Source organism: Actinoplanes sp. NPDC000266 (assembly GCF_042899005.1).
Lineage (GTDB): Bacteria > Actinomycetota > Actinomycetes > Mycobacteriales > Micromonosporaceae > Actinoplanes.
Genome location: NZ_JBIAZI010000002.1, coordinates 1 through 56,218 on the forward strand (window position 1 = coordinate 1; position 56,218 = coordinate 56,218).

At 71.0% G+C, this 56,218-nt stretch carries 54 protein-coding genes; 24 read left to right on the plus strand and 30 right to left on the minus strand.

Annotated elements, in window-relative coordinates; all coding sequences use genetic code 11:
• Positions 1-454: 454 nt before the first annotated feature.
• Positions 455-2,080: an amidohydrolase gene (locus ACFY36_RS06345; protein ID WP_499744864.1), complete on the plus strand. Its 1,626-nt coding sequence runs from the start codon at positions 455-457 to the stop codon at positions 2,078-2,080.
• Here ACFY36_RS06345 and ACFY36_RS06350 read toward each other — a convergent pair.
• The 7 genes from ACFY36_RS06350 to pcaH form a co-directional block, all read right to left on the minus strand.
• Positions 2,035-2,829: a phosphatase PAP2 family protein gene (locus ACFY36_RS06350; protein WP_499744865.1), complete on the minus strand. Its 795-nt coding sequence runs from the start codon at positions 2,827-2,829 to the stop codon at positions 2,035-2,037. The two genes, ACFY36_RS06345 and ACFY36_RS06350, sit on opposite strands and share 46 nt — an antisense overlap.
• 141 nt (positions 2,830-2,970) lie before the next feature.
• Entirely contained in the window at positions 2,971-3,597 is a 627-nt protein-coding gene (locus ACFY36_RS06355) for a 3-oxoacid CoA-transferase subunit B (protein WP_499744866.1), read from the minus strand.
• Positions 3,594-4,250: a 3-oxoacid CoA-transferase subunit A gene (locus tag ACFY36_RS06360; protein WP_499744867.1), complete on the minus strand. Its 657-nt coding sequence runs from the start codon at positions 4,248-4,250 to the stop codon at positions 3,594-3,596. Before ACFY36_RS06360 ends, ACFY36_RS06355 begins: the two co-directional genes overlap by 4 nt.
• Entirely contained in the window at positions 4,247-5,380 is a 1,134-nt protein-coding gene (gene pcaDC / locus ACFY36_RS06365) for a bifunctional 3-oxoadipate enol-lactonase/4-carboxymuconolactone decarboxylase PcaDC (RefSeq protein WP_499744868.1), read from the minus strand. The genes ACFY36_RS06360 and pcaDC overlap by 4 nt, the downstream gene beginning before the upstream one ends.
• Positions 5,374-6,705: a lyase family protein gene (locus tag ACFY36_RS06370; RefSeq protein ID WP_499744869.1), complete on the minus strand. Its 1,332-nt coding sequence runs from the start codon at positions 6,703-6,705 to the stop codon at positions 5,374-5,376. The genes pcaDC and ACFY36_RS06370 overlap by 7 nt, the downstream gene beginning before the upstream one ends.
• Positions 6,702-7,223, minus strand: coding sequence for a protocatechuate 3,4-dioxygenase subunit alpha (gene pcaG, locus ACFY36_RS06375; protein ID WP_499744870.1), 522 nt, complete (start codon positions 7,221-7,223; stop codon positions 6,702-6,704). Before pcaG ends, ACFY36_RS06370 begins: the two co-directional genes overlap by 4 nt.
• The gene (pcaH, locus tag ACFY36_RS06380; protein ID WP_499744871.1) at positions 7,220-7,948 is read right to left on the minus strand and encodes a protocatechuate 3,4-dioxygenase subunit beta; all 729 of its coding nucleotides are present in this window, start codon (positions 7,946-7,948) and stop codon (positions 7,220-7,222) included. Before pcaH ends, pcaG begins: the two co-directional genes overlap by 4 nt.
• Before the next feature lie 82 nt (positions 7,949-8,030).
• Here pcaH and ACFY36_RS06385 point away from each other — a divergent pair, with 82 nt between their 5' ends.
• From ACFY36_RS06385 to ACFY36_RS06405, 5 genes are all read left to right on the plus strand, one after another.
• Positions 8,031-8,774: an IclR family transcriptional regulator gene (locus tag ACFY36_RS06385; RefSeq protein ID WP_499744872.1), complete on the plus strand. Its 744-nt coding sequence runs from the start codon at positions 8,031-8,033 to the stop codon at positions 8,772-8,774.
• Between the two features lie 39 nt (positions 8,775-8,813).
• Positions 8,814-9,971 (plus strand): 4-hydroxybenzoate 3-monooxygenase, encoded by a 1,158-nt coding sequence (locus ACFY36_RS06390; RefSeq protein WP_499744873.1) that lies wholly within the window; start codon positions 8,814-8,816, stop codon positions 9,969-9,971.
• 79 nt (positions 9,972-10,050) lie between these two features.
• On the plus strand, positions 10,051-11,076 hold the full coding sequence (locus ACFY36_RS06395; protein WP_499745832.1) for a permease: 1,026 nt from the start codon (positions 10,051-10,053) through the stop codon (positions 11,074-11,076).
• Positions 11,073-11,783: a TIGR03943 family putative permease subunit gene (locus ACFY36_RS06400; protein ID WP_499744874.1), complete on the plus strand. Its 711-nt coding sequence runs from the start codon at positions 11,073-11,075 to the stop codon at positions 11,781-11,783. The genes ACFY36_RS06395 and ACFY36_RS06400 overlap by 4 nt, the downstream gene beginning before the upstream one ends.
• Positions 11,780-12,874 carry a hypothetical protein gene (locus ACFY36_RS06405; RefSeq protein ID WP_499744875.1) on the plus strand — a complete coding sequence of 365 codons (1,095 nt, stop codon included), beginning with the start codon at positions 11,780-11,782 and terminating at the stop codon, positions 12,872-12,874. The genes ACFY36_RS06400 and ACFY36_RS06405 overlap by 4 nt, the downstream gene beginning before the upstream one ends.
• Positions 12,875-12,939: 65 nt before the next feature.
• Here the strand turns inward: ACFY36_RS06405 and ACFY36_RS06410 are convergent, their stop codons facing one another.
• The 5 genes from ACFY36_RS06410 to ACFY36_RS06430 all read right to left on the minus strand — a co-directional run bounded on the left by ACFY36_RS06410 (position 12,940) and on the right by ACFY36_RS06430 (position 17,462).
• Positions 12,940-13,902 carry a hypothetical protein gene (locus ACFY36_RS06410; protein ID WP_499744876.1) on the minus strand — a complete coding sequence of 321 codons (963 nt, stop codon included), beginning with the start codon at positions 13,900-13,902 and terminating at the stop codon, positions 12,940-12,942.
• Complete coding sequence (locus ACFY36_RS06415) at positions 13,899-15,506, minus strand: hypothetical protein (RefSeq protein ID WP_499744877.1); 1,608 nt, start codon at positions 15,504-15,506, stop codon at positions 13,899-13,901. The genes ACFY36_RS06410 and ACFY36_RS06415 overlap by 4 nt, the downstream gene beginning before the upstream one ends.
• Positions 15,507-15,575: 69 nt before the next feature.
• The gene (locus tag ACFY36_RS06420) at positions 15,576-16,766 is read right to left on the minus strand and encodes an RNA polymerase sigma factor (protein ID WP_499744878.1); all 1,191 of its coding nucleotides are present in this window, start codon (positions 16,764-16,766) and stop codon (positions 15,576-15,578) included.
• Positions 16,763-17,134, minus strand: coding sequence for a YciI family protein (locus ACFY36_RS06425; RefSeq protein ID WP_498687819.1), 372 nt, complete (start codon positions 17,132-17,134; stop codon positions 16,763-16,765). Before ACFY36_RS06425 ends, ACFY36_RS06420 begins: the two co-directional genes overlap by 4 nt.
• Positions 17,135-17,198: 64 nt before the next feature.
• On the minus strand, positions 17,199-17,462 hold the full coding sequence (locus ACFY36_RS06430) for a GlsB/YeaQ/YmgE family stress response membrane protein (protein WP_499744879.1): 264 nt from the start codon (positions 17,460-17,462) through the stop codon (positions 17,199-17,201).
• 53 nt (positions 17,463-17,515) lie between these two features.
• Here ACFY36_RS06430 and ACFY36_RS06435 point away from each other — a divergent pair, with 53 nt between their 5' ends.
• Entirely contained in the window at positions 17,516-18,238 is a 723-nt protein-coding gene (locus tag ACFY36_RS06435; RefSeq protein WP_499744880.1) for an MFS transporter, read from the plus strand.
• 107 nt (positions 18,239-18,345) lie between these two features.
• On the opposite strand, the gene ACFY36_RS06440 is transcribed toward ACFY36_RS06435, so the two are convergent.
• Genes ACFY36_RS06440 through ACFY36_RS06455 form a run of 4 tightly spaced genes read right to left on the minus strand, consistent with a single transcriptional unit; the run spans position 18,346 to position 21,637 of the window.
• Positions 18,346-19,131: an ABC transporter ATP-binding protein gene (locus tag ACFY36_RS06440; protein WP_499744881.1), complete on the minus strand. Its 786-nt coding sequence runs from the start codon at positions 19,129-19,131 to the stop codon at positions 18,346-18,348.
• 9 nt (positions 19,132-19,140) lie between these two features.
• The gene (locus ACFY36_RS06445; RefSeq protein ID WP_499744882.1) at positions 19,141-19,905 is read right to left on the minus strand and encodes an ABC transporter permease; all 765 of its coding nucleotides are present in this window, start codon (positions 19,903-19,905) and stop codon (positions 19,141-19,143) included.
• Entirely contained in the window at positions 19,902-20,672 is a 771-nt protein-coding gene (locus tag ACFY36_RS06450) for an ABC transporter permease (protein WP_499744883.1), read from the minus strand. Before ACFY36_RS06450 ends, ACFY36_RS06445 begins: the two co-directional genes overlap by 4 nt.
• A complete protein-coding gene (locus ACFY36_RS06455; protein ID WP_499744884.1) occupies positions 20,669-21,637 on the minus strand; it encodes an ABC transporter substrate-binding protein in 969 nt (322 codons plus the stop codon). Before ACFY36_RS06455 ends, ACFY36_RS06450 begins: the two co-directional genes overlap by 4 nt.
• A gap of 123 nt (positions 21,638-21,760) precedes the next feature.
• Between ACFY36_RS06455 and ACFY36_RS06460 the strand changes: the two genes are divergently transcribed.
• The 5 genes from ACFY36_RS06460 (at position 21,761) to ACFY36_RS06480 (ending at position 28,008) form a co-directional block, all read left to right on the plus strand.
• A complete protein-coding gene (locus ACFY36_RS06460) occupies positions 21,761-22,534 on the plus strand; it encodes an IclR family transcriptional regulator domain-containing protein (RefSeq protein ID WP_499744885.1) in 774 nt (257 codons plus the stop codon).
• Positions 22,535-22,568: 34 nt separating this feature from the next.
• A complete protein-coding gene (locus ACFY36_RS06465) occupies positions 22,569-23,636 on the plus strand; it encodes a hypothetical protein (RefSeq protein ID WP_499744886.1) in 1,068 nt (355 codons plus the stop codon).
• 90 nt (positions 23,637-23,726) lie between these two features.
• On the plus strand, positions 23,727-25,046 hold the full coding sequence (locus ACFY36_RS06470) for a glycoside hydrolase family 10 protein (protein ID WP_499744887.1): 1,320 nt from the start codon (positions 23,727-23,729) through the stop codon (positions 25,044-25,046).
• Complete coding sequence (locus ACFY36_RS06475) at positions 25,043-26,374, plus strand: extracellular catalytic domain type 1 short-chain-length polyhydroxyalkanoate depolymerase (protein WP_499744888.1); 1,332 nt, start codon at positions 25,043-25,045, stop codon at positions 26,372-26,374. The genes ACFY36_RS06470 and ACFY36_RS06475 overlap by 4 nt, the downstream gene beginning before the upstream one ends.
• Before the next feature lie 197 nt (positions 26,375-26,571).
• Positions 26,572-28,008, plus strand: coding sequence for a helix-hairpin-helix domain-containing protein (locus ACFY36_RS06480; protein WP_499744889.1), 1,437 nt, complete (start codon positions 26,572-26,574; stop codon positions 28,006-28,008).
• A gap of 42 nt (positions 28,009-28,050) precedes the next feature.
• Here the strand turns inward: ACFY36_RS06480 and ACFY36_RS06485 are convergent, their stop codons facing one another.
• The 4 genes from ACFY36_RS06485 to ACFY36_RS06500 all read right to left on the minus strand — a co-directional run bounded on the left by ACFY36_RS06485 (position 28,051) and on the right by ACFY36_RS06500 (position 31,402).
• Positions 28,051-28,656, minus strand: coding sequence for a hypothetical protein (locus tag ACFY36_RS06485; RefSeq protein WP_499744890.1), 606 nt, complete (start codon positions 28,654-28,656; stop codon positions 28,051-28,053).
• 12 nt (positions 28,657-28,668) lie between these two features.
• The gene (pstS, locus tag ACFY36_RS06490) at positions 28,669-29,718 is read right to left on the minus strand and encodes a phosphate ABC transporter substrate-binding protein PstS (protein ID WP_499744891.1); all 1,050 of its coding nucleotides are present in this window, start codon (positions 29,716-29,718) and stop codon (positions 28,669-28,671) included.
• 10 nt (positions 29,719-29,728) lie between these two features.
• Positions 29,729-30,991, minus strand: a complete 1,263-nt coding sequence (locus tag ACFY36_RS06495; protein ID WP_499744892.1) for a GlnX family signal transduction membrane protein — start codon at positions 30,989-30,991, stop codon at positions 29,729-29,731.
• Positions 30,992-31,078: 87 nt separating this feature from the next.
• Complete coding sequence (locus ACFY36_RS06500; RefSeq protein WP_499744893.1) at positions 31,079-31,402, minus strand: hypothetical protein; 324 nt, start codon at positions 31,400-31,402, stop codon at positions 31,079-31,081.
• A gap of 86 nt (positions 31,403-31,488) precedes the next feature.
• Here ACFY36_RS06500 and ACFY36_RS06505 point away from each other — a divergent pair, with 86 nt between their 5' ends.
• From ACFY36_RS06505 to ACFY36_RS06525, 5 genes are all read left to right on the plus strand, one after another.
• Positions 31,489-32,586: a phosphotransferase gene (locus tag ACFY36_RS06505; protein ID WP_499744894.1), complete on the plus strand. Its 1,098-nt coding sequence runs from the start codon at positions 31,489-31,491 to the stop codon at positions 32,584-32,586.
• 24 nt (positions 32,587-32,610) lie between these two features.
• Positions 32,611-33,978: an MFS transporter gene (locus ACFY36_RS06510; protein WP_499744895.1), complete on the plus strand. Its 1,368-nt coding sequence runs from the start codon at positions 32,611-32,613 to the stop codon at positions 33,976-33,978.
• 16 nt (positions 33,979-33,994) lie between these two features.
• Positions 33,995-34,972 carry a dienelactone hydrolase family protein gene (locus tag ACFY36_RS06515; protein ID WP_499744896.1) on the plus strand — a complete coding sequence of 326 codons (978 nt, stop codon included), beginning with the start codon at positions 33,995-33,997 and terminating at the stop codon, positions 34,970-34,972.
• A complete protein-coding gene (locus ACFY36_RS06520; RefSeq protein ID WP_499744897.1) occupies positions 34,969-35,742 on the plus strand; it encodes a class I SAM-dependent methyltransferase in 774 nt (257 codons plus the stop codon). The genes ACFY36_RS06515 and ACFY36_RS06520 overlap by 4 nt, the downstream gene beginning before the upstream one ends.
• Before the next feature lie 136 nt (positions 35,743-35,878).
• Positions 35,879-36,265: a nitroreductase/quinone reductase family protein gene (locus tag ACFY36_RS06525; RefSeq protein WP_499744898.1), complete on the plus strand. Its 387-nt coding sequence runs from the start codon at positions 35,879-35,881 to the stop codon at positions 36,263-36,265.
• Here the strand turns inward: ACFY36_RS06525 and ACFY36_RS06530 are convergent.
• The 4 genes from ACFY36_RS06530 to ACFY36_RS06545 are packed head-to-tail and all read right to left on the minus strand — an operon-like array spanning position 36,252 to position 38,639.
• On the minus strand, positions 36,252-36,716 hold the full coding sequence (locus tag ACFY36_RS06530) for an SRPBCC family protein (RefSeq protein ID WP_499744899.1): 465 nt from the start codon (positions 36,714-36,716) through the stop codon (positions 36,252-36,254). The genes ACFY36_RS06525 and ACFY36_RS06530 overlap by 14 nt on opposite strands.
• Positions 36,713-37,042, minus strand: coding sequence for an ArsR/SmtB family transcription factor (locus ACFY36_RS06535; protein WP_499744900.1), 330 nt, complete (start codon positions 37,040-37,042; stop codon positions 36,713-36,715). Before ACFY36_RS06535 ends, ACFY36_RS06530 begins: the two co-directional genes overlap by 4 nt.
• 8 nt (positions 37,043-37,050) lie before the next feature.
• The gene (locus tag ACFY36_RS06540) at positions 37,051-37,365 is read right to left on the minus strand and encodes a hypothetical protein (RefSeq protein WP_499744901.1); all 315 of its coding nucleotides are present in this window, start codon (positions 37,363-37,365) and stop codon (positions 37,051-37,053) included.
• A 20-nt stretch (positions 37,366-37,385) separates the two neighbouring features.
• Positions 37,386-38,639, minus strand: a complete 1,254-nt coding sequence (locus ACFY36_RS06545; RefSeq protein WP_499744902.1) for an erythromycin esterase family protein — start codon at positions 38,637-38,639, stop codon at positions 37,386-37,388.
• Between the two features lie 85 nt (positions 38,640-38,724).
• Between ACFY36_RS06545 and ACFY36_RS06550 the strand changes: the two genes are divergently transcribed.
• Together ACFY36_RS06550 and ACFY36_RS06555 are read left to right on the plus strand one after the other, a co-directional pair.
• Positions 38,725-39,153, plus strand: a complete 429-nt coding sequence (locus ACFY36_RS06550; RefSeq protein ID WP_499744903.1) for a globin domain-containing protein — start codon at positions 38,725-38,727, stop codon at positions 39,151-39,153.
• Entirely contained in the window at positions 39,150-39,647 is a 498-nt protein-coding gene (locus ACFY36_RS06555; protein ID WP_499744904.1) for a nitroreductase family deazaflavin-dependent oxidoreductase, read from the plus strand. Before ACFY36_RS06550 ends, ACFY36_RS06555 begins: the two co-directional genes overlap by 4 nt.
• 325 nt (positions 39,648-39,972) lie before the next feature.
• On the opposite strand, the gene ACFY36_RS06560 is transcribed toward ACFY36_RS06555, so the two are convergent.
• On the minus strand, positions 39,973-40,761 hold the full coding sequence (locus tag ACFY36_RS06560) for an SDR family NAD(P)-dependent oxidoreductase (RefSeq protein ID WP_499744905.1): 789 nt from the start codon (positions 40,759-40,761) through the stop codon (positions 39,973-39,975).
• 116 nt (positions 40,762-40,877) lie between these two features.
• On the opposite strand from ACFY36_RS06560, the gene ACFY36_RS06565 reads away from it, so the two are divergent.
• The 4 genes from ACFY36_RS06565 to ACFY36_RS06580 all read left to right on the plus strand — a co-directional run bounded on the left by ACFY36_RS06565 (position 40,878) and on the right by ACFY36_RS06580 (position 46,310).
• Positions 40,878-41,426, plus strand: a complete 549-nt coding sequence (locus tag ACFY36_RS06565; protein WP_499744906.1) for a TetR/AcrR family transcriptional regulator — start codon at positions 40,878-40,880, stop codon at positions 41,424-41,426.
• Between the two features lie 429 nt (positions 41,427-41,855).
• Positions 41,856-44,597 carry an ATP-binding protein gene (locus ACFY36_RS06570; RefSeq protein WP_499744907.1) on the plus strand — a complete coding sequence of 914 codons (2,742 nt, stop codon included), beginning with the start codon at positions 41,856-41,858 and terminating at the stop codon, positions 44,595-44,597.
• A 13-nt stretch (positions 44,598-44,610) separates the two neighbouring features.
• A complete protein-coding gene (locus ACFY36_RS06575; RefSeq protein ID WP_499744908.1) occupies positions 44,611-45,336 on the plus strand; it encodes a 3-keto-5-aminohexanoate cleavage protein in 726 nt (241 codons plus the stop codon).
• Positions 45,337-45,401: 65 nt separating this feature from the next.
• Positions 45,402-46,310: a ricin-type beta-trefoil lectin domain protein gene (locus ACFY36_RS06580; protein WP_499744909.1), complete on the plus strand. Its 909-nt coding sequence runs from the start codon at positions 45,402-45,404 to the stop codon at positions 46,308-46,310.
• Here ACFY36_RS06580 and ACFY36_RS06585 read toward each other — a convergent pair.
• From ACFY36_RS06585 to ACFY36_RS06595, 3 genes are all read right to left on the minus strand, one after another.
• Positions 46,307-48,136, minus strand: a complete 1,830-nt coding sequence (locus ACFY36_RS06585; protein WP_499744910.1) for a diguanylate cyclase domain-containing protein — start codon at positions 48,134-48,136, stop codon at positions 46,307-46,309. The genes ACFY36_RS06580 and ACFY36_RS06585 overlap by 4 nt on opposite strands.
• A 35-nt stretch (positions 48,137-48,171) precedes the next feature.
• The gene (locus tag ACFY36_RS06590) at positions 48,172-50,019 is read right to left on the minus strand and encodes a SpoIIE family protein phosphatase (protein WP_499744911.1); all 1,848 of its coding nucleotides are present in this window, start codon (positions 50,017-50,019) and stop codon (positions 48,172-48,174) included.
• Positions 50,020-50,161: 142 nt separating this feature from the next.
• On the minus strand, positions 50,162-50,476 hold the full coding sequence (locus tag ACFY36_RS06595; RefSeq protein WP_498687867.1) for a type II toxin-antitoxin system PemK/MazF family toxin: 315 nt from the start codon (positions 50,474-50,476) through the stop codon (positions 50,162-50,164).
• Positions 50,477-50,652: 176 nt separating this feature from the next.
• On the opposite strand from ACFY36_RS06595, the gene gnd reads away from it, so the two are divergent.
• Positions 50,653-52,092, plus strand: a complete 1,440-nt coding sequence (gnd, locus tag ACFY36_RS06600; RefSeq protein ID WP_499744912.1) for an NADP-dependent phosphogluconate dehydrogenase — start codon at positions 50,653-50,655, stop codon at positions 52,090-52,092.
• Here the strand turns inward: gnd and ACFY36_RS06605 are convergent.
• On the minus strand, positions 52,089-54,401 hold the full coding sequence (locus ACFY36_RS06605; protein WP_499744913.1) for a putative bifunctional diguanylate cyclase/phosphodiesterase: 2,313 nt from the start codon (positions 54,399-54,401) through the stop codon (positions 52,089-52,091). The genes gnd and ACFY36_RS06605 overlap by 4 nt on opposite strands.
• A gap of 74 nt (positions 54,402-54,475) precedes the next feature.
• Positions 54,476-56,113, minus strand: coding sequence for a phosphoglucomutase (alpha-D-glucose-1,6-bisphosphate-dependent) (gene pgm / locus ACFY36_RS06610; RefSeq protein WP_499744914.1), 1,638 nt, complete (start codon positions 56,111-56,113; stop codon positions 54,476-54,478).
• Positions 56,114-56,218: the final 105 nt, after the last annotated feature.

Sequence of the window (56,218 nt, forward strand, 5' to 3'; positions counted from 1 at the left end):
GAATCTCCCACCGACATCCAAAGACGCCGGCCGGGGTATTACTTAATTGGCACTGGCTTATCAAGCACCCTGTTGAGTTCTCAAAGAACAACCGCTACCCGGTTAACCACCCCGGGGCGCTTGCAATACTTTACCCGCCGTTTCCCGTTCCGCCAAATTCAGCGTTTCCAGAAAACCGTGGGCACCACGCATCATCACGACCCGCAAAGAGCCGATCAGACTTTCATGATTTCCGTCAGGACGGCCGCGCCGGGCCCCCGCAGAGTTGCCTCAAACCGGGTCCCGCTCGCTCGCCCGTCTCCCTGGCGGCTCGGAAAACATTACTCCTAGATCCCCGCAACGCCAAATCGGGGCCCGAAAGAGTGCGGAGGCCCAGGCCGCAGCCCATGTCAACACCGTTGACTCCATCGGGACCAGGTGATGGGATGCCTGGGACACCCAAGGAGGAGCGCTCATGGCGTACGCGGACCTGGTCTTCGTCAATGGTCCTGTCTTCACCGACGACGGCTTCGACACCGCCCTGGCGGTACGCGACGGCCGCATCACCGCTCTCGGCGGCGACGCCGTCGAACTGCGCGGCCCCAGGACCGAGACCGTCGACCTCGCCGGCCGCCTCCTGATCCCCGGCTTCCAGGACGCCCACATCCACGCCGTCATGGGCGGCGTCGAACTCGGCCAGTGCGACCTCACCGGCACCACCGACCGCGACGAGTACCTGCGCCGGATCCGGAAGTACGCCGACGACAACCCCGGCCGCGAATGGATCGTCGGCGGCGGCTGGTCGATGGAGAGCTTCGAGAACGGCATCCCCGACCGCCATCTGCTCGACGCCGCCGTCCCCGACCGCCCCGTCTATCTCCTCAACCGCGACCACCACGCCGCCTGGGTCAACACCCGGGCCCTCGAGTACGCCGGCATCACCCGCGACACCCCCGATCCCGACACCGGCCGGATCGACCGTGACGAGCACGGCGACCCCGTGGGCGCTCTCCAGGAGGGTGCCATGTCCCTCGTCGACGTCCCGGCCGCGACCGACGAGGAGCGGCTGGCCGGTCTCCTACGGGCTCAGACCCTGCTCCATTCGCTCGGCATCACGGCCTGGCAGGACGCCATGGTGGCCGCTTCCAACGGCTATGACGACATTTCGCAGGCGTACGAGCAAGCAGCCCGGACGAACGCACTCACCGCAACCGTCGTCGGCGCTCTGTGGTGGGACCGCGATCGGGGGGCCGAGCAGATCCCCGAGTTGATCGCCAAGCGCGAGCGCCTCACGATCGGCCGGCTGCGCTGCTCGTCGATCAAGCTGATGCTGGACGGGATCGCCGAGAACTTCACCGCCGCCATGACCGCGCCCTACCGCGACTCCTGCGGGTGTACTACCTCGAACCGCGGCCTGGACTTCATCGACCCCGAGGCACTCAAGGGCTATGTGACCGAGCTCGACGCCCTCGGCTTCCAGACCCACTTCCACGCCCTCGGTGACCAGGCCGTCCGCAACGCCCTGAACGCTGTCGAGGCCGCCCGCGCCGCCAACGGCCACCGTGACACTCGTCCGCATCTGGCCCATCTTCAGGTAGTACACCCGGACGATGTACGCAGGTTCGCCGCGCTCGGCGCCGTCGCCAACATGCAGCCCTACTGGGCTGCTCACGAGCCGCAGATGGACGAGCTCACCATTCCGTTCCTCGACCCGGACCTGGCCCGATGGCAGTACCCGTTCGGCGATCTCCACCGGTCCGGCGCCCGGCTGGCCGGTGGTAGTGACTGGCCGGTCAGCACACCCGATCCGATCCAGGGCATCCACGTCGCGGTCAACCGCGTGCTGCCCGAGGAGGACCGCGAGAGGTTCCTTGAAGATCAAGCCCTTGATTTGCGTACGGCTGTGAGCGCTTACACGAGCGGAACGGCCTACGTGAACCATCTCGACGACACCGGAAGCCTGCGCGCCGGCATGCGCGCCGATCTGGTCGTCCTGAACCGTGATCCGTTCGCCGGCCCGGCCGCGGAGATCGCCGGCACCGCGGTGGCGCAGACCTACGTCGACGGCAGGCGGGTGTTCGACTCCTCGGAGGCGCGCTGAACGGGCACGACGTGAGGCCAGACGGGCGCCGGCTCCAGGACGGCGGGCGCCGGCTCCGCAGCGGCCGGCACCACAGGTCGCGGCACCAGCGCCAGGACCACCGCGAGCAGCCCCACGGCCGCGACCGCGTCCACCCAGTAGTGGTTGCCGGTCACCACCACGACGAACAGCGTGATCACCGGGTGGGCCAGCCACACCCAGCGCCACCGGTGACCGGCCGAGGCCGCCACCAGGGCCAGTGCCACCACCACAGCCCAGCCGACGTGCAGGGACGGCATTGCCGCGTACTGGTTGCTGAGGGTGTCGGTGCTCGGGGAGCCGTACACCGAAGGCCCGAAGAGACGTCCCGTGTCGACCATGCCGGCCGGGGTGAGCATGCGCGGCGGCGCCAGCGGATAGAGCGCGTGCACCACCAGGGCGAACGCCGTCAAGGTGGCCAGCGTGCGCCGCATCCACAGGTAGATCTCGGGGCGCTTCACGTACATCCAGATCAGCGTGATCGCCGTGGCCGGGAAGTGCACGTAGGCGTAGAAGCAGTTCGCCGCCCGTACCCAGAAGGTGTGTGACAGCAGCGATCCTTGCAGCGCCGACTCGCTGGGCAGATGCAGCAGCCGTTCGAAGTCCCAGATCGAGGCGGCGTTGCGCATCGCCTCGTCGACGTGGCCCTCGACCAGGATGCGGCCGAACTTGTAGGCGAGAAACAGCACGGCGACGAGAAGTAACTCGCGCGCCGCGCGTCGGGCAGCCACCCTGTTCACCTGGCACCTCCGGACGAGCCCGCGGGACGCGATCAAGTCCCCAGCATCATCCAGATCTTGCAGGCCACGCAAATTTTTACGGAGAGAAGTCAGTCACCCTCACAGGGTCATCTCAGCAAAGTAAAAGGGACGTCAGATCAGAGGGACGTCCAGCCGGGCCGCAAGCTCCTCGGTCGTTGTGCCGAACGTCTCCACGACCTGGACGCCCTGCGGGGACAGCGCGAACGTCGCCACGTCGGTGTAGACCCGGCTCACGCAGGCCTTGCCGGTCAGCGGATAGGTGCACGAGGGCACCAGCTTCGGCTTACCGTCCTTGGCGAACAGGCTCATCATCACGAATACCTGCTTGGCCCCGATGGCCAGGTCCATCGCCCCGCCGACGGCCGGGATGGCGTCGGCGGCGCCGGTGGACCAGTTGGCCAGGTCGCCCGAGGCGGAGACCTGGAAGGCGCCCATGATGCAGACGTCGAGGTGACCGCCGCGCATCATCGCGAACGAGTCGGCGTGGTGGAAGTACGAGGCGCCGGGCAGCTCGGTCACCGGCTGTTTGCCGGCATTCGTCAGGTCGGGGTCGATGTCGTCGCCGGTGGCCACCGGGCCCATGTTCAGCATGCCGTTCTCGGTGTGCAGCACGACCCCGCTGCCGGTCCGCAGATAGGACGCGACCATGGTCGGCTGCCCGATGCCGAGATTCACGTACGAGCCGTCCGGAATGTCCCGGGCGACGATCTCGGCCATCTCCTCGCGCGTAAGGCTCACGTCACCACCAGCCGATTCACGTAGATGGCGGGCGTCACGACGGCTTCCGGATCAAGCTCGCCCACGGCCACGACCGAAGACACCTGTGCGATGGTCACGGCAGCCGCAGTCGCCATGACCGGCCCGAAGTTCCGGGCGGTTTTCCGATAGACGAGATTGCCCATCCTGTCGGATTTATAGGCCTTGATGAGGGCGACGTCCCCTCGGATCGGATATTCCAACAGATACTCCCGGCCGTCGATGACCCGCACCTCTTTGCCCTCGGCGAGCGGTGTTCCCACGGCCGTCGGGCTGTAGAAAGCGCCGATCCCCGCTCCGGCCGCCCGCATCCGCTCGGCCAGATTGCCCTGAGGCACGACCTCGAGCTCGATTTTGCCGGCCCGGTACAGCCCGTCGAAAACCCATGAATCGGACTGCCGGGGAAAAGAGCAAATGACTTTTCGTACGCGTCCGGCGGCCAGCAAAGCAGCGAGCCCGGTGTCCCCATTACCCGCGTTGTTGCTGACGATCGTCAGGTCGGAGGCACCGTGCTCGATGAGCGCGTCGATCAGCTCCACCGGCATGCCGGCCATCCCGAAGCCGCCCACCAGCACGGTGTCGCCGTCCGCGACGGCCTCGACCGCTTCGAGCGCCGGCATGATCACCGCGGTCACTCGGACAGGACTTTCTGGGCGATACGAAACGCGGTGTTGGCGGCCGGAACGCCGCAATAGATCGCGGTCTGCAACAACACTTCCTTGATCTCGTCGTCGGTGAGCCCGTTGCGCCGCGCCGCGCGCACATGCATGGCCAGCTCCTCCTGATGTCCCAGGGCGACCAGCGCGGTCAAGGTGATCATCGACCGGCTGCGGCGGTCAAGGCCGGGCCGGGTCCAGATCTCACCCCAGGCGTACGCCGTGATGAGCTCCTGAAAATCGCGGGTGAACGGCGTCGTCGCGGCGACGGCGCGGTCCACGTGCTCGTCGCCCAGCACCTGACGGCGTACGGCCATGCCCGCCTCTCGAACGCGCTCCAGGGTGGCCGGTCCGCCGAAGTGCTCGTCGAGCAGCCCGGCGACCAGCTCCGGCTGCTCGGCCGGGGCGAGATGGGCGACGTCCTCGAGCACGACCAGGCGGCCGTCGCGGACCTCGGAGGCGATCTGCGCGAGCCCCTCGGGCGGGGTCGGCTGGTCGACCGCGCCGGCGATGGCGAGAACGGGCGCGCTGATCTCGGCCAGCCGCGGCCGCACGTCGAAGGCGGCCAGGGCCTCGCAGGTCAGCGCGTAACTCTCCCGGTCGACGGCGCGCAACGCGTCCAGCAGGGCCCCGGCGACGGCGGGCTGCCGCTGCGGAAAGTTCGGGGCGAACCAGCGCTGGAGAGAGCCGGCGACGACCGCGTGAGTTCCTTCCGCTCGTACGGTCTCGGCCCGCTGCCGCCAGCCCGCGGCCTCCCCGATCTTCGCGCCGGTGCAGATCAGGGCGGCCGACTCGACCCGTTTGGGCGCGTCGAGCAGCAACTGCAACCCGACGGCCCCGCCCACGGAGTCGCCGGCATAGCGGAACGGTGACCCGGGCCGGATCTCGTCGGCCAGGGCGAGTACGTCCCGGGCCAGGTCGGCGATGCTGAAAGCGCCGTCGGCGGGAGCGCCGCGGCCGTGACCGGGCAGATCCCAGCCCACGACGTGGTGTCCCTTGATCAGCCGGGCGCATCGGGCCCACAGCGCCTGGACCGACGTGCCGAGCGACGGCCCGACCAGCAGAAGGGGACGGTCGGGCGCGTCGGCCAGAACGGTGGATGTCAGCAAGGCTTCTCCGCGGCTCGGGCCAGTACGGCATCGATGATCTCGTCGGTGGCCCCCAGGTAGGGCCCGGACTCCGAGGCGTACTTCCGCTGCTCGGCGTCGATACCCGGGCGGGCCTCGGCGAGGATCGTGGCCATCCGGACGGCGTCGACGCGCAGGCCGGCGAGCAGGCCGGCGGTCTGGGAGCCGGCCACGATCGTGCGGCGGGCGAGCGTCCGCAACGTCGACCACTCGACGTGCCAGGAGCCGTCGGGGCGTTCGTCGACGGCGTTCGCGGCGGCGAGGTGCAGGGTCATGGCCAGGGGTGGCGCGGCGAGGGCGGCCCGGCGGATCAGGACCGACAGGACGGGGTTCTGCTTGTTGGGCATGGCCGAGGAGCCGCCGCCCTGGGCCTCGGCCAGTTCGCCGATCTCGGGACGGGAGCCCACCAGCACGTCGTTGGCGATCTTCCCCCAGGCGTCGGTGCAGGTCACGAGCGCGTCGCCGAAGCGGGTGAAAGGTGCCCGGCTCGTATGCCACGGCTCGCGCAGAGGCAACCCAAGAACCGAGGCCGTGGTGGCGACGAGCTCGCGGGCCTTGGCCGTGCTCCCGGCCAGGGCGGTCGGGGCGGCCAGGCTGCCGGCGGCGCCCCCGATCTGGATCGGCAGCCCGGCGGCGTGCAGGGCGTCGCGCGCGTCGAGGACACCTTGGAGCCAGCCCGCGACCTTGAGACCGAAAGTGATCGGCACGGCGTGCTGCGTCAGGGTGCGGCCGGCCATGTCGGTCCCGCGATGCCGGTCGGCGAGGTCGGACAGCGTGGTGACCTGCTCCGCGAGATCGGCCCGGATCCGGGCGGCGGCGTCGTTGAGCACGAGCACCATCGCCGAGTCCAGAACATCCTGGCTGGTCAGGCCGGCGTGGATATGTCGGATATCGGAGCGTTCCCGGAGAAGCTTCACGAGGGGGATGACCGGGTTGCCGCCCGCTTCCGCGTCCCGCGCGAGGCCGGCCAGGTCCGCCGCGCCTACTAAGTCGGATAAGTCGGGCAGGCGCGGGCTGGCCGATGAGGCGGTGGAGGTGGGCGCGGTTGGCAAGGCCGCGGTGGGGGTGGGCGCGGTGGTGGCCGCGGGCGCCGTGGGAGTGGGCGCGGTCATGGATGGGGGCGCGGGCGCGGTGGAGTTGGGCGCGGTGGGATCGAGCGGAGGGTGGTCGGGCGCGGCGACGGTGAGGCCGTGGTGGTGTAAGGCGGCCAACCAGGCTGACTCGACCCTGAGCAGGGCGGTCAGGACGGCCTCGTCGGTGCAGAAGGGGTCGGCTCTTGTGTCGCCGGGCCAGAGCAGGTCGCTCATGTGGCCTGGCCGGGGAACGTCAGGAACACCGTCTCACCCTCGCCCTGCAGTCGGATGTCGAAGCGCAGGCCCCGCTCTTCACGGGTGGTGATCAGCGTATCCCGCCGGTCCGGCGAAAGCCCCTCGAGAAACGCGTCGAGCTGATCCGACGGCAGGTAGGCACGGGTGAACAGGCGGTCCAGCAGACCCCGGGCGAAGACCGTGACCGCGAAGAACGACGGCGGCTCCAGCGTCGTGAACCAGTAGTGGCCGTCCGGGTCGGTCTGTGCGCGGCCCCAGCCGGTGAAGGTCCACCCGTCGCGCTTGATCGATCCGCCCACCCTCGGCACGGCGCCGGACGGGTCGGCCTGCCAGATCTCGATCACGGCGTCGGGCACCCCGTTGCCCTGGCCGTCGGTGACCCGGCCGTGCAGGCGTACGGCGTCCGGCCGCCCGGGCGGCACGAGCTCGTTGTCACCCTCGTACGGAAGCCCCAGATGGAAGAACGGCCCGACAGTCTGCCCCGGAGCGTGCGTCACTGTTCTTCCTCCAGCGGAGTGCGGTGGGTGCCGGTCAGGACGATGTCCCACCGATATCCGAGGCTGTACTCGGGCGTGGTCAGCTCGTGGTCGTACGACGCCAGCAGGGCCTCGCGGGCCTTCGGGTCGGTGATCGACTGATAGATCGGGTCGAGGTCGAACAGCGGATCGTTCGGGAAGTACATCTGGGTGACCAGGCGCTGCGTGAAATCCGTGCCGAACAGCGAGAAGTGGATGTGCGCCGGCCGCCAGGCGTTGAGGTGGTTGCGCCACGGATACGGGCCGGGCTTGATGGTCTGGAAGCGGTACGTGCCGTTCTCGTCGGTCAGGCAGCGGCCCGCGCCCACGAAGTTCGGGTCGAGCGGGGCCGGATGCTGATCGCGCTGGTGCCAGTAGCGGCCGGACGCGTTCGCCTGCCAGATCTCCACGAGCTGGTGACGGACCGGATTGCCCTGGCCGTCGACGACACGGCCGGTCACCACCATGCGCTCACCGAGCGGTTCCCCCGCGCGCTGGATCGTCAGGTCGGCCTCGTCGGCGGCGACGTCGCGGCTGCTGAAGCAGGGCGCCCACAGCTCGACCCCCTCGGGGTCGGCCAGGACCAGGTCCCTCGTCGGGTGACGCAGCACGCTGCTGCGGTACGGCGGGTAGTCGAGTTGCGGCTGCGGCCCGCCGCGGCCGCGGAGCTCGGCTATCTCCCGGCTGATGTCGGCCTGAGTTTCCACACCGGGGACGCTAGACCGAGGGCGGTCCCGAGACGATACTTTCCTTCCATTGAACGGAAGCTGGACGGAAGGGAGGGCATCGATGGGCGCGACTGTCACCTCCCGGGTGCTCGATCTTCTCGGCGCCTTCGACCCCGATCACCGCAGCCTCACCCTCAGCGACCTGTCCCGCCGGGCCGGCCTGCCGCTGGCCACCGCGCATCGCCTGATCGGTGAGCTGACCCGCTGGGGCGCGCTGACCAGGCTCCCGACCGGCGAATACGTGATCGGCCGCCGCCTGTGGGACCTCGGCCTGCTCTCCCCCGTGCAGTCCGGGCTGCGCCAGGCCGCCTCGCCGTTCCTGCACGATCTCTACGGCGCAACCCTGGCCACGGTGCATCTCGCGGTCCGCGACGGCGTCGAGGTGCTCTACGTCGACCGGCTGGCCGGGCACGTCTCGGTCCCGGTGGTCAGCAAGATCGGCTCGCGACTTCCGCTGCACGCGACGGGGGTGGGCAAGGTCCTTCTGGCGTACGCCCCGGAGGACGTACGCACAGAAGCGTTTTCGCGTCTGACAAGGGTCACGCCCTACACGATCACCCAGCCGTCCCTGCTCGCCGACCAGCTGAAACGCGTGCGTACGGCCGGTTACGCCACGACCGGCGAGGAGATGAGCCTGGGCGCGTGCTCGGTGGCCGTGCCCGTGCGCGGCGAGGCCGAGCAGGTGGTGGCGGCGCTGGGCATCGTCGTGCCGGATCTGCGCCGGGAACAGGCGCGGCTGATCTCGGCGCTCCAGGTGGCCGCGCGGGGCATCGGGCGTACGCTGGCTTCCGCTCAGTGGAAATAGGCCCTTGCCGCGGGGGCGCGCCTGCCGTTGGCTGAGCCCATGCGCACCCAGGTCGCCATCATCGGCGCCGGCCCGGCCGGACTGCTCCTCGCCCATCTCCTGCACCGCGGCGGCGTCGAGGCGGTGGTGCTCGAGACCCGCTCCCAGGAGTACGTGGCCTCGCGCATCCGCGCCGGCATCCTCGAGAGCTCCAGCGTCGAGCTTCTGGAATCGGTCGGGCTGGGCGACCGGCTGCGGGCCGAGGGACACGAGCACCGGGGCATCTACCTGCAATGGCCGGGCGAGCGGCACCACCTCGACTTCGTCGGCCTGACCGGGCGCAGCGTCTGGGTGTACGGGCAGACCGAGGTGCAGAAGGATCTGGTCGCGGCCGGCACCGCCGCGGTGTTCTACGAGGTCACCGACGTGGAGCTGCACGACGTGGAGTCGGACCGGCCGTACGTGACCTTCGTGGACGCCGAGGGCGCCGGGCAACGGCTCGACGCGGACACGATCGCGGGCTGCGACGGGTCGTTCGGTCCCTCGCGGCACGCGGTGCCCGCACAGACCTTCGAGCGCGTCTATCCGTACAGCTGGCTCGGCATTCTGGCCGATGTGGCGCCCTCGACCGATGAGCTGATCTACGCCTGGCACCCGAACGGGTTCGCCCTGCACTCGATGCGGTCGGAGACGGTGAGCCGGCTCTATCTCCAGGTGCCGAACGGAACGGATCCGGCGTCCTGGCCCGACGACCGCGTCTGGGAGGAGCTGGCGACCCGGCTCGGGCACGGGCAGGACGGCTGGAAGCTGACGCCGGGCCCGATCACCGACAAGAGCGTCCTGCCGATGCGCAGCTACGTGCAGACCCCGATGCGACACGGACGGGTGTTTCTGGCCGGGGACGCGGCCCACATCGTGCCGCCGACCGGGGCCAAGGGGCTCAATCTGGCCATCGCCGACGTCACGCTGCTCAGCCGGGCGCTGATCGCGTTGCTGCTGCGGAACGACTCGGGGCCCGCCGAGGCGTACTCGGACGACGCTCTTCGCCGCGTCTGGCGCTGCACGCATTTCTCCTGGTGGATGACGACGATGCTGCACACCAGCGGTGACCCGTTCGACGCCCAGCTGCAGCTGTCGCAGCTGCGGTGGGTGGCGTCGAGCGAGGCCGGCGCGCGGGGCCTGGCCGAGAACTACGCGGGCCTGCCGATCGGCTTCTGACACATGCACTGATTGACATATGCGCAGGTTATTCCCGCGATGAGGTGCGGTATGTTGGGCGGCGGCCGACCCCATGGGAGTGATCTTGACCCGCCTCCAGGACATCGACTGGAATGAGCCCGCGCCCGCACCCGCACCCGCTCCTCCCACGAAGGAGCGGAAGATCGGCTCGCTGGAGGTGCTGGCCGGGCTGCTCGTACTGCTGGTGCTCTTCCGCGAGCAGCTGGCCGGGCTGGTCGACGGCGCCCGGCTGCAGACCTGGACCACGGTCTTCGTGTCGGTGCTGGTGCAGGCGGCGCCATTCCTGGTCTTCGGGGTGGCGCTGTCGGCGGTGATCGCGGTCTTCGTGCCGCGCTCGTTCTGGGCGCGGGCGCTGCCGAAGCACCCGGCGCTCGCGGTGCCGGCGGCCGGCCTGGCCGGGGTGGCGCTGCCCGGCTGCGAGTGCGGCAGCGTGCCGATCGCCGGGTCGCTGATCCGGCGCGGGGTCACGCCCGCCGCCGCGCTGGCCTTCCTGCTGGCCGCGCCCGCGATCAACCCGATCGTGCTGACCGCCACCGTGATCGCGTTCCCCGGGCGGCCGGAGATGGCGGTCGCCCGTGGCGTGGCCAGCCTGTTCGTCGCCGTACTCATGGGCTGGCTCTGGCTCCGCCTCGGCAAGCAGGAGTGGATCAGGCTGCCGCACCGCCCCGAGCTCGACGACCTCTCCAAGGCGCGGGCGTTCTGGGCGGCCTGCCGGCACGACGTCATGCACGCGGGCGGCTTCCTGGTGATCGGCGCGGCCGCGGCGGCGACGATCAACGTGATCGTCCCGGCCGCGTGGCTGCAGAGCCTGGCCGACAACGCCGTGCTGTCGGTGATCGCGCTGGCCGTGCTGGCCGTGCTGCTGTCGATCTGCAGCGAGGCCGACGCGTTCGTGGCGGCGTCGCTGTCGCAGTTCTCGCTGACGTCACGGCTGGTCTTCCTGGTGGTCGGCCCGATGGTCGACCTCAAGCTGATCTCGATGCAGGCCGGCGTCTTCGGCCGCCGTTTCGCGTTCCGCTTCGCGCCGGCGACGTTCGTCGCGGCGCTGGGCGTCGGCGCGGGTGTGGGGGCGATCTTCCTATGAGCAAACTTACTCAGGCCGTTGTGATGCTCCTGTTCGGCGGGGCGATCCTGCGGGCTTCGTTCACCGACCTTTATTTGCGGTACGTCAAGGAGGGGCTCCGTCCGTTTCTGATCGGGGCGGGGCTGCTGCTGGTGGCGGCGGCCGTGATGACCCTCTGGTACTCGTTCCGCTCCCCCGCCGACTCCGACCACTCGGGCCATGATCATCACGAGCCTCGGGTGGGATGGCTGCTCATCCTGCCCGTGCTGGGGCTGCTGCTCGTGGCGCCACCGGCACTCGGTTCCTACGCCGCTTCCCAGGCCGGCAGCGTCACCGCGGCATCTCTCGACAATTCGGACTATCCGCCGCTACCGGAGGGCTCCCCGGTCGACGTCGGGCTGGTGGACTACGCGTCGCGGGCCCTGTACGACGCGGGCAAGAGCATGCAGGACCGGGACGTGCGGCTCACCGGCTTCATCACGACCGCGCCCGACGGCAAGCCGATGCTGGCCCGGATCGTGCTGTCCTGCTGCGCCGCCGACGGCCGCCCCATCAAGATCGGGCTGAGCGGCCGCGCCCCGATCGACGTGCCGGCCGACACGTGGGTCGCGGTGACCGGCGCCTACACGCCCGAGAAGGGCAAGGACCCGGTGAACAACGTCGACGTGGCCTACCTCGAGGTGAAGACCTGGGAAGAGGTCCCCGAGCCGAAGCAGCCGTACGCATGAGCCTGCTCTCCCCGCGGCGCCTGTCCGGCGCCGCTCTCTCCGTCGCGCTCACCGCCGGGGCGTTCCTCATCATCGGTACGCCGGGCACGTCCACCCCCACGCCACCACCTGCCCGGGCCTCGGCCGCCGTCGCCTGGCCGGCCGCGGCCCGCGCCGACCTCCCGGCCGGGCTGCCCGACGGCCCGCTCTTCAACCCGTCGATCTTCCTGGACGCGACCACCGCGGTCGGCACCGCGCCCACCCCCGGCGGCGACGAGGCCCGGCTGCTGCTGCGCTCCGGCGCCCAGATCCGGGAGCTGCGCCGGGTACCGCTCGACGGGAACCCGCAGTTCGAGGCGTTCACGGTCAGCGGCGACCAGCTGTTCTGGACCGAGTCCACGGCCGGCTCGACCACGGTGAAGATCTGGACCGCGAACCTGTCCGGCAACACCGCCCGCCTGCTCACGGCCGACACCGGGAACGCGGTCTTCTACGGCAATCAGTACGACCTGGTGGTCGCCGACGGCCGCGTCCACTGGACCGCCGCCCCGGCCAAGGGCGACTCCACGAAGGAGACCGAGATCCGCTCGGTCGCGGTGACCGGCGGCCCGGTCCGCGTGAGGCTCGAGCCCGGCCAGTGGTCCCTGTCGGCCTGGCCGTGGCTGGTCGACGACGGCAGCGCCTCGGGCACCCCGCGCCTGCGCAACATGGCGACCACCCGCGACCGCGAGATCGTCAGCACCGGAACCGAACAGCTGACCTGCGGCCCGGTGTGGTGCCGCTCGATGGTCCTGGGCGGCGACGTGGTGGCCCGCATCGACCTGGTCCGCCCCGACGGCACGGAACGCCGCCGCATCGCCGGCGGCGCCGCCCAGTCGGCCATCACCGACGTGGCCGTCCTCGACCGCTTCGAGATCCTGGCCGAGCCCACCGGCGAGACCGACCTGACGGGCGTGGCCGCCCTGGTCGTCTACGACGTGGCCACCGGCCGCACCATCGACGTGGCCCCCAACGCCGACGGCGCCTTCTCCCGGGGCGGCATGCTGTGGTGGTCCACCAGCACCGCCAACGACGAGATCACCTGGCACTCCCTGGACCTGCGCACGGTCTGATCCGCTACTCGGGCATCAGGCCGGTGCCCTTGCCGATAGCCGGCCTGCGCACGCCGCCCTGACGCTCACCGCGGCTGGCGAGTGACGGCGTCCACGTAGACGAAGCCGCCCGAGTAGGGGCGGGTCGTCAGGCGGATCCGGTAGATGCCGGGATCGGCGAAGCAGAGCGGGCTGCGGGCTCCGGCCGGCACGGGACCGGCGGGCGTGGTGAAGGTGACAGTGGAGCGGTTGTCCACGTAGGCGCAGGCGCCGGGGCGGATGCGCAGCCACTCGGGATGGAAGCGGTCGGTGCGCACGATCGTCACCGGGGCGCCCGGACGGGACAGCGCTCCGGCCAGGCGCTGGTCGGCCGGAACGTTCCAGGGCTGCTGCCAGGCCAGGACCACCGCCACCGCGAGGGCGAGGGTCGCGGTGACCCGGAGGCGGGGCAGGGCCGCGGCCGTACGGTCGAAATGACGGACGAGATAGCCCAGCGGCCAGCCGTAGAAGACGTGGGCCCCGAGCGCGATGACGATCGGAACCAGCCGGCCGCTGAGGCCGTACCGGTCGGCGAACGGGCTCAGCAGGGCGACCGTCTCCAGAAACAGGCCCCAGGCGACGCCGAACAGGACCGGGCGGCGGGCGAAGAGGACGGCGAAGGCGATGCCGAAGGTCACGCCGTTGGACAGGTGATAGAGCCAGCCCAGCGTTGAGGTCAGGGGTGAGGAGAACGCGGCGTCGGCGATGAGGAGGCCGTACGTCTCGATGGGGGCGAAAACGCGCTGACCGGTGAGCGCCACGGGGACGCGGACGACGTCGTAACCCACGAGGCCGGCCAGTCCGGCGACGGCGCCGACGCGGATCCTGGCCCGCAGGTCCGGATCGACGCGGGGAAGGGTCGCGGCCACGGCCAGCACGATCATCGACGGCACCGAGACGAACCAGAAGACGATGTGCATCGGCGCGAGGCCGTAGAGGTCGGCCAGCAGCGCGGCGATGGAGCCGCCGGCCAGCAGGAACACCGCCAGGCGCGGCAGCCGGGTCTTCACTGCCGTCCCGGTGGGACCGGCGGCCGGGGCCGGCGCGGAGGAGGATCCGCAGGGCCGTCCCCGGGGCGCGGCGGTCGTCGGCGTGGCCGGTTCTCGCGGTCGGGAGCATCGGGAAGGAAGTCGTCGAGGTCGTCCCACGGTCTGCCTCGGCCATGGGAGCCGCCGTGGTCGGGTGGGTGCGGGATGGGGTGTACGCCTCGGGCCGCCCCCTCGGCCGACGCGGACCTGTAGACGTGCCCCTGCTCGGCGTTCCCGGGGTCGTAGGAGGACGACCGGTAGACCGTGCCGCGATCCGGCTGGGCGGAGGGCTCCGGCTGATGATGATGCGGCTCCGGCTGATGATGCGGCTCCGGCTGGAGGTGCCGCTCGGGCTGATGATGCGGCTCGGGTTGGTGATGCGGCTCGGGTTGGTAATGCGGCTCGGCCTGAGGATAGGAAGCCGGCTGGCGATGAGGATCGGGCTGAGGCTCGGGCCGGGAGGGGGCGGGCCGAGGGGAAGGCTGGCGCCGGGGTCGCGCGTGGTGACGGGGCTGGGGCTCCGGCGGGCCGGGCAACGGACCGGGCGGCTGGGGGTGCGGGGGCCACAGGCCGGCGCCGGGATCGGGCGGGCGGGGGTCGGTGCGGGACAGGGCGGCCGACGCGCCCGCGGCGCCCAGGCCCAGGCCCACGAGCGCGCCCACCGCGGCGGCGGAAGCGCCGATGGAGCCTCGCACCAGCACGTGGCCGGCGCCGTCGGACTGGAACCAGGCGAGCACCCCCTCCAGGCCCAGGCCGGAGCACGCGCGGCCGTCGGCGGTGACGCACTCGGACCAGCCGCCGTCGTCGGCGTACGCGCCGCGGATCCGGATCGCCTGGACCGTGGCCACCGCCGCGAACAGGACCGCGGGGCCGGGCATCCGGGAGCCCCGGGCCAGGGTCACCGAGACCAGGGCGGCGAAGACGCCGCCCAGGAACTTGAAGGCCCAGCTGTCGATGAGGCCGTCGAGCAGCAGGCCGATGCTCTCGCCGAACATCACCATGAACGGGTTGACCATCGCGTCGAGCCGGGGCCGGGCCTGGCGGGCCAGGATGCCGCACAGGCCACGCCACACCCGTACGAGCGCGAAATTGAGAATGACACCGACCGGCGACGTGGCCAGGGCCAGCAGCACCAGGCTGAGCAGGATCGCGGCCGCCGAGGAGATCAGGGTGGCGATCACCAGCGCCACCGCCATCCCCCACAGCAGCATCGCGAAGGCACCGGGGCGGCTGGCCGTCATGGCCTCGGCGAAGCGCCGGGGCAGGACCGCCACGTCGGCCCGGAAGGCGGTCCAGCCACGCGTCCAGGCGTACGTGACCACGCCGCTGACGAAGGTGAACAGGATCAGCCAGAACAGGGCGTTCAGCGAGTGGCCGTCGGCCGTCGCGGTCGTGCCCGTGCCCTCGGCCGCGCTGCCCTCCAGGCCGACCGCCATCGCGTACGTGTTCCAGGCCCAGCCGGTGAGGAAGGCCAGCGCGCTGAGCAGCAGGGTCAGGCGCCAATGGGTGCGCGTCCACTGCCGCCACTGTGCGAGGACGTCGCGGGTCCACCGCATGCTGTCCTGGAACGACATGGTCTCGGCCATGCTGATCACCCACTCGAGGGCGCCGACGAGCCGACCGTAAGCACCGGCAAGGCGCCGGGGCAGTCGCCTTTACGTCGGTGCCGAAGGGTGACACCGGGCCGCGCGGGATTCCAGGTAGCGCTGTTCGGCCTGGCTCGTCGTGGCTTTGGCGGCGCGCCGGTAGAGGTCGTGGGCGGCGGCCCGGTCGCCGGCCTTCCCCAGCAGGTGGGCCCGCACCGAGAGGAGGCGGTGGTGGCGGGCCATCCGGTCGTCGGCGTCCAGGCCGGCCATCAGGGACAGGCCGGCCCGCGGGCCCTCGATCTCGGCCAGGGCGACGGCCCGGTTGAGGGTGACCATCGGGTTGGGGGCGACCCGGTCCAGGATCAGGTAGAGGGCGTGCACCTGCCGCCAGTCGGTCTCGCCGGCCGTGGCGGCGTCGGCGTGGGTGGCGGCGATGGCCGCCTGCAGGAGATAGGGCCCGAGGGCGGGGCCGGCCAGAGCCGTCCTGACCAGGTCCATGCCTTCGACGATCAAGGACCGGTCCCAGGCCGTACGGTCCTGCTCGTCCAGGGGGATCAGGTCGCCCGCCGGCGTCGTGCGGGTCGCGCGCCGGGAGTGTGTCAGCAGCATCAGCGCGAGCAGGCCGGTCGCCTCGCTGTCGGCGGGCCGCTGGGCGTGTACGGCGCGGGCCAGGCGGATGGCCTCGGTCGCCAGGTCGGCCCGGTGGACGGCGGTGTAGCCCTCGTTGAAGATCAGATAGAGCACGTGCAGGACCGCGGAGAGCGGCGCCGGCTCTCTGAACGTGCTCCCGGCGTCCTTGATGAGGCGCTTGGCCCGGCTGATCCGTACGGCCATGGTGGACTCGGGCACCAGGAAGGCACGGGCGATCTCGGCCGTGGTCAGGCCGCCGACCGCGCGCAGGGTGAGCGCGATCTGCGAGCCGGGCGTGAGCGCCGGATGGCAGCACAGGACCAGCAGCGTGAGCGTGTCGTCGGTGTCCGGCACCTCCGCGGCGACCGTGGCGAGCGAGTCGGCGGTCTCGCGGGAGCGGCGGGCGACGTCGCTGCGCAGCTGGTCGATCAGCCGCCGGGAGGCGACCGTCGTGAGCCAGCCGCGCGGGTTGGCCGGCACGCCGCCGGCCGGCCACTGCACCGCGGCGGCCAGGACCGCCTCCTGCACGGCGTCCTCGCAGTCCTCGAAGCAGCCGTAGCGGCGGACCAGCGTTCCGAGGACCTGCGGCGTGTGCTCGCGCAGCAGGTCCTCGATCGCCGAGCGGGTCACGCCTCGAGCGCCCCGTCGTAGAACATGACCGGGCGCACCTCGACCGCGAGGCCGGCCAGGGCGGCGTCCGGAACGCGGGCGGCGATCTCGAGGGCCCGCTCCCGGCTCTCGCAGTCGACCAGGTAGAAGCCGCCCAGATACTCCTTGGCCTCGGCGAACGGACCGTCGGTGACGACGGTCCGGCCGTCGCGGACCGAGACCACGGCCGACTGGGACGGGTCGGCCAGGGCCTGGGTCAGGATCAGCTCGCCGGACTCCTTCAGCTCGGCCAGCAGGGCGCCGTGGCCGTCACCGATCGCCGCCTTCTCCTCGTCGGTCAGCGCGTCCAGGACGGCCGGGTTGATGTGCATGCCGATGACGAACTTCATCGTGAGCTCCTCTTCTGTGCAGTGTCACCCGTGAGTCGGAGCCACCGATGAAGTCTTTACACGCTCAGGGCCGTCGCCGGACGCCGGCCACCAGAGCGACGCCGCCGGCGGCCAGCGCGATCTGCAGGATCAACTCGATCCAGTCGATGCCCCGCGTGTCGTCGACACCGACCGCGGCCGCGATGAAGGTGCCGATGAGGGCGGCCACGATGCCGATGAGCAGGGTGAGCCAGATAGGGATGTTCTGCTTGCCCGGAACGACCAGGCGCCCCAGCGCTCCGATGATGAGACCGATGATGATGGCGGTAAAGATCCCGGTGATCTCCATGCTGCCTCCCGAGTGGTCCGCTTCAGCATGAACCTCCGGCACCAGCGCCACTAGTGCCGCTCGGGCCGCGCCGCCTCGGTGACCTTGGTCAGCACCTCCTTGAGGGTCTTCAGCTCCCCGGCGGTGAGCGCGCCCGCCAGGGCCGCGTCGAGGCCGGCCTGCTCACCGCCGCGCCGACGGCGGGCCTGCTCGCCACGCTGATCGCCTGGGGCGCGGCGGCCGACCGCTGGGGCGAGCGGGTCGTCCTGTCCACGGGGCTCGCCCTGGCCGGCGCGTTCCTGCTGGTCGCGGCCCGGCTCGACGGGACGGCGCCGTTGGCCGTGGCGTTCCTGCCGGCCGGCGCGGCCGGGGCGGCGGTGCACGCCTCGAGCGGGCGGCTGATCCTGGGCTGGTTCGCGGCCCACGAGCGGGGACTGGCCATGGGCCTGCGCCAGACCGCGCAGCCGCTCGGCGTCGGTGTCGCCGCGCTCGTCCTGCCGGCGCTGGCCATCGCCGGGGCGCTGACCTTCCTGGGGGCGTTCTGCTGGGTCGCGGCCCTGCTGGTCGTCGTCTTCGTCCGTGACCCGGCCGCCCCGGGATCAGCCGGCCCGGCCGAGCCGACGGGCTCGCCCTATCGGACGCCGTTCCTGTGGCGGATCCACGCGGCGAGCGCGCTGCTGATCGTCCCGCAGTTCACGGTGGCCACGTTCGCGCTGGTCTTCCTGGTCGAGGCGCACGGGTGGGCGCCGTCGGAGGCCGGCCCCCTGCGCTGCCCACAAAGACACCGCGACCCCTGAGGACATTGCCGGCAAACGCACAGCAGGCCCCGACGACGCCGCCCGCGGAGCCGCCGCCTCCACTAACGCCGCGGCCTCCGGCGGCGCCGGCCTGGACGGTGGTGGTCTCAGCCGATAGAGGCCGGGCGGCCCCGCTTCGCTGCCTGGATCTGCTCGTAGACGTGGGTGCGGAGCTCGGTGAAGCGGGGATCGGCCCGGGTGTGCAGCTGGTCGCGCTCGGCCGGGAGGTCGACCGTGATCTCGTCCTGGACGACCGTGGGTGACGACGACAGCATGATGACGCGGCGGCCCAGGTAGACCGCCTCGTCGATGTCGTGGGTGATGAACAGGACCGTCACCTTCAGGCGCTGCCAGAGGGCGCGGACCAGGTCTTCCAGGTCGGCCCGGGTCTGCGCGTCGACCGCCGCGAACGGCTCGTCCATGAGCAGGGTCGACGGCTCGTAGGCGACCGCCCGCGCGATGGCCACGCGCTGCTGCATGCCGCCGGAGAGCTGCCAGGGGTACGCCGACTCGGTGCCGGCCAGGCCCACCGCCTCCAGCGCCTGGTCGACCAGCTCGTCGCGGCGCTGGCGCGGCACCCGCTTCTGCTTGAGCGGCAGCGCGACGTTGTCGCGCACCGTCATCCACGGGAACAGGCTCCGGCCGTACTCCTGGAAGACCATGGCCAGACCCGGCGGCGGGCCGCTGACCTCGTGCCCGTCGAGTTTGACCGTGCCCGAGGTCTGCGTGAGCAGGCCGGCGATGCAGCGCAGCAGCGTGGTCTTGCCGCAGCCGGACGGGCCGACCAGGCAGACCAGGTCGCCGTTGTCGACGGTGAACGTCAGGTCGCGCAGCGCCTCGACCTCGCGGCCGCCCGTGCTGTAGACCTTGCGCAATCCCTGCACTTCAAGCATGGCGATCCCTCATGACTTGCGCTGCGCGTCGCGCAGACCGTGGTACCAGCGGAGCGCCCGCCCCTCGGCGAGCCGGAACAGCAGGGACAGCGCGAAGCCGAGCAGGCCGAGCAGGATGATCCCGCTCCACATCTCGGGGATGGCGAAGCTGCGCTGGAACTGCACGATGGTGAAGCCGAGGCCGTTGCTGGCCGCGAACATCTCGCTGATCACCATCAGGATGATCGCGATGGAGAGCGCCTGCCGCAGCCCGGCCGCGATCTGCGGCGAGGCGGACGGGAGGATCACCGTACGAATCCACGCGAGACCTCGTACGCCATAAGCCTTTGCGGTGTCGAGCTGGACCGAGTCGACTGCCCGGACCCCCTCGACGGTGTTGAGCAGGATGGGCCATACGCAGCCGAAGACGATCACGATGATCTTCATGCCGTTGCCGATGCCGGCGAACAGCATGATCACCGGGACGAGGACGGGCGGCGGGATCGCGCGGAAGAACTCGAGGACGGGCTCGACGGTCGCCCTCAGCCGCCGATTGAGTCCGATCGCGACGCCCATCGCGATGCCGAGAATGGCCGCTAGGATATATCCGGACAAAAGCCGAAGAAGGCTTGGGAGTACGTCGGCGCGGAGGCGCTCCGGCGTCCACGTGTCCACGAAGGCCCGCAGGATGTCCCGCAGCGGCGGCGCGTAGAAGTTCTCGCTGCCGTTGCTGAGCACGAACCAGCCGAGCAGCAACAAAAGGGGCAGACCGGCGACGTACAGGAAACGCTTCATGCCGGGACCTCCCCGCGAACGGACTGATGCCACGACAGCGAGCGGCGCTCGAACACCCGCGCGGCCAGGTTGATGGCCACGCCGAGCAGGCCGGTGACCGCGATCAGGGCGTACATGTCCGGGACCGCGCCCGAGGTCTGCGCCACCGCGATCAGCTTGCCCAGGCCGGGCGCGCCGATGACCAGCTCGGCCGTGACCGCGAGGACCAGGGCGACCGAGGCGGCCAGGCGGATGCCGGTGAAGACGTACGGCAGGGCGGTCGGCCACAGCACGTTGCGGATGCGGGCCCACGTGCTGAAGCGGAAGCTGCGCGCGGTCTCGTCGGCGATCGGGTCGACGTCGGCCACGCCGTACAGCACCTGGACCAGAACCTGCCAGAACGAGGCGTAGACGACCAGCAGCAGCACCGAGCCGAGGTCGGTGCCGTAGAGCAGGACCGCGAGCGGGATCAGGGCCACCGACGGGATCGGGCGCAGGAACTCGATGGTGGACGCGGTGGCGGCCCGCAGCACGGGCACCGCGCCGACCACGATGCCGATCATCACGCCGGCGACCACGGCGATCAGCAGGCCGAGGGCCCACCCGGTCAGGGTGTCGCCGACGGCCTGCCAGAACGCCGTGGTGCCGAGCTCGTCGGCCAGCGCCGCCGCGATCTCGGTGGTGGGCGGCAGATAACTGTCGTCCACCAGCCCGAGTCGCGGCAGCAGCTCGATGACGAGGAGCAGCCCGGCCAGCCCGGCCAGGCCGAGCAGAGCCTTGGACCTCACGGCAACAGCTTCGCCAGGTCAGGCGTCTTGCCGTCGAAGATGCCGTCCTTGGCCCCGAGGTCGGCCAGCGTCTGCACCGAGTCCTTGTTGATCTCGGTCGGCCACTTCGGGAGGATCATCGCGGCCCGCGTCTTCTCATCGATCTTGGTGTACGTGCCGAGGACCGCCCGCACCTCGTCGGGGTGCGCGTCGGCGTACGCGAGCGACTCGTTGATCGCCTCGGTGAAGCGCTTGACCAGGTCGGCGTCCTCGCCCTCGAGCTTGGTCGAGGTGAAGTAGGCGGCCACCGACAGGTTGGGCGCGGCGTCGACGAAGTTGGAGGCGACGAGCCGGGCGCCGGCCGCCTTGGCCTGCGAGAGCTGCGGTTCGACGAGCCAGGACGCCTCCACCTGCCCGCCGGCGAGAGCCGCCGGCGCGTTCGGGAAGGGCATCTCGACGAAATTGATCTTCGACGGGTCGCCGCCGGCCTTGCGCACCGACTCGCGGACCGTGGTGTCGCCGATGTTCTTCAGCGTGTTCACCGAGATCTTCTTGCCGGCCAGGTCGGCCGCGGTCTTGACCGGGCTGTTCGCGTTCACCACCACGCCGCCGAAGTCCTTGCCCTGCTCGCCGACCGAGGAGACGCCGGCCGAGACAGCCTTGATCGGCACGTTCTTCGTCTGCGCCAGCAGCAGCGAGGTGAAGTTGCTGAAGCCGAACTGGAACTGGCCGCTGACCACGCCGGGCACGATGGCGGCGCCGCCCTGGCCGCTCTCCATCGTCAGATTGATCTTGCGGTTGGTGAAGAAGCCCTTCTGCTGCCCCAGATAGATCGGGGCCACGTCGACGATCGGGATGACACCGACCTTGACCTGGTCGACGCCGCTGCTGTCGGTGGAGCCGGCGGTGCCGTCGTCCGACGATCCACACGCTCCCGTGCCGGCGATGAGCGCCGCTATAGCTACACCTATCAGGACACGCCGCATAACGTTCCTCCGGTTGAGGCTGTGCTTTTTCTGGTGTGCGCATTGCGAACAAGAGTTCTCATGGAGAACGCTAGGATGTGCCCCGTGTCACGTCAACGATCTTTATCAATTGGATAGCAAGCTATGAGGGAACCCCATCACGTCCAGTCCCTGGAGCGCGGCCTCGCGGTCATCCGCGCCTTCGACGCCGAGCACACCGAGCTCACCCTGAGCGAGGTCGCGAGGATCTGCGGCCTCACCCGGGCCGCCGCGCGCCGCTTCCTGCTGACCTTGGCCGACCTGGGATACGTGCGGACGGACGGGCGGCTCTTCTCGCTGACACCCCGCGTGCTCGATCTGGGATACGCCTATCTGTCGAGCCTGACGCTGCCGGACGTGGCCGCTCCCCACCTGGAGAGGCTGGCCGCCGAGCTGCACGAGTCGTCGTCGCTCTCCGTTCTCGACGGTGATGACATCGTCTATGTGGCGCGGGTGCCCACCTCGCGGATCATGGCGGTCGCCATCACCGTGGGCACGCGGTTTCCGGCGTACGCGACGTCGATGGGACGCGTGCTGCTGGCCGGATCCTCCAATTTAGACGCCTACCTCGCTCGTGTCCGCCCCGAAAAGCTGACGAACCGGACGATCTCATCGGCCTCATCGCTGCGAACGGAGATCGACAAGGTACGAACGCAGGGCTACTCGATCGTCGACCAGGAACTCGAGGAGGGGCTGCGGGCGATCGCGGCGCCGATCCACGACCGCTCGGGCACGGTGGCCGGCGCGGTGAACGTCTCGGTGCAGGCGGCCCGGGCCACCGTCGACGTGATGCGGCGCCGTTTCCTGCCGCCGCTGCTCGCCACGGCCGCCGCCATCGACGCCGACCTCCGGCGCACCGCAATCATCCGGATCGGGTGAGGCGCGGCGCGCCCGGCGCAACGACGGTCTATGCATGAGCGCCGGGGCGACAGCAGTGTTCCTGGCAGTGGTGGCTGCCCGCTTCATCGTCCCGCTGTTCATCCCGAGGTTCCCGCTGCCGGCCATCGTCGCCGCGCTGGTCCTCGACGGCGTCGACCAGACGATCTTCCAGACCTTCGGGTACGACCCGCCGGGCTACCAGAACTACGACAAGGCGATGGACGTCTATTACCTGGCCATCGCCTATCTGGCCACGCTGCGCAACTGGACCAGCATGCCGGCCGTCGGGATCGCCCGGTTCCTGTACTTCTACCGGCTGGCCGGGGTCGTCCTGTTCGAGTTCACCGGCTGGCGGGCCATCCTGCTGATCTTCCCCAACACCTTCGAGTACTTCTTCATCGCGTACGAGATAGTCCGCCTGCGCTGGAACCCCACCCGGTACGGCTTCCGGTGGTGGTGCCTGCTGGCCGCGGCCATCTGGATCTTCGTGAAGCTGCCGCAGGAGTGGTGGATCCACATCGCCCAGCTCGACGTCACCGACACCGTGGCCGCCTATCCGGTCGCCGCCGCGGTGGTCGCCCTGATCGCCGTAGGCCTGGCCGTCGGCGTGTGGATCTGGGCCCGCCCGCGCCTGCCGCGCCCGGACTGGTCGTGGCACGTGCACGCGGATCCACTGCCTTCGCACGTCGACAGGACGCCGCGGGTGCTCTCCGCCGCCACCCTGGAGAAGGTGGTCCTGATCGGCCTGCTCAGCGTGATCTTCGGCGAGCTCCTGCCGGATCTCCGCTCGACCGGGCTCGAACTCTTCCTCGGCATCGCCGCCTTCGTCGTGGTGAACGCGGCCATCACCCTCGGGGTCGCCGGGACCTCGTTCAGGCCGGCCACCATGGCCGGAGCCTTCGCCGCCCGGCTGGTGCTGAACACCGTGCTCGTCATCGTCGCCGCGTGGCTGCTGGGCCGCGGCGACCTCAACGTGGGCGCCACCCTCTTCTTCGTCGTGCTCCTGAGCCTTCTCACGCTCCTCGACGACCGCTACCGCCCGGCATACGAGCGCCGAAAGTTTCGGGAATCCGCCGTTGTGTCTTCCGGAACAAGTCGTTAAAGTTTCGATCGATCCGGGTCACTGTATTCAGGTGCGGCACTGAGGTCGGGCAAGCCTCCGCCGCTTTATGCGTCCCCGAAAGGCTTCGGCATGAGATCCCGCTTCCTTGCCCTCGCTCTCGTCATCCCCGCCGCCGGCGTGTTCTTCGCCGGCTCCGCCGACGCGGCCACCACGCTCGGCGCCTCGGCCGCGGCCACCGGCCGTTACTTCGGCACGGCCGTCGCGGCGTACAAACTCAGCGACACCACGTACGCCAACATCCTCGCCACCGAGTTCAACTCGGTGACCCCCGAGAACGAGATGAAATGGGACGCCACCGAGCCGTCCCAGGGCACGTTCTCCTTCGGCTCGGCCGACCAGATCGTCAACCTCGCCAAGTCCCAGGGCAAGAAGGTACGCGGCCACGCGCTGGCCTGGCATTCGCAGCAGCCGTCCTGGGCGCAGAACCTCAGCGGCACCGCGCTGCGCAACGCCATGGTCAACCACGTCACCCAGGTCGCCACCCACTACAAGGGCCAGATCGACTCGTGGGACGTGGTGAACGAGGCCTTCGCCGACGGCGGCGGTGGCGGCCGGCGCGACTCCAACCTCCAGCGCACCGGCAACGACTGGATCGAGGTCGCGTTCCGCACGGCGCGGGCGGCCGATCCGGCGGCCAAGCTCTGCTACAACGACTACAACACCGACGGGCAGAACGCGAAGAGCAACGCGGTCTACGCGATGGTGCAGGACTTCAAGGCGCGCGGCGTGCCGATCGACTGCGTCGGCTTCCAGTCGCACTTCAACTCGGCGTCACCGCTGCCGTCGGACTATCAGGCCAACCTCCAGCGCTTCGCCAACCTGGGCGTCGACGTGCAGATCACCGAGCTCGACATCGAGGGTTCGGGCACGGCGCAGGCGTCGTCGTTCGCCGCGGCCACGCGGGCCTGCCTGGCCGTCACCCGCTGCAACGGGATCACCGTGTGGGGCATCCGTGACTCCGACTCGTGGCGGGCCAGCGGGACGCCGCTGCTGTTCGACGGCAGTGGCAACAAGAAGGCGGCCTACACAGCCGTCCTGGACGCGCTGAACGGCGGCACCACCACGCCTCCGACCACGCCTCCGCCCACAACCACCCCTCCGCCTTCGGGCGCCGGCTGCACGGCTTCCATCACGCTCAACCAGTGGAACGGGGGCTTCGTCGCCACCGTCCGCGTCACCGCCGGAAGTTCCGCGATCCGGGGATGGACGGCCACGGTGACCCTGCCGTCCGGCGCCGCCGTGACCAACACGTGGAACGCGTCGCGCAGCGGCTCGGCCTTCACGAACGTGTCCTACAACGGGTCGGTCACGGCCGGCGGCTCGACCGAGTTCGGCTTCCAGGGGACCGGCACGGGCCCGTCCGGAGCCACCTGCGCGGCCTCGTCATGATCAAGCGCCTTGTCGCCGCTCTCGTCACGGCCGGCCTGGCCGTCCTCGGACTGGCCGCGCCCGCGTCGGCGGCGTCACTTCAAGAGGTCACCGGCTTCGGGACCAACCCCACCAACCTCCGGATGCATCTGTACGTCCCGGACCGGCTCCCGGCGGCGCCGGCGCTGCTGGTGGCGGTGCACTACTGCACCGGGACCGGCCCGGCCTTCTACTCCGGCACGGAGTTCGCGTCGCTGGCCGACCAGTACGGCTTCATCGTGATCTATCCGTCGGCCACCCGCAGCGGACAGTGCTTCGACGTGTCCACTCAGGGCGCGCTGAGGCACGACGGGAACAGCGACCCGGTCGGCATCGTGTCCATGGTCCGCTACGTGCAGCAGCGGTACGGCACGGACACGGCCCGCACGTTCGTGACGGGAGCCTCGTCGGGCGGCATGATGACCAACGTGCTGCTCGGCGACTACCCGGACGTGTTCGCGGCCGGCGCGGCGTACATGGGTGTGCCGTTCGGCTGCTTCGCGACGACCGACGGGTCGCTCTGGAACACGGCCTGCGCCAACGGTCAGGTCTCGAAGACCCCACAGGCTTGGGGTGATCTCGTACGGGCGGCGTACCCCGGATACAGCGGCAAGCGCCCGCGCATGCAGGTGGTGCACGGCACGACCGACACGACGCTGCAGTATCCGAACTTCGGCGAGGCCATCAAGCAGTGGACCAATGTGCTCGGCGTCAGCCAGACGCCGGTCATGACCGACTCGCCGCAGCCGAACTGGACCCGCACCCGGTACGGCTCGTCGTCGGCCCAGGCCCCCGTCGAGGGGATCAGCGTGGCCGGGGTGGGGCACTCGCTCCCACTGAGCGGGATGGCCCGGATGGCCATCACATTCTTCGGCCTGGACGCCACTGTTCCGCCGACGACACCGCCACCCACCACGCCACCGCCGACCACTCCGCCGCCAACTACGCCACCGCCGACCACTCCGCCGCCGACCACTCCGCCGCCGGCCACGGGCGCCTGCCGCGTCTCGGCGACGGTGAACGCCTGGAACACCGGCCTGACCGCTCAGGTCACAATCGCCAACACGGGTACCGCGGCAATCAACGGCTGGAGCCTCGGTTTCGCCCTCCCGGCCGGTCAGAGCATCACGTCCGGCTGGAACGCCACCTATGGTCCGGCCTCGGGTCAGGTGACCGCCCGCAACGTCAGTTACAACGGGACTCTGGCCCCAGGGGCGTCAACCACCATAGGCTTCCAGGCCACACATACCGGGAACAGCGCCGCGCCGTCCGGCTTCACGCTGAACGGCACGACCTGCTCCTCAACCTGATCCCCCGAGATCAGGGAGGCGCCGCCGCGGGACCGTCCCCCGCGGCGGCGCCCTTGTAAATTCTCATCCATCAGTGACGAATCACTGACGGCCGGTGAGCGATGTCGCCCCGTCGGTACCACCCTCATGGTGCCCAAACAGCGAGATGTGCAAAGCTGCGCGCTAAATCTGCATTCCTCGTTGTCCGGAGGCCCTTGATGGCATTCTTCTACCTAATTGCCGGGGTCGTGATCGGCTTCGCCGCCGGCTGGCTCTTGCGCCCCACCCGCAAGTCCGAAAAGCCCACGGCCACGCCCGTCGCCGCCCAGCCCACCACCGCGCCGGCCGCCACCCTCACCCCGGCCACCGAGGACCACTCACCCACCACCGCGGAGTCCACCCCGGCCGCGTCCCCCAGCACGTCGGCCGACCCCGACCCGGTGGCCACCGAGCCCGTACCCGCCGAGCCCTTCACCGCCGCGGCACCCGCTTCTACCGCGACTGACGAGCCCGCCTCTTCCGCGCCTTCCGCAATTGACGAGCCCGCCTCTTCCGCGCCTTCCGCGATTGACGAGCCCGCTTCCTCTGCGCCTTCCGCGGCCGACGAGTCCGCTGCTTCCGCGCCTTCCGCAATTGACGAGCCCGCCTCTTCCGCGACTGACGAGCCCGTTTCCTCCGCGCCTTCCGCGATTGACGAGCCCGTCTCTCCGGTGTCCTCCGCCGACGACAAGCCCGCCGAGCCCGTTGCCGCTGAGCCGGTCGCGGCGGACGAGCCCGTGGCCGCCAAGCCGGAGGCCGCCACTCAGCTCGAGCCGACTGTCCCGGCGGTCGAGCCGAACCAGGCCGACGAGCCCAAGTCCGCGGTCGAGGCCGAGCCCGCCAAGACCGAGCCGGCCGCCGAGGACGAGCCGGCCGCGGAGGACAAGCCGAAGGCCGCCGAGCCCGAGACCAAGCCGACCACCCCGACCGCCGCGGTTTCGCCCGCGGAGCCGGACCAGGCCGAGAAGCTGGAGCCCGTCGCCGCTGCGGCCGAGCCCTCCGTCATCGCCGCGCCGATCACTTCGGAGCCAGCCGAGCCCTCTGTCATCGCCGCGCCGATCACTTCGGGGCCGGCCGAGGACACCAAGCCCGCAGGCCTCGAGCCCATCGGTGCCGAGCCCACCCGTGACGCCGAGCCGGCTGCCAAGCCGAAGCGGACGCGGACTCCTCGCCCGCGGCCTGTCGCCGAGCCTGTTGTCGCGGCCGGGACGCCCGTTGCGGTGTCCACTGTCGACACTGTGGCGTCCGTTCCCGGTGTGGCGGAGACCGAGCAGGTGGCCGCGGTTCCCGCGCCGGTTGCCGTGGCCGCCGCGGCCGAGCCCGCCGGTGAGACCGTTGCCGCTGTGCCGGGGATCGGCGAGACCGATGAGGTTGCCGCGGCGCCCGCTCCGGTGGCGGTTGCCGTTGCCGAGCCGGATGACCTGACCAGGATTCCCGGGGTCGGCCCGAAGATCGCGATCGCGCTGGCGGCGGGTGGCTTCACCACGTACCGGCAGATCGCCGACGCCGACGCCACCACCCTGCGGGCCGCCATCCTGGCCGGCGGGATGCGGTCGGCGCCCTCGGTGGCCACCTGGCCCGAGAAGGCCAAGCAGCTGATCGACACCGGTAACTGACCGGCACTGCTCCGATGCCCGGCGAGCGACGCTCGCCGGGCATCACTGTCTCAGGGCTCCGGCCCAGATGTCGCCGCCCTCGGCCCAGGTGGTCAGCCATTCACGGAGCGACGGGGTCACGTGGGCGACGCCGTCCTCGGGGTGCTGGCCTTCGTGCGGATCCCAGCCGTCGGCGTCGTACAGCAGAACCGGGGTTTCAGGACGGCAAAGGTCGGCGTACCAATACATGGTGCAGCCGCCGGGGGTGAGCTCGAACCAGCACTCGGGCAGGCCTCGCTCCCGGTCCCGCCGGCGCAGCGCGGGTACCTCGGCGATCCGGGCGAAGCCGCGGGCGCCGGGGCCGAAACCGCCGTCCGCGACCACGGTGTAGAGACGTCTCAACAGATCCGGCAACGGCCGTCCGGCCTGCTCCACGTCGGCCTCGGTGGCGGGTGGATGGAGCGGGCCGCGTGGGGCGTTCTGGTAGTACTCGAGCGCCTCGGCCGCGCCGGCCGGGTAGAGGACCGTGCCGTCGCTTCTGAATGTGTGGCCCTCGCGGGGGATCTCGCCGAAGTGGCGCGTCACCCAGTCGATCGGGACCGGCACGTCGTCGAAACGGCGGGCGGGATCGTAGGCCCGGGCGCGGAGCTTTTCGAGAAGCAGTTCCACGCGTCCAGGGTGTCAGAGGGCGCCGATGGCCGCGGTCACCCGGTCGCGCAGGGTGGTGGGGAGGGGCGCGTAGCCCAGGCGCGTCGCTGTTTCCTGGCCGGCGGCGCTGGCTGCGTACCCCAGGAAGCTCTTGACCAGATCGGGCGAACCCGAGCGGCACACGACCTCGTAGGTGACCAGGACCAACGGGTACGCCGCGGCGTCCTTCGTCGCGTAGTCGAGCTGGAGCTGGAGATCGCCCCCGGTGCCGGTGACCTTCGCGGCGGCGACCGTGCGGGCGGCGGCCTCGTCGGTCAGGGGGACGAACTCGCCGGCGGCGTTGCCTACGCGGGCAGTCGGGAGGTTGTGGAAGCGGGCGTACGAGGATTCGACGTAGCCGATCGCGCCGTCGGTGCTCTCGATGGCCGAGACCACGCGGTTGCTGCCGTGCTGGGCCGTGCCGCCGGGGGCCGGCCAGGACGAGCCGGACGGGAGGCCCCAGTCGGCCCTGGCGGTGGCGGCCAGGAACTTCGTGAAGTTGTCGGTCGTGCCCGAGCTGTCGGCGCGGTGGATCGTGCGGACCGGGGTCGAGGGCAGGATCAGGCCGGGATTGTCCTTCTTGACCCGGGCGTCGTCCCAGCGCTTGATCTTGCCGGTGAACAGGGCGGCGATCGTGCCGGGGGCCAGGCGCAGGTCGTCGACGCCGGCCACGGTGAAGGCGAGCGCGATCGGGCCGACCACCATGGGCAGGTGGATCGCCGGGCCCGAGGCGCAGCGGGCGGTCGCCTTGGCCACGTCGGCGGCGGCGATCGGCGAGTCCGAGCCGGCGAAGTCGCCGGTGCCGCCGTAGAAGGCGCGCAGGCCGGCCCCGGAGCCTGTGCTGGCGTACACCAGAGAAGCCTGGGGACAACTCACCTGGTAGTTCTTGATCCAGGCGCTGACGGCGGTGGCCTGCGCGGACGATCCCTGCGCGGTGATCGAACCCTCGGCGCAGGCGATCGGCGCCACGTCGTCGTAGGTGGTCGGCGCCTCGCAGGCGCCGACGGCCAGCAACAGCACCAGGCCCAGCGCGCGGAGTTTCACTGCCACTCCCTCATCGGTATTCGGCAAAACGCTTGCGGACGGAGAACGGCACCAGCAGGATCACCAGGCCGAGCGCGCCGGCCGGGATCCACGTCCAGCCGGTGAGCAGCTGCGACGTCGTCCGCATGGCCTCGTCGAAGGCGTCCTGCCGGTCGCCGGCGATCTCGGCCACCGCGGCGTCGTAGTACGAGAAGTCGAAGACGGCGTCGCCGCGGCGGATGCCGGTCAGATAGCCGATGGCCGACGCGTCACGGCCCTGGTCGGCGAGCGCCAGGATGCGGCCGTGCGCTTCCCGATAGGCACGCCATCGGGTCAAGACCTGATCGGTGTCGTACGGGCTGACGTCGCGCCCGGACGCAACGGACCGCAGCCCCGTGTCGCCGTCCAGGAAGGCCGCCTTACGGTCGAAGTCCTGCTTGTAGAAGGCCAGCTTGTCGCTGATCAGGTAGCGGCTGGTGTCGGCGGCGGCGTCGTAGCTGACGGCTCGCGCCGAGGAGAGCGCCAGGAAGGGGCGCAGGCTCTCGTCGCGGGCCGCGCCGAGCCGCTGCTCCTGCGCGACCAGCACGGCGAGCGCGGGGCCGACCAGGGCCACGGTCAGCAGGGTGGCGGCGATCAGGGACGGGTTGAGCAGGCGGCGGAACCGGCGGGCCAGCCACACCTGAAAGGCGAGGAGCAGGACCACGAGCGCGAGACCGAGAACCGTGGCCAGGGCCACGGCCCACTGCTGCGTGGTTCGCTTGGAGGCGTACGCCCGGTCAAGCCTCTCCTCGCTCAAGGTGCGGAGCCGCTCGGCCTCGGGGAGCAGGTCGAGGTGGAGCACGTTGGTGGCCTGCGTGTAGTAGCCGGCGGCGCCCGGACCGGCGGTGAGCGCCTGCCAGACGCGCTCGCGATAGGTGGACAGGCCGTCCATCAGATCGAGGACGCCGACCGAGGAGCCCATCAGCGTCTGCAGGTCGGCGTCGACCTGACGGCTGCGTTCCCGGTACGTGCCGAGCGCGTCGGTCTGGCTGTTGGCCAGCGAGTCCTTGCCGTTGCTGAGCACCAGCCGGGCGACCTGGGCGTCCATGTCGCTGAGCGCGAAGTAGAGATCGGCCGCGGTGGCGGCCTGCGGCGCGGCGTCGTCACCGATGATCCGGACCTGGTCCTGAACCCGCGACATAAGGACGCTGGTCGAGGCGAGCAGGGCGACCGCGGTCAGAACGGTGACCGTCACCCACAACCGCAGACGGGCCGGAGTTTCCGCCTTTCGGAGCCCTTCGAGAACTGCTGGCACAACGGTCACGGTAATGCACGGCGGCAATTCCCCCGGCGCCGGAAGATCGAATTCCTGCTGTTTACCCGGCGTCCATTTTCCGGAAAACTAAAAGGCCGGGGAACGTAACCGCTGCTGCGGAACTCCGGCCGCTTCGAGCCGTTTGGCGACATCGCGCCGCGGATTGTCGACGAAGACGGTGACCTGGTGATCGTCGCCGAGAGCACAGGCGGCGGCGACCGAGCCGACGTTGACCGGATCGAGCTCGGGAACATCGGCCAGGTCGACGATCAGGCGAAACGGACGTACCTTGCGAACGGTGTGCACAAGAACGCGCCGAAACTCGACGGTCTGGTCGTCACCCACCGCCCCGTGCGGGGCGATGACCACGCTGCCGTCGGCGCCGGTGCGCACCTCCACAGAACTCCGCATGAAAGGCACCCCTCGTTCAGCCGCACGCCCACAGTACGACGCGAATTCCGCCCTCGTCGACCACCGAAGGAGTTCCGAATCCCACAATGAATCCTTTCGAGGCCCCGTTGGCCGCGATATGCCGGAATTGGGGACTGAACCCTTCCGAGGCCGAACTGCTCCAGAATTCCACGCACGCGGTCATCCGCTTTCCCCGGGCCGGGGTGCTGATCCGCCTCGCCCGCGACATTCACGCGGACCGTCATCTCGTACGGGTCGCGGCGGCGCTCGCCGAGGCGGAGGTGCCCATCGCGAAGTTGTGGGCACCGGAACCGGAACAGGCGGAGGGCTGGTCGGCCACGGCGTGGCATCTGCTCCCGCCGCCGCCGGCTGAACGATTCCCCGCCGCCGACCTGGCCGAGCCGTTGCGAAGGCTCCACGGCTGCCGCCTGCCGCTCGACCTGCCGGCGTGGGACCTGCCGGGCATGATCCTGGGGGCTTTGGATCGCCCATTGCCGCCCGAGTGGGCCCCGGCGGAAGTAGGTATGTCCTCCGACGAGCTGCGGACTCGCCTAAAAGCACTATGCCACGAAATTTCAGGCGATTTGAGGGCGGCACTGGGCGCGGGCGCGGAAGGGGGCGGCGCGGGCGCGGGAGTGGGCGGCGCGGGCGCGGGCGGCGCGGGCACGGGAGTGGGCAGCGCGGGCAACGCGGGCACGGGCAGCGCGGGCAACGCGGGCACGGGCAGCGCGGGCGCGGGGGCGGGCAGCGCGGGCAGCGCGGGTGCAGGCGGCACGGGCGATGGAGTGGGCAGGGCGGGCGCGGGCGGCGGGGGGCTTGGGCTGGGGACGGTGCATGGGGATGCTCATACCGGGAATCTGCTTTGGGATCCGGGGCGCGGGGCGGTGCTCTGCGATCTCGACACGGTTGCCTGGGGGCCGCTTGAGGTTGATCTCGTGCCGGCGGCTCATGGGGTGGAGCGGTTTCGGCGTGATGCTCGAGACTATGAGCGGCTTGTGGAAGGGTACGGGTTCGATGTTCGTGAGTCGCCGGTCTGGGGTGTTCTGCGGCGGCTCCGGGATCTGCAACTGGCCGTCTACATGTTGCCGCGACCGCCGGCCGGGGAGGAACTCGGGCGGCGTGTGCGTGCGGTTCTCGATGGGGACCACGATGCGGTCTGGGGGCGCTTCGGCGGGTACGCCTGAGGGCGTACGCGTATAAACGATCTTGTGCCGCGCCGTTATCTGATTCTTGCCATCTGCTGCAGCAGCCTGTTCATCGTCGGCATGGACAACACGATCGTGAACATCGCGCTGCCCTCGTTGCAGGATGATCTGGGCGCGTCGCTGTCCGGGCTGCAGTGGACCATCGACGCGTACACGCTGGTGCTGGCCAGTCTGCTCGTGCTCGCCGGATCGACCGCCGACCGGATCGGGCGGCGAAAGGTCTTCCAGACGGGGCTGGCCCTGTTCACGGCCGGTTCGCTGCTGTGCAGCATTGCCCCCAGCCTCGGGTGGCTGATCGCGTTCCGGATGGTGCAGGCGGTCGGCGGATCCATGCTCAACCCGGTCGCCATGTCGATCATCACGAACACGTTCACCGACGCCAAGGAGCGGGCGCGCGCCATCGGCGTGTGGGGCGCCGTCGTCGGGGTCAGCCTCGCCATCGGGCCGGTGCTCGGCGGCTTCCTGGTGCACGCGCTCGACTGGCGGGCGATCTTCTGGGTCAACGTGCCGGTCGGCGTGGCCGCCTTCCTGCTCGCCTGGCGCTTCGTGCCCGAGTCACGGGCGCCGCACCCGCGCCGGCTCGACCCGGTCGGTCAGATCATCGTGCTGGTCCTCCTCGCCTCGGTCACCTACGGGATCATCGAGGGCCCCGGCTCCGGCTTCACCTCGCCCGAGATCCTCGGCTGCTTCCTGCTGGGCGCGGCCGCCCTGGCCGCGCTGCTCATCTACGAACCGCGGCGCGCGGAACCGCTGATCGAGCTGAAATTCTTCAAGAGCGTCCCGTTCAGCGGCGCGACGCTGATCGCGGTGTCGGCGTTCGGCTCGCTGGCCGGTTTCCTCTTCCTGAACACGCTCTACCTCCAGGACACCCGAGGCCTCTCGGCCCTGCACGCCGGCCTCTACACGCTGCCGTTCGCCGCGATGACTGTCGTCTTCTCCCCTCTGTCGGGCCGGATCGTCGGCTCGCGCGGCACCCGCCTGCCCCTGACGCTGGCCGGCGTCGCCTTCATCCTCGGCATCCTGCCGCTGACCCAGCTGACCGCGGACACCCCGGTCTGGCTGCTCTTCGCCTGCTACCTCGTCTTCGGTTTCGGCTTCGCCATGGTCAACTCCCCGATCACCCAGACCGCGGTCTCCGGCATGCCCCGCGAACAGGCGGGCGTGGCCGCCGCCATCGCGTCGACCAGCCGCCAGGTGGGCACCTCGCTGGGCGTGGCCGTGATCGGCGCGGTGGTGGCCGGTGGCTCCGCGAACTTCGCCGAGGCCAGCCACGCCGGCTGGTGGATCATCGTGGGCCTGGGCGTGGCCGTGCTCGTGCTGGCCCTGGTCACCACGGGTCGCTGGGCCCGCTCCACCACTCCCGCCGGCTGACCCGGACAATTCAGCGATGCGGCTCGCGCGAGTGCTGGTGGCGGTCACGCTTGTCGTGGCCGGCCTGGTCGCGTACGCCATCAAGCAGGCCCGGACCCCGGTCAGCCTCCGCCCCGACGGGGTTTACGCGGTCGGCCGGACGACCGGCCTGTGGGTGGACCGGTCGCGCACCGATCAGTTCGCGCCGCTCGGCGGCACACCGCGGCTGCTCGCGGTCTGGACCTGGTATCCGGCGACGCCCGCGCCGGGGCCGGAGTCGGCCTATGCGCCGCCCGGGTGGGAGGGGCTGCACCGCTACGGGCCGGCGGCGACGAGCTTCGACAGCATTCGGACGGGTACGCGGGACGAAGTGGCATTTGCGGCTGGCCCCTTTCCGGTCGTAGTGCTGCTGCCCGACCAAGGCGCGGCGGCGCCTCAATACACGGCCCTGGCCTCTCGCATCGCAGCTCAGGGCTACCTGGTGGTCGGAGTGACGCCAACCTACAGCGCGGGTCTGACAGTTTTGGACGGCCGGCCGGTGCGGGCCAGCGCCGCCGGGCGGGACCCCACGCGGCGTACACAATTGGTCTCGGTGTTGGCGGCGGACGCGCGGTTCGCCGCCGCTCGCGCGGTCACCCAGTACGGCCGCCACGCGGATCCGGCGAAGGTCGTCTACGTGGGCCACGGGTTGGGCGGCACCGCCGCGGCCGAGGCATGCCAAGCTGACGACCGGTGCGACGGCGCCGCCGCCCTGGGCGAAGAAGGCGGCCTGGTTCTCGGCGATCGGGCCTTCACCGTCGAGGGCGCCGAGCGGCTCACCTTCACCGACGCGGCGCTCTACCGCCTCGCTCCCCCGGTGCGCTGGGCGCTGCCCCTGGGCCGCATCGACGGGCGCCGGGCCCTGGAGATCACTTCGGCTTATCTGAGCGCGTACCTCGGCGCCGCCACCCGTGGACGGGCCTGGGCGGCGCCGTCCTATCCGGAGGTGCGCCCGGCTGCCATGCTGGGCCAATGAACATCATCGACGTGTTCGACCGCGTCTCCGGCGAGTACGACAGCGTCGGCGTCGACTTCTTCAAGCCGATGGCCGAAGCGGTCGTACGGGCGGTGGCCCCGCGGCCCGGCGATCGCGTCCTCGATGTCGGCTGCGGCCGTGGCGCCGCGCTTCTGCCCGCCGCTCGTCTCGTCGGGCCGGCCGGTCATGTCACCGGCATCGACCTGGCGCCCGGCATGGTCTCGCGCACCGCCGCCGCCACCGCTTCCCTGCGCAATGTCACCGTCCGGCTCGGCGACGCCCAGCAGCCCGATTTCCCGGACCGGTCCTTCGACGTCGTCACCGCCGCGATGGTGCTCTTCTTCCTGCCCGATCCGCCGGCCGCGCTCGGCGCCTATCACCGTTTCCTGAAACCGGGCGGCCGCCTGGCCTTCAGCTCTTTCGCCGCCCCCGATCCCCGCCACCGCAAGGTCATGCGCATTCTTTCCCGCCTCGGTGACGATCCGCCGCCGGACCACGTTCACCACGCCATGTTCGGCTCGGTGGAATCCTTGCGCTCGGCCATGGCGGAGGCCGGTTTCTCCCGTACGAAGGTGAGCGAACTCGATTTCCGGAGCCACTTCCGCGACGCCGAGCAACTGATCGGCTGGATCGGCTCGCACGCCGGGCGGCGCCTGCTCGATTCCGTGCCACCGGAACGTCGCTCCGAGGCCACCGCCGCGGTGGCCGGCTACCTCGATTGGCCGACCACCTTCACCACGAGAATCAGGGTGGTGACCGGCGGTGTGTAGCCGCTAGGGTGTCTTCCGTGACTGCCGGGTCGGCCTTGGGCCATGACTTAGTGGGGCACCCGGCCGAGGATTGATCCGGGGCCCGCCTTCTGTTTCGGCGACGAAGCGTCCGTTGAAGCCGAACAGAAAGCGACCTATGCCCAACCCGTACAACCAACAGATCATCGACGAGTTCCGCGCCGAAAAGGGCCATAGCGGACTCATCCTGCTCACCACCCGTGGCGCCCGCTCCGGTGCTCCTCATACGACGCCGCTGGGCTTCCGGGCGTACCGAAGCGGAATTGTGGTTATCGCCTCCGCCGCCGGAGCGCCGAAGAACCCCGACTGGTTCCACAATGTCCTGGCCGATCCGCGGGTCACCGTCGAGGACGGCGCCCGCACCTACGAGGCCGTGGCGACGCCGCTGGCCGGGGCGGAACGCGACCGCGTCTTCGCCGAGGCGGCCGCGGACGATCCGGGCTGGGCCGGCTATCAGGCCAAGACCACCCGGATCATCCCGGTGGTCGCGCTCACCCCTGCTTGATCTTCTCGAGGTAGGCGTCGAGGGCCCGGTAGGACTCCTCGGCGCCACCCTCCATGCCGCTCTGCAGCATGCCGTCGCGGTCCTGCTGGTCGCTGAACGTGCTGGTGCAGGTGACCGTGGTGACGCCGCCGGACTCGGTGAACTCGAACTTCTCGACGGCGATGTGGCCGGCCATCGGCTCGTACTCGAACGTCCAGGTGAAGCCCTGGGGCGGGTCGATCTCGCGGACCTCACCGCGGAACGCGTGCTCCGTGCCGTCGGCGTGCTCGACGAAGCGCCACTTGCCGCCGACCGTGAAGTCGATGTCGACGTCGAGCGGGTTGCCCCGGCCCCACCAGTGCCGCAGGTGCTCGGCCTGGGTGTGCGCGGCGAAGACGAGGTCGCGGGGAGCGCTGAAGGCCCGGGACATGACGATCGTGGTGTCGGTGGGGGTCTGGACGGTGATGCTCATGATTCCTCCTGTAGCCGTTCCAGGTAGGTGTCGAGGGCGTCGTAGCGCTGCTCCCAGAGCCGCCTGTACTGCTCGGCCCACTCGGCGACGGCCCGCAGCGGCGCCGGCACGATGCTGCACCGCCGCCACTGGGCCTCGCGGGTGCGCGTGATCAGACCCGCCGCCTCCAGCACGTTCAGATGCTTGGAGATCGCCTGCGGGCTGATCGTGAACCCGGCGGCGACCTCGCCGGCCGTGGCGTCACCGGTCGCCAGCCGGGCCAGGATCGCCCGTCGCGTCGGGTCGGCCAGCGCGGCGAAGACGCCGTCGATCGGATCCGCGGTCATGATCAGCTCTACCCATCCTCTAAACCTGTCGGTTTATCAACCGATGGGTTTAGAGTACGCCCGAGGGCCGCGCCGTCAAGGCCCAGCGCTGAAGAATCAAGTCCGTGGCCCCTTGAGGCAGGACGCGGAACCGAGAAGAAGACCCGGCGCTCGACCTCGGCCCCCGGGTCGAGGCGCCACTCCGGGTTGAGCTGAGGATCGGTGCTGCCGTACGGGCCGCCCGACAACGACAGCATCTGATCGGCCGGGTAGCCCGTGCCGCCCGCGTCGAACACCTGCGCGTCCGCATCGAGGCGGATGCCCATCCGCGCATCGGCCGCCAAGGCACGGAACTGAGGGAAGATCAGACGCCGCTGGGGTACGTCTCCGGCTCTCGGGCGTCGATGTGGAACGGGTGCAGAGGACGTACGGCCGAGGTCTCGTCGAACCAGAGGAACGCGTCGTAGCGGTCGCCCAGCACGGACGGGACGTAGTTGGCCCAGTTGTCGCGCTCCGGGCGGTAGACGACGCCGATCGCCCGGTGGGACAGCGGATCGACCAGCACGTCGGGGCGGTCGGCGATCGGCGGGAAGACGAACAGCGACCGTGCCGGCGCCTCCGCGTGCAGGATCTCCTCCAGCGAATCGGCGCGGGCCGGCGGGACCGGCATGACCTCCATCGGCGAGCCCCAATCGCGGCCGGCGATCACCGTGCCCCGGTAGCTGCCGAAGCCGATGAGGGCGACCCGGTCCGCGCCGAAACGCTCGCGGGCCAGCGAGCCGATGGTCACCTCGCCGTGCGCCGCCTGGTCGGTGGCGTTGGCGTCGCCGACGTGGGTGTTGTGCGCCCAGACGATCGCCTTGGCGTCGTCGCCGTAGTGGTCGAGCAGCCGGGCCATCGTCGCGTCCATGTGGCGATCGCGGATGTTCCACGAGCTCGGGCCGCCGGCGATCATCGACCGGTAGTAGTGCTCGGCGCCGGCCACCACCTCGGCGTTCTGCCATACGGCCAGATCCCGGCCGCGCAGGTCGATCAGCATTCGTACGACGTCGTCCTCGCAGCACGCCTTCACGAAGCGTGTCGCCCAGGCATAGGCGTGCGGATCCTCGGCGTACGGCTCGAAGCATCGATAGGCGGCCAGAGCCGCCGGCACCTGGGACGGATCATGCTCACGCAGCCAGGTCAGGATCTCGCGCATCGACTCCCACAGCGAATAGACGTCGAGACCATGGAAGCCGACGCCACGGCCGTTGTTCATGTTGAAGCCGCGCAGCCAGAGGGCGAAGTCGACCACCTCCTCGTTCGCCCACATCCAGGTCGGCCATCGCTCGTAGCCCAGAAGCGCCTCCTCGGGCCGGGCGCTGCCGCCGCGCACGGTCGCGCCGACCCGCTCGCAGTCGGGCCAGTCCCCTTCGACGGCCACGAACGAGAAGCCGCGCTCCACGATCAGCCGCCGGGTGAGCGCCGCCCGCCATTCGTAGTACTCGTGCGTGCCGTGGCTGGCCTCGCCGATCATCACGACCTTGGCCGAGCCGACCCGATCGACCAGGATGTCCAGATCACCCTCGTCGACCAGGGGCCGGGCGATCGCCGCCACCTCGTCTCCGTACCGGTGCATGCCTTTGGAGATACCCTCGGCGTTTCGCCCCATACGTCCGACATACCCAGCAGACGTACGCCGGGGGCAGGCGCACAATGCGGTGATGTCCCTCTACGAGGCCGCCGGGGGCGCCCCGGCCATGCTGGCCCTGGCCGGCGACTTCCACACGCGCTGCCTGGCCGACCCGGTTCTGGAGCATCCGTTCTCCCACCAACGGCACGCCGACCACGTGCAGCGCCTGGCGTACTACTGGGGTGAGGTCTTCGGCGGCCCGCCCACGTTCTCCACCGAATACGGCGGCCACCTGGCCATGCTGCGCCTGCATGCCAACCAGGGCGCCGAGGGCGACCTGGGCGACCGCTTCATCGCCTGCTTCGACGCCGCCGCCATGGCCACCATCGCCGACCCCGGGGCACGCGAGGCCATGTCGGCCTACATCAGGCACGCCACGGCCGAGGTGATGTCCTACTCTCCCCCGGACGCGGTGGTCCCCCCGACCGCCCCCATGCCCCGTTGGGATCTGGCCCCATGACTTACGACTACGCGCGAACCGGCACGACCCGCAGGGTGATGCGCCGCGTATGCGCCACCGCACCGGCCTCATGGGCGTTCGCCCGGTTCCTGCACCACGTAGACCGCCCGCTGTTCCGCCTGACAAAGGGCCGCCACACGTTCGCAAGCCTGGTCACAGGCTTGCCGGTCGTCATGCTCACCACCACCGGCGCCCGCAGCGGCGTCCCGCGCACCCTCCCTTTGCTGGGCCTGCCCACCTCGGAGGGCCTGGCCGTGATCGCCTCGAACTGGGGCCAGGACCGCCACCCCGCCTGGCACTACAACTTGCAGGCAAACCCCGAGGCCACCGTCGTAATCGACAGCGAGACCCGCAAGGTCACAGCAGTCCTGGCCACAGGCGACCGCCGAACCCGAATCTGGGAGCAGGGCCTGAAGATCTACCCCGGCTGGTCCCAGTACGCCCGCCGAGCCCCCAACCGCGACATGCCGATCTACCTCCTCGAACCGCGTTAGGGAGTATTGGAATGTTGATCGTTCGTTGAGCATGCGCGGCGCGTGGTGAAGAACGGGCCCGTAAGAACCTCGACCGGCAGCCCAATTACATCCTCGCCGCCTACATGGCCTCGGCACCGGAAGCCCCGAGGCCCCGCCAGCCGGTGGGCCTCGTCAGGTCACTGCCGCATCCCGACACGCGCGGACAAACGCCTGCTTCGGCGCGAAGGCTCCAGCACAGACCGTCCCTTGCTGCACGATCACCACGCATGACGCCGGCTCAACGACCGTCATCCCTGCTTGCCACGTATGGCCCTTAGGACAGGATCTGGCGCCGGGGGAGCCGTCAGACGGCCTTGACCGAGCCGGCGTCCACCGCCCAGTTCTCGCCAATTGTGCTCGGCATGACGGGGGAGGCCAGCAGTAGCACCGCGCGAGCGATCTCGGCCGGGTCGATCAGGGTGCCGGTCAGCATGCCTCCGTTCGCCGGCATCGCGGCCAGCAGATCGGCGTGGTCGATACCCATGGTCGCGGCTACCGTGGCGAGGTAGCCGTCCTTGCCCGCCATCAGGTCGGTGTGCGTGCCGCCGGGGGTGACGACGTTTACCCGTACCCCGTCGGCGGCGACCTTTTCGGCCAGGCCCCGGGAGAACGTGTTGAGGGCGGCCTTGGCGCTGGTGTAGGACAGCGGTGTGCCGAACGGGGCGCGGGCGCTGTTGGAACTGATGTTCACGATGGCTCCCTGCGAGCGGGTCAGTGCCGGGAGGGCGTGGCGGGTGGTCCGGACGGTCGCGAAGAAGTTCAGGGCGTAGACCTCGGCCCACAGATCATCGTCGCCGTCGAGCGGGTCGGCCAAAGCCTCGGCTGTCGTGCCGCCGCCACCAACGTTGTTGATCAGGATGTCGAGGCGAGGGTCGGCGGCGAGCACGGTCTCGACCATCCGCCGCGGGCCGTCCGGGTCAGCGAGGTCAGCCGGTACGAACGTGGCCGTGGTCGCGTCGAGCTCGGGCGTAATGCGCCGGGAGACGGCGGAGACCACGGCGCCCTCTTCGAGGAAGGCACGGACGATGGCGAGGCCGATGCCCTTGCTCGCGCCGGTCACGAGAACACGCTTACCCGCAAGGTTCAGATCCATGGTGGTGCTCCTGTTCGGCAGGTTGATCTAGGTTCAGCAAATGAAACATCCAAGCAGCAGCTATGTCAATAAACGAGTCAGTTGTGTCTCAGTTAGGGGTTCGGTAAGGTGATGCCGTGAGGGCAGACGCGGCGCGCAGCACTGCGCGGATCCTGGAAGCCGCCGAGAAAGTTCTCGCTAGCGACGCGAGTGCCTCCCTCGAGAAGATCGCCGACGCTGCGGGGCTGGCGCGCGCGACGGTCCACCGCCGCTTTGCGTCCCGCAAAGCACTGACCGACGCTCTTTCCGAGCGGTTCAACGACCGCTACCGGCATGGCATCGACCAGGCCCGGGTGGGGACGGCGCCCCCACTGGTCGCCCTGCACCGCCTGACGGAGAGTGCCTTCGAGGTCAAGGTGAGCTACCGCCTCGTCGTCGACCTGAGCTACGGGCCCGACGACGACGTCCTGGCCGGTATCGACTTGCTCTTCAAGCGCCTGCACGAATCCGGCGTGATCACCGCCGCGCAGCCCACCTGGTGCCGGAAGGTATACCTCGCCCTGCTGCACGAGGTGCATCTGCTGCCCGCGGACGCCGCGGAACTGGCCGACGGCGGCGACGAGGTGGGAGCCCGCTCGGCGCTGCTGATCCGTAGCGTGCTCGGCGCCCTCGGCGGCAAACCGTGACCTCGTTCCTCCTACCGTTCAGTGAGCAGGACCGAGAGCCCGCTGACCGACACGACGACCGGCTCGAAGTGGTAGAACCGGATTCAGCGCTGCTGAGGGCCCAGGCTCTCGTCGCGCACTCCCAGGGTCACGATCTAGGTATACCTAGGCGCCGCTCGTGGGGGGATCTAAGGCACCCTGACCTGGGAAGATAGGTAGACGCTTCCGATGTGGTGGGTGGTGATCCGGCCGAAGATTGGTGCATCGGCAGATCACCAGGAGGCCAGTCATGTTGGTGCACACGGATCTGATGCTCGATCTCGCCCATCACCACCAGCGGGAGCTTGTGGCCGACGCGGACAAGCGGCGGCTTCTTCGGAGCGCCCGGGAAGCGCGGCGGGCCCGCAAAGCCCAAGCAGTGCGGGGACAGCCCACCGGTAACCTGGCGTCGTGCGAACCTTCCGCGGCGGTGCCAGCCCGGTGATGATCGGGCGGGAGAGCGAGCTGCGCCGGCTGGTGCGGCTCGCTCCTTCGTCGTCGGGCGGTGCTGCTGTCGCGGTCATCGCCGGTGAGCCCGGCATCGGGAAGACCCGGCTCGTTCACGAGTTTCTCGCCAAGATGCCGGCCGGCACCGTCGTGCTGGTCGGGCAGGCCGAGCCGGGGTCGCTGTCGCGGCCGTACGAGGTTCTGCTCGACGCCATCGACGGGCGGCCCGAAGTCGACGAGGAGCAGCTTGCCGCTCTGGCCGACGCCTCCCGCAGCCCGGTCGAGCGGCTGCACACCGGGCTGGCCATTCTGGCCGATCTGATCGGGGACTCGCCGGCCGTCATCGTCTTCGAGGATCTGCACTGGGCCGATTCGGAGAGCGCGGCCCTGTTCGAGCGGATCGCCGACCAGCGGGGGCCGCGGCTGCTGATCGGAACGTACCGGCCGGACGAGGTGGACCGGCGGCAGCCGGTGGCCGGTCTGCTGGCCCGGCTCGAACGGCGGCACGCCGTCACCCACGTACGGCTCGATCGGCTGACCCCGGCGCAGACCGCGGCCCTGCTCGCGGCGGCCACCGGCGCGCCGGCTCCCTTGCGCGCGGCCACCGCGCTGCACCACCGCACCGGTGGCAATCCCTTCTTTCTCGAGGAGCTGTTGCGGGCGCTTCCCGGCTACGACGTGGAGGCGCTCGTCGAGCAGCCGCTGCCGTGGAGCCTGGCCGAGGTGCTGCGCCGGCAGGTCGACGACCTCGAGCCGCTCAGCCACCGGATCGTCGAGGCGGCCACCGTGCTCGGCCACCGCATCCCGTTCGACCTGCTGGCCGACGTGACCGGCGCCGGCGAGGACGAGCTCATCGCCGTGCTGCGCGACCTGGTCACCCGGGGCGTGCTGGTCGAGTCGGGCGAGGACGAGTTCGCCTTCCGGCACGCGCTGGTGCGTGAGGCCATCGCCGACCAGATGCTCGGGCGGCAGCGGCGCCGGCTGCACGAGGCCGCGCTCGACGTGCTGCTGCGCGGTGGCTCCTCCGACCCGGCCATGGTCGCCCATCACGCGCGCGGCGCCGGGCGGTACGACGACATGATCGCGGCCGCTCGTGGTGGCACCGCCCTCTACCTGTCGATCGGCTCCGCCTATCAGGCGTTGCAGCTGGCCGAGATGGGCCTGGACGAGGCGCCCGACGACACCGACCTGCTGGCCGGGGCGGCCCGCGCGTCGTGGCTGGCCGGGCTGCTCGACGACGCGTTGCGCCACGGGCGCCGCTGGCACGACCTGGCCACCGCCGCCACCGACCGGGCCGAGGCGCTCTATCTGCTGATCCGCATCGCCTGGGAGTCCCGCGAGTACGAAGAGATGCGTGCGCTGACACACGACATCGAGACGCTCATCGCGCAACTGCCGCCGGGCGCCGCGCAGGCCCGCGCGATGACCGCGATCGCCCAGTCGTCGTACCTGCGGGACGAGTTCGACGACGCGCTGCTCTGGTGTGACCGGGCGCTGGCGCTCGCGGCCGAGTTCGACCTTCCGGCCGTACGCCTGACCGCGCTCCTGGAGAAGGGTTCGACCCTGACCGAGCGGGCGCAGAGCTCGGCCGACGGCCGCGAGATCCTGTCGGCCCTGGTCGACGAGGCCGAGAAGGCCGGCGAGTGGGTGCTGGCCGCGCGCGCCCTCAACAAGCTGGTGCAGGACGCGCCGCCCACCTCACCGTCCGAGCACGCCGAGATCCTGGAGCGGATGCGGGTCGACGCCGAGCGGGCCGGTCTGGAGTCGCTGTCGGTGGCCACCTATTTCCAGGGCCGGGCCCGGCTGGCCATCCGCGCCGGTGACCTGCGTGCCGCCATCGCCGCGCTCGAGGAGGGCCGCGAGCAGGACCGCGGTTATCAGCGCCGCGGCCGCTGGGCCGACTATCACGGCGTCTTCCTGGCCGGTCTCCTTCTGGAGGCGGGCGAGTTCGACCGGGTCGAGGAGATCATCGCCGATCTGGCCGCGCTGCCCAACAACCCGCCGACCACGATCCCCGGCCTCACCTTCCACCTGGCCTGCCGCCGTCACGACCGGCCGCGCGCGGACGCCGCCCTGGACCAGATGATCGCCGATCTGGCCGGGCAGAACTGGCGCAGCGGCGAACAGGCCCACGACCTGATCTCGGCCGCGCTGGAGATCGGGCTGCCGGTGGAGCGACTCGACCGGGCGGCCGCCGTGCTGCTCGACGCCGAGGTGTGGGACGCCTATCGCACGCTGGTCGACGCGCAGCTGGCCGAGGTGCACGGCCGGACCGCCGAGGCGCGGGCCGGCTACGAGTCCATCGTGGACGACCCGGCCCTGGGACCGGCGCTGCGCGGCACGGTCCGGGTCGGCGCCGCCCGCTGCCTGCTGGCCGAGGACCGGCGGGCCGAGGCCACCGCGCACCTCGAGGTGGCGGCGTCCCTGCTCCAGGAGTGGGGCGGCTGGCGGGTGGCCCAGCTCGACCAGGCCCGGGCCCGGCTCGGCCTGGCCCCGGCGGGCGCGCCGGACGCGGTCACCGGGCCGGCCGCGCTGACCCCGCGCGAGCGCGAGGTGGCCGTGCTGATCAGCGACGGCCTGACCAACTCCGAGCTGGCCCGGCGGCTCTACATCTCGCCCAAGACGGCCGCCGTGCACGTCTCCAACATCCTGCGCAAGCTGGGCATCGCCTCCCGCACCGAGGTGGCCGACCTCATCGGGCGGTGAACGGTCGTGCACCATGGTCATCGTGTGGATCAAAGCGTGTCTCAACGGCGGCCGCCCGTCGCCGGCGCCGATCACCCCGGACGAGCTCGCGGCGGCGGCGCTCGGCGCGGCCGAGGCGGGCGCGGCCGCCGTCCATGTGCACCCGCGGGACGCCGACGGGCGGGAGTCCCTGCACAGCGATGACATCGGGGCGGCCGTCACCGCGATCCGCGCGGCCTGCCCGGGGCTTCCGGTCGGCGTCTCGACCGGCATCTGGATGACCGGCGGCGATCCGCGGCGGCGGGCCGAGCTGGTCGCCGGGTGGCGGGTGCGCCCCGATTTCGCGTCGGTCAACGTTCAAGAGCCGGGCTTCGCCGATCTCGTACGTCTCCTCGACGGCTCCGGGGTCGGCGTCGAAGCCGGCGTCTGGTCGCCGTCCGAGGTGGACGCGCTCGACGGGCTGCCGTTGCTGCGGATCCTCGTCGAGATCATCGACGTGCCGGCCGGCGAGGCCGTGGCGGCGGCCGAGGCGATCCTGCGGCGGCTGCCGGGAACGGCGCCGCTGCTGCACGGCGAGAACGAGGCCTGCTGGCCGCTCATCGCCCACGCCGGCGCCCTCGGCCTGCCCACCCGGATCGGGCTCGAGGACACTCTGACGCGGCCCGACGGCACGCCGGCGGCGGACAACGCCGAGCTTCTCCGGCTCGCCCGGACCGCGTGGACGGACGCGCGCCGGAAACGCGAGAATACGTACGGTTAAAGTCGGGTATCGGGTGATCGACTCCGGCGAATATCGCGTATCTTGGTCCGGCCGGAGGGAGCAAGATGACCGATACGCCGGATCGCGAGGATCCAGTTCTGGTTCGCCCGTACGTCTCGACGAGTGTGGACACCACGGAGTTCACCGCCGTCGAGGACGCGGAGAAGTGGCCCGAGCCCGGAGAGGGCGACACCGCGGTGCAGCCCGCCGTCGAGGAGCCCGAGCCTGAGGAGGCCAAGCCGCCGAAGCGGACCGACATCCCGATCCTGCGGCTGGCCATCTTCGCCGGTGGCGTGATCCTGGCCGCCGGCGTGGCCGCCTTCCTCGTCTTCGGCCTCGGCAACGACCCGGCCATCCCGCAGCCGGGCACGGCCCTGCCCGCGATGCCCGGCCGGGCCCCGATCCCGGAGTCGTCGGCAGTCGCGGCGTCGAAGAGCGCGGCCGCCGCGTCGGCCAGCGCCAGCGCGAGTGTCAGCGCCTCGGTGAGCGCGAGCGCGAGCGTCAGCGCCTCGGTGAGCGCCTCCCCCAGCATCGCGGTGAGCGGCTCCCTTCAGCCCCTGGTGCCCGGGGCTACGACACCGGCCGGCGCCACGCCGTCGCAGACCACCACGGCCCCGCCGGTCGACCGCACCGGCGCGATCACCGCCGCCAGCGGCCGCTGCCTGGCCCTGGGCGGCCTGTTCGGCATCGACGGCAGCCCGGTCAACGTGTCCGGCTGCTCGGGCGGCGACGCGCAGACCTTCACCCTCGCCACCGACGGCACCCTGCACGTCGACGGCAAGTGCGCCGAGCCCAGCGGCGACGGCTCGGTGCGCGTCGGCTCCTGCGAGGGTGCGTCCTCCTGGCGTACGGGCGACGGAGGGTCCTTGGTCGCCTCCGACGGCCAGTGCCTCACCGACCCGGGCCGCTCCGGCGCCACCACGAAGGTCACCGCCTGCGCCGGCTCGTCCGAACAGACGTGGACCCTGCCCTAACGGTGGTGACGGACCGGCTTGGCGCGGTACATGGCGGCGTCGGCCTCGCGCAGCAGGCGGTCGGGGTCGTTGGTGCCGTCGCCCGAGAGGGCCACGCCGATGCTCACGCCGACCTCGATGTGCTCGCCGTCGATCATGTAGGGCTCGCAGAGCCGGGTCGCTATGGCGTCGCGCACCACGCGCTCCGCGCCCGGCTCGCGCAGGCCGTCGAGCAGCACCACGAACTCGTCGCCGCCGAGCCGGGCCACCGTGTCCGACTCGCGCAGCAGGCCGGTCAGGCGGCGCGCCACCTCGATGAGCAGCACGTCGCCGGCCGCGTGGCCGAGCGAGTCGTTGACCGCCTTGAACCCGTTCAGGTCGAGCAGCAGCACCGCGAACCGGTGCTCGGGCCGGCGCTGTGACCGCAGCCCGGCCTGCTCGAGCCGGTCGGCCAGCAGCACCCGGTTGGGCAGGCCGGTGAGCGCGTCGTGCAGGGCGGCGTCGCGCAGCTTCTGCTCCTGCTCGCGCAGCGCCGCCACCATGGCGCCGCGGTCGAGCGCCGTGGCCAGCAGCGCTCCCGAGTGGTTCATGATCTCCCGGCCGGCCGGGGTGCTCTGCTGGACCTTGCCGATCGCCGCCAGCACACCCCAGTCGCGCAGCCCGCTGCGCACCGGCACCACGAAGACGATCTCGCCGGCCGGTCCGTCGGCGTGCTCGAAGAGCCCGGCCGGCGGGAACTCGCTGACCCGCATCGCCTCACCGGCCCAGCCCGGCCGCCCGGGGTACTCCCCCACGATGCTCAGCTCGGTGTCGCGGGCCGGCACCGCCGCGTGGTTCCACAGCCCGAGGCAGCCGGCGGTCAGCGTGGTGCGCTGGAGCCAGGCCAGCGCGCGCGGGTCGCGCTCGTGCGCGCCGAGCAGGTCGATGCCGAGCTCGTGCTGCACGTTCAGGGTTTCCTGGAGATAGCGGACCTCGCCGAACAGCGACCGGGTCAGCTCCTCGCTGACCGGCAGCCCGATGCCGGGGCAGCCGCACGAGCTGCGCCGCACGAAGGTGGTGGCGACGTACGAGATGCCGGAGTCGCCGGGCGTGGCGACCAGCCGGTGCGCGGTGGTGCCGACGTCCTCGACCGGCTGGCGGACGGTGGAGAGGCTGGGCCGCATGTAGGTGGCGTCGACGATGTCGTCGAAGCCGACCACCGCCACGTCGCCCGGCACGCGATATCCGGCGCTGGCCAGCCGCCCGATCAGGCCGATGGCGTTGCGGTCGGTGCCGCAGACGACCGCGCTGACCGGCACGCCCCGGCGCAGCAGCACGTCGGCCACCATCTCGCCGCCGCTCTCGTGGTTGTCGCCCGAGTCGAACACCAGCTCCGGATCGGGCTCGATGCCGTGCGCGAGCAGCGCCTCGCGGTAGCCCTCGAGGCGTTCCCGCAGGTCGAAGTGGGCGAGGTGGCCGGCGTAGGCGATCCGCTCGTGCCCGTGGCCGAGCAGGTGGCCGACCCCGTCGCGGATGCCGGAACGGTTGTCGGCCAGCACGGCCGGGCACTCGTCGAGCTTCTGCCCCACCGACACCACGGGCAGACCGGCCCTCCGGGCCCCCTTGGCGTACGACGCGTGCAGCGCGCCCGGCAGCACGATCAGCCCGTTCAGGCGCTTCCAGGACACCGGGCGCCGGAAGTCGGGCAGTCCGCTGCGGTCGGCGCTGTAGGAGCCCGGATCGAGCGTCTGGATGGCCACGATGCGGTCGCCGGCGGCCACGGCGGCGTCGTTGACACCCGCGATGATCGCGCCGTAGTAGTCGCCACCGACGAAGGGCGAGAGGACCCCGAACGTACGACCCGTCACCCGCGACATGATCTCCCGGATCGGGGCCCGGTGTATCAGACTCCGGTCAAGAACCGCCGAAGATCTTTCGTTTCACCGGTCACCGGGCGGGCGGCGAGGATGCAGGTGTCGTCGGCCGGGTTGGCCTGGCGCAGGCGGGCCAGCAGCTCGCCCAGGGGCTGCCGGGGGTTGGCGCGCACGGCCTGGTCGACCGTGCGGATCACCGCCGCCAGCCCGTCGTCGAGGCCGCGGTGGCGATGCTCGACCAGGCCGTCGGTGTAGAGCAGCAGCAGGTCGCCGAGGTGCAGATCGAGCCGGGCGGTCTCGTACCGCGCGTCGTCGAGCACACCCAGCATCGGACCGGCCGGCCGGTCCAGCGGGGCCGTGCGGCCGTCGCGGCTCAGCAGCGGCGGCGGGTGGCCGGCCTGGGCCCAGACGATCTCGCGGCGGGCCGGGTCGTAGCGGGCCACGATCGCGGTGGCGGCGAGCTCGGGTGTCTCCCGCTCGAGGTCGCAGGTGAGGGCGTTGAGGTGGCGCAGCAGCTCGCCGGGGTCGGAGGTGGTCACGGCCAGGGCCCGTAGCGCGTGCCGGAGCTGGGCCATCGTCTTGGCGGCCCGGGTGCCGTGCCCGGCCACGTCACCGACCGCGAGCAGCACCGAGCCGTCGCGCAGCTCGGCCGCGTGGTACCAGTCGCCGCCGACCAGGCTCTCCTCGCCGGCGGGCAGATAGCGCAGGGCCACCTTGAGGCCGGGCAGCTCGATCGGGCCGTCCGGCAGGGGCAGGATGATGCGCTGGAGCCGGGCCGCCAGCTCGTGCTCGGCCGCCAGGTCGCGGCGCTGCTCGTCGAGCTGGCGCTCGACGTCGGCCAGGCGCTGGGCGCTGGTCTCGCGCTCGGTGATGTCCTGCACGATGCCGAAGACGCGCAGCGGCCGCCCGTCGGCGTCGCGGCTGGCGTCGGCCACGGTGCGCAGGAACTTGGTCCGCCCGCCGATGCGCACGCGGGTGGTCACGTCGATCCGTTCGCCGCGCTCGAAGGCCACCCGGGCCGCCTCGCGCAGCGGCTCGTCCTCGGGAACGGCCAGGGCGTCGGACTCGGCCTGGCTCAGCGGGCCCAGCCGGGGGTCGCGCTCGTAGATGCGGTAGATCTGGTCGGACCAGTAGATCTCGCCGCTGACCAGGTCCCACTCGCCCCAGCCGAGGTTGCCGAGCAGCTCGGTGCCGGCCAGCCGGTCGCCCACCCCGCCCGGCCGCTCGTCGTGCCGGGTCCAGTTGAGCAGCAGGCCCACGCCGAGCCGGTGGGCGCGCACGGTGTAGAGCCCGTCGCCGTGCCGGAACGGGCCGAGCACGGCCGGGACACCGGTGTCGAGCACCTGCTGGTAGGCCTGCCAGCGGTCGCTGGCCACGACCTCGGGGAAGTGTTCGGAGATGCGCAGGCCCAGCAGCTGGCTGCCGCGCAGCCCGTTCGGCGCCACCGCCTCGGGGCTGACCGCGGCCCAGACCAGGTCGACGAGCCGGCCCGAGGGCTCACGCTCGGGGGTCAGGAAGCACGCCATGCCGGGCACGACGTCGAGGACCCGCTGCACCATGCCGAGCCACGGCGCGAACCGCCGGACCGGGCCGGGCGCGGCGAAACCGGGCCGGCTGGTCTCCAGGCCGGAGATCGGCGCGGTCTCGAGGTCGGCCACGTCGAGCATGCGGATGACGCCGCCGGCCACGTCGACCAGATCGCGGCCCTGCTCGGCGCCCATCCGCAGCAGGTGGCGATGGGCCTCGGCCAGGCGGCAGCGGGCACGCCCGGCCAGCAACCCCACCGCGCGCTCGACGGTGAGCCGGCCGGCCTCACCGGGGTCGGTGGTCACCGCCGGCCGCAGACTCTCGACCGCGGCGGCATACGCCTGTCCCACCCGATCCCTCCCGTCCCGTACGTGTCCGGCTTCCTGAATACGTCAACCGCACCGGGGTCGTCATCGGCCGTTCATACGGAGAGGGTCCTACCTGCGGCGAACATGACCCACCGTCACACGATCGGGGTGGACCGAATGGTCTCTACAGTTCGAAGAGGGACCGCATGGCCTCGGTCAGCCGGGCCATGCTCTGCCCGGTGACCATGCCGATACGCTCCGCGCCGATGGCGGCGGGCAGGCGGCGCATCCGGTTGACGACCACGACGCCGGTGATCGGGTCCTGCTCGGTGAGGGCGACCGCGTAGGGCGGCAGCTCGGTCACGCCGCGTTGCCGGACGATCGGCGCGCAGAACGGCGACGCGTTCTTCCGGTCGTTGAAGGAGTCGGCCGAGAGCACCAGCACGCGGTACCGCAGATCCGTCCGGTTGCCGATCGTCCAGATCTCGCCGCGCTTCATCGATCAGCAGGTCCCGCTCGGCATGCGATGAAGCCTACCGCTGCACGGATCTTAGGCCACGTCCAGCCCACGCGCCGCGCCGCCAATAAATGAGAACCGGGGAACACGGTCGAACCACTCCCGCAATCCACCCGTAAGAATGAGCGCGTGGCTAGAGCGACGGAAGGGTGTCAGTGATGACGGAGAAGGCACAGATCGGGGTCACCGGCCTCGCGGTTATGGGGCGCAACCTGGCCCGCAACTTCGCCCGTCACGGGCACACGGTGGCGGTGCACAACCGTTCGTACAACCGCACCAAGGAACTGGTCGAGGAGTTCGGGCACGAGGGCACGTTCATCGCGTCCGAGAGCGCCGAGGACTTCGTGGCCAGCCTGGAGCGCCCGCGCCGCGTGGTGATCATGGTGAAGGCCGGCAAGCCGACCGACGCCGTGATCGACGAGTTCGCCCCCCTCCTCGAGGAGGGCGACATGCTCATCGACGCCGGCAACGCCCACTACCTGGACACCCGCCGGCGCGAGGCGGCGCTGCGCGAGCGTGGCCTGCACTTCGTCGGCACGGGCGTGTCCGGTGGCGAGGAGGGCGCGCTGCACGGACCGAGCATCATGCCCGGCGGCTCCAAGGAGTCCTACGAGGCGCTCGGCCCGCTGCTCGAGGACATCTCGGCCAAGGTCGACGGCGAGCCGTGCTGCGTGCACGTGGGCCCGGACGGCGCCGGCCACTTCGTCAAGATGGTGCACAACGGCATCGAGTACGCCGACATGCAGCTCATCGCCGAGGCGTACGACCTGCTGCGCCGCGTCGGCGGCCACTCGCCGGCCGAGATCGCCGACGTCTTCCGGGGCTGGAACGAGGGCCGGCTGGGCTCCTACCTGATCGAGATCACGGCCGAGGTGCTCAAGCAGGTCGACGCCTCCTCGGGCAAGCCGTTCGTCGACGTGGTGCTCGACCAGGCCGAGCAGAAGGGCACCGGCCGCTGGACCGTGCAGGCCGCCCTTGACCTGGGCGTGCCGGTCAGCGGCATCGCCGAGTCGGTGTTCGCCCGGGCCCTGTCCGGCGGCGCCGACGTGCGCAAGGCGGCGGCCGACGCCGGCCTGCCCGGCCCGTCCGCGACCACCGGCGCCCACCCCGGCGACCTTCAGGCCGACGTCGAGCAGGCGCTGTTCGCCTCCAAGATCGTCGCCTACGCGCAGGGCTTCCAGCAGATCCAGGCGGCCAGCAAGGAGTACGGCTGGGAGATCGACCCGGGCGCGATGGCGAAGATCTGGCGCGCCGGCTGCATCATCCGGGCCAAGTTCCTCGACTTCATCAAGCAGGCGTACGACAAGTCGCCGGAGCTGGCCACGCTGCTCGTCGACCAGTACTTCCTCGACGCCGTCAGCGGCGCCCAGGACGCCTGGCGCCGGGTGGTGGCCACCGCGGCCGCGCAGGGCATCCCCTCGCCCGGCTTCTCGTCGGCGCTGGCGTACTACGACGGCCTGCGGGCCGAGCGCCTGCCGGCCGCCCTGATCCAGGGCCAGCGCGACTTCTTCGGAGCGCACACGTACCACCGCGTCGACAAGGAGGGCTCGTTCCACACCCTCTGGGCCACCGACGAGCGCAACGAGGTCGAAGCCTAGGCAACTCGCAGCGGAGTGGGCGCGTTGGCACTCATCAGCGCGCCCGCTTCGTCCGCGGGGAGCGGCTTGGCCATGTAGAAACCCTGGCCCAGGCGGTAGCCCATCTCCCGGAGCCGTTCCAGCTGGTCCAGGCTCTCGATGCCCTCGGCAACGGCCGACAGCTGGAGGTACTCGGCCAGCTGGGCCACGGCGGCGGCCACCGCGAGACGGCCGCGGTCCTCGCCGTCGGTGATGCCGTCGACGAACGACTTGTCCAGTTTCAGCACGTCGACCGGGAACGCGCGCAGCAGCGACAGCGACGACTGGCCGGTGCCGAAGTCGTCGAGCGCCAGCCGGACACCCATCTCGTGCAGCGCGTGCAGGGTCTCGCGCACCTGCCGGCCGTCGGCCACCGACGACTCGGTCACCTCCAGCACCAGGTTCTGCGGCAGCAGGCCGGTCTCGCTGAGCACCGCCGCCACCTCGTCCACGAAGCCGGACTCGCGCAGCTGGCGGACCGCCACGTTCACGTTGATCGCCTTGATCGCCCCGTCGCCGTGCTCGCGGCGCCAGCGGGCGAGCTGCTCGCAGGCCTCGCGCAGCACCCACGAGCCGAGCGGCACGATCAGCCCGGAGCGCTCGGCGACCGGGATGAAATCGCCCGGCGAGACGAAGCCGCGCACCGGGTGCTTCCAGCGCACCAGCGCCTCGGCCCCGTGCAGGCGGCCGGTGACGATGTCGAAGACGGGCTGGTACAGCAGAAAGAGCTCACGCCGGATGATGGCGTTGTGCAGCTCGCTGCCGAGCCGGGCGTGGCTGACCACCTCGGCCCGCATCTTCGGCTCGAAGCGGGTCCAGGCCGCCTTGCCGCCCTCCTTGGCCGCGTACATCGCGATGTCGGCGTTGCGCAGCACCTCGTCGGCGGTGTCGCCGGGCCCGGCGATCGCGATGCCGAGGCTGGCGTGGGCCAGCAGCTGGTGCTCGCCGACCCGGAACGGCTCGGCCAGCGCGGCCAGGATCCGCCCGGCGGTGGCCTCGGCCGACGACGGCTCCTCCACGTCGAGCAGCACGGCGAACTCGTCGCCGCCGAGCCGGGCCGGCAGCTCGCCCTCGGCGCTGGTGGTCCGCAGCCGCTGGGCGATCTGGTAGAGCAGCTGGTCGCCGACGGCCGGGCCCATCGTGTCGTTGATCGTCTTGAAGTCGTCGATGTCGATGAGCAGCGCGGTCGCCGGCCGGTGGGCGGCCAGGCGCTCGGCCAGCACGGCGCTGAACCGGGTGCGGTTGGCCAGCCCGCTCAGCGGGTCGGTCATGGCGAGCCGCTCCAGCTGGGCCTGCTGTTCCTTCAGGCCGGCCAGCAGCTGGCGGTTCTCGCGCAGGCCGATCAGCTGACGGAGCACGACGAGCGCGGCGATCAGGACGGCGCCGACGATGACGGTGAGCTCGCGCCCCTCCATCTCCTGCGCCGACACCGCCGTGACCAGGCCGGCGGTGACCAGCACGGCCACGAACGGCAGGAACTCGTAGGCCGAGCGGCGGCCGCGCACCTTGAGCACGGCGGTCCGCATGAGGACCCGGCGCTGCCGGAAGGCGGCCGCGGCGAAGGCGAGCGCCACCATCGGGCTGCCCAGCACCGAGAGCACCAGCCGGGCGGTGTCGTCGCCGGCGATCAGCAGCACGGCCAGGGCGACCGCCACCATCGGGGCGGCCGTCAGGATGCGCAGCGCCAGCGAGTCGACCGGCGCGTCCGGGCGGGCCGCCGCCTTGCCGATGACCACGAGGCAGAGCAGGCCGGCCACCCCGACCACGCCGGCCGCGGCCCGGGTGACCAGGTCGGAGCCGGCCGAGGCGTAGCTGAGCACGACGTACCAGAAGACCAGGGTGCCGGCGACGGCCACGGTGGCGCCGTCGAGCAGCACCCGTGACCAGCCGACCAACGTGCGATCGCCCATCGGCAGGCGCAGGAAGGCGGTCATCGCCCAGAGCACGCCGGTCAGCAGCGGCACGGCCACGTAGAGGGACATGCCCGCGTTGTTGTTGGCCAGGGCCAGGGCCGTGGACGAGCCGACCAGCAGAATGAAGGCGGCGTGCCCGAGCTGGCGCCAGAACGCGCGCACCACCCGGGGCAGCACCACCGTCGAGCCGAGCCGTTGCAGCGAGAAGGTCGCCGCGACCAGCGCGATCGGCCCGCCGATGTAGCCGAGCACGACGTCGGTGGGGTCGCGCACGATCAGCCAGGCGACGACCGCCAACGTGGCGACCGCCGCCACCACCAACGGCGCCAGGGCGCCGCCGCCCGCGCGGATCGCGGCGGGCTTCACGGCCTCAGTCATGCGTGTCTACGGCTCCCGGATAGGCAGATCCCTACCGCCTACCTGTCGGCCACGACCACGCGAAACTGAGAAGATCAGCTCTTGAGCGCGCCGCTCACCACGGCCCGGGCCTCCTCCTGGATCTTGGCGAGGTGGTCCGGTCCCTTGAACGACTCGGCGTAGATCTTGTAGACGTCCTCGGTGCCGGACGGCCGGGCGGCGAACCACCCGGACGCGGTCGCCACCTTGAGGCCGCCGATGGCGGCGCCGTTGCCGGGCGCCGTGGTCAGCACGGCCGTGATCGGCTCCCCGTCGAGCTCCTTGGCCGTGACCTGCTCGGGCGAGAGCTTGGCCAGGATCGCCTTCTCCTCGCGGGTGGCCGGGGCGTCGATGCGGGCGTACGCCGGCTCGCCGAACCTGGCCGTCAGGTCGCGGTAGTGCTCGCTGGGCGTACGGCCGGTGACCGCGACGATCTCGGAGGCGAGCAGGTCGAGCAGGATGCCGTCCTTGTCGGTGCTCCACGGGCCGCCGTCGCGGCGCAGGAAGGAGCCGCCGGCGCTCTCCTCGCCGCCGAAGCCGATCGAGCCGTCGAGCAGGCCCGGCACGAACCACTTGAAGCCCACCGGCACCTCGTCGAGGCGCCGGCCCAGGCTCTCGGCGACCCGGTCGATCATCGAGGAGGAGACCAGGGTCTTGCCGATCGCGGCGGCCGACGGCCAGTCCTCGCGGGCGCCGAACAGATAGTTGATCGCCACCGCCAGGTAGTGGTTGGGGTTCATCAGGCCGGCGTCGGGGGTGACGATGCCGTGCCGGTCGGCGTCGGCGTCGTTGCCGGTGGCCAGCTGGAACCGGTCCTTCTGGGCGATCAGCGAGGCCATCGCGTGCGGCGACGAGCAGTCCATGCGGATCTTGCCGTCCCAGTCGAGGGTCATGAAGCCGAAGGTCGGGTCGACGTTCGGGTTGACCACGGTCAGGTCCAGCCCGTACCGCTCGCCGATCGCGCCCCAGTAGGCGACGCTGGCCCCGCCCAGCGGGTCAGCCCCGATCCGCACGCCGGCCGACCGGATGGCCTCCATGTCGATGACCGCGCCCAGGTCACCGACGTACGAGTCGAGGAAGTCATAGCCGTCGACCTTGTCCCGGGCCTTCGACGCGGGGATCCGCTTCACTCCGGTCAGGCCGGCCGCGATCAGCTCGTTGGCCCGGTCCTGGATCCACTTGGTGGCGTCGGTGTCGGCCGGGCCGCCGCTCGGCGGGTTGTACTTGAAGCCGCCGTCGTCCGGCGGATTGTGCGACGGCGTGACCACGACGCCGTCGGCCAGCCCGCTCGTGCGGCCGCGGTTGTAGGTGAGGATCGCGTGCGACACGGCCGGCGTCGGGGTGTAGCCGTCGCGGCTGTCGATCAGCGTGGTCACGTCGTTGGCCGCGAAGACCTCGATCGCGGTGATCATCGCGGGCTCGCTGAGCGCGTGGGTGTCGCGGCCCACGAACAGCGGCCCGTCGGTGCCCTGCGCCCTGCGGTACTCGACGATCGCCTGGCTGGTGGCGGCGATGTGGTCCTCGTTGAACGCGTTGCGCAGCGACGAGCCGCGGTGCCCGGACGTGCCGAAGGTGACGCGCTCGCCCACCACCCCGGGGTCCGGGTGCTCGGTGTAGTACCGGGAGACGACCTTGGGCACGTCGATCAGATCGCGCGGCTCGGCGGGCTTCCCGGCGCGGGGGTTGACGGACATGACGGTCTCCTCTTCGATGGCGCTGGACCTGCCGTGAGCGTATCCATATCGGCTGTCCCGGGCATCCGGGCGGGTAAGCGGTTGAACCTTTGCGGCCCGTTATCC

Bases quoted from the DNA above. Each gene is read 5' to 3' on its own strand.
- ACFY36_RS06345 (WP_499744864.1), top strand. From the start codon at position 455: ATGGCGTACGCGGACCTGGTCTTCGTCAATGGTCCTGTCTTCACCGAC.
- ACFY36_RS06370 (WP_499744869.1), bottom strand. From the start codon at position 6,705: ATGAGCGACCTGCTCTGGCCCGGCGACACAAGAGCCGACCCCTTCTGC.
- ACFY36_RS06385 (WP_499744872.1), top strand. From the start codon at position 8,031: ATGGGCGCGACTGTCACCTCCCGGGTGCTCGATCTTCTCGGCGCCTTC.
- ACFY36_RS06390 (WP_499744873.1), top strand. From the start codon at position 8,814: ATGCGCACCCAGGTCGCCATCATCGGCGCCGGCCCGGCCGGACTGCTC.
- ACFY36_RS06400 (WP_499744874.1), top strand. From the start codon at position 11,073: ATGAGCAAACTTACTCAGGCCGTTGTGATGCTCCTGTTCGGCGGGGCG.
- ACFY36_RS06405 (WP_499744875.1), top strand. From the start codon at position 11,780: ATGAGCCTGCTCTCCCCGCGGCGCCTGTCCGGCGCCGCTCTCTCCGTC.
- ACFY36_RS06415 (WP_499744877.1), bottom strand. From the start codon at position 15,506: ATGGCCGAGACCATGTCGTTCCAGGACAGCATGCGGTGGACCCGCGAC.
- ACFY36_RS06425 (WP_498687819.1), bottom strand. From the start codon at position 17,134: ATGAAGTTCGTCATCGGCATGCACATCAACCCGGCCGTCCTGGACGCG.
- ACFY36_RS06430 (WP_499744879.1), bottom strand. From the start codon at position 17,462: ATGGAGATCACCGGGATCTTTACCGCCATCATCATCGGTCTCATCATC.
- ACFY36_RS06440 (WP_499744881.1), bottom strand. From the start codon at position 19,131: ATGCTTGAAGTGCAGGGATTGCGCAAGGTCTACAGCACGGGCGGCCGC.
- ACFY36_RS06445 (WP_499744882.1), bottom strand. From the start codon at position 19,905: ATGAAGCGTTTCCTGTACGTCGCCGGTCTGCCCCTTTTGTTGCTGCTC.
- ACFY36_RS06455 (WP_499744884.1), bottom strand. From the start codon at position 21,637: ATGCGGCGTGTCCTGATAGGTGTAGCTATAGCGGCGCTCATCGCCGGC.
- ACFY36_RS06460 (WP_499744885.1), top strand. From the start codon at position 21,761: ATGAGGGAACCCCATCACGTCCAGTCCCTGGAGCGCGGCCTCGCGGTC.
- ACFY36_RS06465 (WP_499744886.1), top strand. From the start codon at position 22,569: ATGAGCGCCGGGGCGACAGCAGTGTTCCTGGCAGTGGTGGCTGCCCGC.
- ACFY36_RS06470 (WP_499744887.1), top strand. From the start codon at position 23,727: ATGAGATCCCGCTTCCTTGCCCTCGCTCTCGTCATCCCCGCCGCCGGC.
- ACFY36_RS06475 (WP_499744888.1), top strand. From the start codon at position 25,043: ATGATCAAGCGCCTTGTCGCCGCTCTCGTCACGGCCGGCCTGGCCGTC.
- ACFY36_RS06480 (WP_499744889.1), top strand. From the start codon at position 26,572: ATGGCATTCTTCTACCTAATTGCCGGGGTCGTGATCGGCTTCGCCGCC.
- ACFY36_RS06500 (WP_499744893.1), bottom strand. From the start codon at position 31,402: ATGCGGAGTTCTGTGGAGGTGCGCACCGGCGCCGACGGCAGCGTGGTC.
- ACFY36_RS06505 (WP_499744894.1), top strand. From the start codon at position 31,489: ATGAATCCTTTCGAGGCCCCGTTGGCCGCGATATGCCGGAATTGGGGA.
- ACFY36_RS06515 (WP_499744896.1), top strand. From the start codon at position 33,995: ATGCGGCTCGCGCGAGTGCTGGTGGCGGTCACGCTTGTCGTGGCCGGC.
- ACFY36_RS06520 (WP_499744897.1), top strand. From the start codon at position 34,969: ATGAACATCATCGACGTGTTCGACCGCGTCTCCGGCGAGTACGACAGC.
- ACFY36_RS06525 (WP_499744898.1), top strand. From the start codon at position 35,879: ATGCCCAACCCGTACAACCAACAGATCATCGACGAGTTCCGCGCCGAA.
- ACFY36_RS06530 (WP_499744899.1), bottom strand. From the start codon at position 36,716: ATGAGCATCACCGTCCAGACCCCCACCGACACCACGATCGTCATGTCC.
- ACFY36_RS06535 (WP_499744900.1), bottom strand. From the start codon at position 37,042: ATGACCGCGGATCCGATCGACGGCGTCTTCGCCGCGCTGGCCGACCCG.
- ACFY36_RS06545 (WP_499744902.1), bottom strand. From the start codon at position 38,639: ATGCACCGGTACGGAGACGAGGTGGCGGCGATCGCCCGGCCCCTGGTC.
- ACFY36_RS06550 (WP_499744903.1), top strand. From the start codon at position 38,725: ATGTCCCTCTACGAGGCCGCCGGGGGCGCCCCGGCCATGCTGGCCCTG.
- ACFY36_RS06555 (WP_499744904.1), top strand. From the start codon at position 39,150: ATGACTTACGACTACGCGCGAACCGGCACGACCCGCAGGGTGATGCGC.
- ACFY36_RS06560 (WP_499744905.1), bottom strand. From the start codon at position 40,761: ATGGATCTGAACCTTGCGGGTAAGCGTGTTCTCGTGACCGGCGCGAGC.
- ACFY36_RS06575 (WP_499744908.1), top strand. From the start codon at position 44,611: ATGGTCATCGTGTGGATCAAAGCGTGTCTCAACGGCGGCCGCCCGTCG.
- ACFY36_RS06580 (WP_499744909.1), top strand. From the start codon at position 45,402: ATGACCGATACGCCGGATCGCGAGGATCCAGTTCTGGTTCGCCCGTAC.
- ACFY36_RS06595 (WP_498687867.1), bottom strand. From the start codon at position 50,476: ATGAAGCGCGGCGAGATCTGGACGATCGGCAACCGGACGGATCTGCGG.
- gnd (WP_499744912.1), top strand. From the start codon at position 50,653: ATGACGGAGAAGGCACAGATCGGGGTCACCGGCCTCGCGGTTATGGGG.
- ACFY36_RS06605 (WP_499744913.1), bottom strand. From the start codon at position 54,401: ATGACTGAGGCCGTGAAGCCCGCCGCGATCCGCGCGGGCGGCGGCGCC.
- pgm (WP_499744914.1), bottom strand. From the start codon at position 56,113: ATGTCCGTCAACCCCCGCGCCGGGAAGCCCGCCGAGCCGCGCGATCTG.